The sequence below is a fragment of the Collinsella sp. LCP19S3_D3 genome (assembly GCF_052121455.1).
Classification (GTDB): Bacteria; Actinomycetota; Coriobacteriia; order Coriobacteriales; family Coriobacteriaceae; genus Collinsella.
The window spans coordinates 1-48,487 of sequence record NZ_JBQKEF010000016.1; the positions used below are offsets into that span (position 1 = coordinate 1).

At 58.9% G+C, this 48,487-nt stretch carries 39 protein-coding genes and 3 tRNA genes; 7 read left to right on the top strand and 35 right to left on the bottom strand.

Annotation, left to right across the window (positions count from 1 at the left end; all coding sequences use genetic code 11):
• Nucleotides 1–474, top strand: a 474-nt coding sequence (locus ACTQXM_RS06995; protein ID WP_441537430.1) for a transposase, incomplete at its 5' end; no start/stop codon positions are given.
• Nucleotides 475–608: 134 nt separating this feature from the next.
• Here the strand turns inward: ACTQXM_RS06995 and ACTQXM_RS07000 are convergent.
• The 7 genes from ACTQXM_RS07000 to aspS form a co-directional block, all read right to left on the bottom strand.
• Complete coding sequence (locus ACTQXM_RS07000; RefSeq protein ID WP_441537429.1) at nucleotides 609–2,558, bottom strand: FAD-dependent oxidoreductase; 1,950 nt, start codon at nucleotides 2,556–2,558, stop codon at nucleotides 609–611.
• A 102-nt stretch (nucleotides 2,559–2,660) separates the two neighbouring features.
• Nucleotides 2,661–2,861 carry a hypothetical protein gene (locus ACTQXM_RS07005; protein ID WP_195443947.1) on the bottom strand — a complete coding sequence of 67 codons (201 nt, stop codon included), beginning with the start codon at nucleotides 2,859–2,861 and terminating at the stop codon, nucleotides 2,661–2,663.
• Between the two features lie 204 nt (nucleotides 2,862–3,065).
• Nucleotides 3,066–5,393, bottom strand: coding sequence for a ferrous iron transporter B (feoB, locus tag ACTQXM_RS07010; RefSeq protein ID WP_441537428.1), 2,328 nt, complete (start codon nucleotides 5,391–5,393; stop codon nucleotides 3,066–3,068).
• Nucleotides 5,394–5,516: 123 nt separating this feature from the next.
• Complete coding sequence (locus ACTQXM_RS07015) at nucleotides 5,517–5,738, bottom strand: FeoA family protein (RefSeq protein ID WP_441537427.1); 222 nt, start codon at nucleotides 5,736–5,738, stop codon at nucleotides 5,517–5,519.
• A 39-nt stretch (nucleotides 5,739–5,777) separates the two neighbouring features.
• Nucleotides 5,778–6,020: a FeoA family protein gene (locus tag ACTQXM_RS07020; RefSeq protein WP_441537426.1), complete on the bottom strand. Its 243-nt coding sequence runs from the start codon at nucleotides 6,018–6,020 to the stop codon at nucleotides 5,778–5,780.
• A 234-nt stretch (nucleotides 6,021–6,254) separates the two neighbouring features.
• Entirely contained in the window at nucleotides 6,255–6,503 is a 249-nt protein-coding gene (locus ACTQXM_RS07025) for an HPr family phosphocarrier protein (RefSeq protein WP_427719814.1), read from the bottom strand.
• A gap of 357 nt (nucleotides 6,504–6,860) precedes the next feature.
• On the bottom strand, nucleotides 6,861–8,648 hold the full coding sequence (gene aspS, locus ACTQXM_RS07030; protein WP_441537425.1) for an aspartate--tRNA ligase: 1,788 nt from the start codon (nucleotides 8,646–8,648) through the stop codon (nucleotides 6,861–6,863).
• 257 nt (nucleotides 8,649–8,905) lie between these two features.
• Between aspS and serB the strand changes: the two genes are divergently transcribed.
• The 4 genes from serB to ACTQXM_RS07050 all read left to right on the top strand — a co-directional run bounded on the left by serB (nucleotide 8,906) and on the right by ACTQXM_RS07050 (nucleotide 11,923).
• On the top strand, nucleotides 8,906–9,541 hold the full coding sequence (gene serB, locus ACTQXM_RS07035) for a phosphoserine phosphatase SerB (RefSeq protein WP_441537424.1): 636 nt from the start codon (nucleotides 8,906–8,908) through the stop codon (nucleotides 9,539–9,541).
• A gap of 117 nt (nucleotides 9,542–9,658) precedes the next feature.
• Nucleotides 9,659–10,441: a nickel pincer cofactor biosynthesis protein LarB gene (gene larB / locus ACTQXM_RS07040; protein ID WP_441537423.1), complete on the top strand. Its 783-nt coding sequence runs from the start codon at nucleotides 9,659–9,661 to the stop codon at nucleotides 10,439–10,441.
• A 10-nt stretch (nucleotides 10,442–10,451) separates the two neighbouring features.
• Nucleotides 10,452–11,381, top strand: coding sequence for a LarC family nickel insertion protein (locus ACTQXM_RS07045; protein ID WP_441537422.1), 930 nt, complete (start codon nucleotides 10,452–10,454; stop codon nucleotides 11,379–11,381).
• A 2-nt stretch (nucleotides 11,382–11,383) separates the two neighbouring features.
• Nucleotides 11,384–11,923: a TetR/AcrR family transcriptional regulator gene (locus ACTQXM_RS07050; RefSeq protein WP_304211247.1), complete on the top strand. Its 540-nt coding sequence runs from the start codon at nucleotides 11,384–11,386 to the stop codon at nucleotides 11,921–11,923.
• A 304-nt stretch (nucleotides 11,924–12,227) separates the two neighbouring features.
• On the opposite strand, the gene larD is transcribed toward ACTQXM_RS07050, so the two are convergent.
• The 17 genes from larD to pstB all read right to left on the bottom strand — a co-directional run bounded on the left by larD (nucleotide 12,228) and on the right by pstB (nucleotide 37,237).
• Nucleotides 12,228–12,959 carry a D/L-lactic acid transporter LarD gene (larD, locus tag ACTQXM_RS07055; RefSeq protein ID WP_441017382.1) on the bottom strand — a complete coding sequence of 244 codons (732 nt, stop codon included), beginning with the start codon at nucleotides 12,957–12,959 and terminating at the stop codon, nucleotides 12,228–12,230.
• Nucleotides 12,960–13,008: 49 nt separating this feature from the next.
• On the bottom strand, nucleotides 13,009–14,286 hold the full coding sequence (gene larA / locus ACTQXM_RS07060; RefSeq protein WP_427748316.1) for a nickel-dependent lactate racemase: 1,278 nt from the start codon (nucleotides 14,284–14,286) through the stop codon (nucleotides 13,009–13,011).
• A gap of 751 nt (nucleotides 14,287–15,037) precedes the next feature.
• Nucleotides 15,038–17,851 (bottom strand): phosphoenolpyruvate carboxylase, encoded by a 2,814-nt coding sequence (locus ACTQXM_RS07065; protein WP_370450652.1) that lies wholly within the window; start codon nucleotides 17,849–17,851, stop codon nucleotides 15,038–15,040.
• Between the two features lie 257 nt (nucleotides 17,852–18,108).
• Nucleotides 18,109–19,422 carry a histidine--tRNA ligase gene (gene hisS, locus ACTQXM_RS07070; RefSeq protein WP_154517690.1) on the bottom strand — a complete coding sequence of 438 codons (1,314 nt, stop codon included), beginning with the start codon at nucleotides 19,420–19,422 and terminating at the stop codon, nucleotides 18,109–18,111.
• Nucleotides 19,423–19,730: 308 nt separating this feature from the next.
• Entirely contained in the window at nucleotides 19,731–21,035 is a 1,305-nt protein-coding gene (locus tag ACTQXM_RS07075; RefSeq protein ID WP_441537421.1) for an MFS transporter, read from the bottom strand.
• Between the two features lie 3 nt (nucleotides 21,036–21,038).
• Nucleotides 21,039–22,337 (bottom strand): M20 family metallopeptidase, encoded by a 1,299-nt coding sequence (locus ACTQXM_RS07080; protein ID WP_441537420.1) that lies wholly within the window; start codon nucleotides 22,335–22,337, stop codon nucleotides 21,039–21,041.
• 116 nt (nucleotides 22,338–22,453) lie between these two features.
• Nucleotides 22,454–23,404: a DMT family transporter gene (locus tag ACTQXM_RS07085; protein WP_441547629.1), complete on the bottom strand. Its 951-nt coding sequence runs from the start codon at nucleotides 23,402–23,404 to the stop codon at nucleotides 22,454–22,456.
• A gap of 240 nt (nucleotides 23,405–23,644) precedes the next feature.
• Nucleotides 23,645–25,834, bottom strand: a complete 2,190-nt coding sequence (locus ACTQXM_RS07090; protein WP_441537418.1) for a YhgE/Pip family protein — start codon at nucleotides 25,832–25,834, stop codon at nucleotides 23,645–23,647.
• Entirely contained in the window at nucleotides 25,835–28,615 is a 2,781-nt protein-coding gene (locus tag ACTQXM_RS07095; protein ID WP_441547630.1) for a YhgE/Pip family protein, read from the bottom strand. It abuts the gene before it with no gap.
• Between the two features lie 518 nt (nucleotides 28,616–29,133).
• Complete coding sequence (gene htpG, locus ACTQXM_RS07100) at nucleotides 29,134–31,158, bottom strand: molecular chaperone HtpG (RefSeq protein WP_427719038.1); 2,025 nt, start codon at nucleotides 31,156–31,158, stop codon at nucleotides 29,134–29,136.
• 202 nt (nucleotides 31,159–31,360) lie between these two features.
• Entirely contained in the window at nucleotides 31,361–31,861 is a 501-nt protein-coding gene (locus ACTQXM_RS07105) for a GNAT family N-acetyltransferase (protein ID WP_441537416.1), read from the bottom strand.
• 39 nt (nucleotides 31,862–31,900) lie between these two features.
• Nucleotides 31,901–32,551 carry a tyrosine-protein phosphatase gene (locus ACTQXM_RS07110; protein WP_441537415.1) on the bottom strand — a complete coding sequence of 217 codons (651 nt, stop codon included), beginning with the start codon at nucleotides 32,549–32,551 and terminating at the stop codon, nucleotides 31,901–31,903.
• 17 nt (nucleotides 32,552–32,568) lie between these two features.
• Nucleotides 32,569–33,306 (bottom strand): CpsD/CapB family tyrosine-protein kinase, encoded by a 738-nt coding sequence (locus ACTQXM_RS07115; protein ID WP_441537414.1) that lies wholly within the window; start codon nucleotides 33,304–33,306, stop codon nucleotides 32,569–32,571.
• Nucleotides 33,307–33,308: 2 nt separating this feature from the next.
• On the bottom strand, nucleotides 33,309–33,962 hold the full coding sequence (locus tag ACTQXM_RS07120) for a YveK family protein (RefSeq protein ID WP_441537413.1): 654 nt from the start codon (nucleotides 33,960–33,962) through the stop codon (nucleotides 33,309–33,311).
• 178 nt (nucleotides 33,963–34,140) lie between these two features.
• A complete protein-coding gene (locus tag ACTQXM_RS07125) occupies nucleotides 34,141–35,517 on the bottom strand; it encodes a sensor histidine kinase (protein ID WP_441547631.1) in 1,377 nt (458 codons plus the stop codon).
• 51 nt (nucleotides 35,518–35,568) lie between these two features.
• A complete protein-coding gene (locus ACTQXM_RS07130) occupies nucleotides 35,569–36,297 on the bottom strand; it encodes a response regulator transcription factor (RefSeq protein WP_154517679.1) in 729 nt (242 codons plus the stop codon).
• Between the two features lie 64 nt (nucleotides 36,298–36,361).
• Nucleotides 36,362–37,237 (bottom strand): phosphate ABC transporter ATP-binding protein PstB, encoded by an 876-nt coding sequence (gene pstB, locus ACTQXM_RS07135; RefSeq protein ID WP_441048977.1) that lies wholly within the window; start codon nucleotides 37,235–37,237, stop codon nucleotides 36,362–36,364.
• Nucleotides 37,238–37,488: 251 nt separating this feature from the next.
• Here pstB and ACTQXM_RS07140 point away from each other — a divergent pair, with 251 nt between their 5' ends.
• Complete coding sequence (locus ACTQXM_RS07140) at nucleotides 37,489–38,829, top strand: D-alanyl-D-alanine carboxypeptidase family protein (protein WP_427729169.1); 1,341 nt, start codon at nucleotides 37,489–37,491, stop codon at nucleotides 38,827–38,829.
• A 132-nt stretch (nucleotides 38,830–38,961) separates the two neighbouring features.
• Here the strand turns inward: ACTQXM_RS07140 and ACTQXM_RS07145 are convergent.
• The 7 genes from ACTQXM_RS07145 to serS all read right to left on the bottom strand — a co-directional run bounded on the left by ACTQXM_RS07145 (nucleotide 38,962) and on the right by serS (nucleotide 45,385).
• Nucleotides 38,962–39,052, bottom strand: a tRNA-Ser gene (locus ACTQXM_RS07145).
• A gap of 96 nt (nucleotides 39,053–39,148) precedes the next feature.
• On the bottom strand, nucleotides 39,149–41,530 hold the full coding sequence (locus ACTQXM_RS07150; protein ID WP_441547632.1) for a tetratricopeptide repeat protein: 2,382 nt from the start codon (nucleotides 41,528–41,530) through the stop codon (nucleotides 39,149–39,151).
• Nucleotides 41,531–42,185: 655 nt separating this feature from the next.
• Nucleotides 42,186–42,626 (bottom strand): GNAT family N-acetyltransferase, encoded by a 441-nt coding sequence (locus tag ACTQXM_RS07155; protein WP_441537411.1) that lies wholly within the window; start codon nucleotides 42,624–42,626, stop codon nucleotides 42,186–42,188.
• Between the two features lie 343 nt (nucleotides 42,627–42,969).
• Nucleotides 42,970–43,046: transfer RNA gene (locus tag ACTQXM_RS07160), tRNA-Arg, on the bottom strand.
• Between the two features lie 353 nt (nucleotides 43,047–43,399).
• Nucleotides 43,400–43,476, bottom strand: a tRNA-Arg gene (locus tag ACTQXM_RS07165).
• A gap of 74 nt (nucleotides 43,477–43,550) precedes the next feature.
• Entirely contained in the window at nucleotides 43,551–43,928 is a 378-nt protein-coding gene (locus tag ACTQXM_RS07170) for a hypothetical protein (RefSeq protein WP_441537410.1), read from the bottom strand.
• 173 nt (nucleotides 43,929–44,101) lie between these two features.
• Nucleotides 44,102–45,385: a serine--tRNA ligase gene (gene serS, locus ACTQXM_RS07175; RefSeq protein ID WP_427729163.1), complete on the bottom strand. Its 1,284-nt coding sequence runs from the start codon at nucleotides 45,383–45,385 to the stop codon at nucleotides 44,102–44,104.
• A 111-nt stretch (nucleotides 45,386–45,496) separates the two neighbouring features.
• Between serS and ACTQXM_RS07180 the strand changes: the two genes are divergently transcribed.
• The gene (locus ACTQXM_RS07180; RefSeq protein WP_195838594.1) at nucleotides 45,497–45,670 is read left to right on the top strand and encodes a DUF6724 family protein; all 174 of its coding nucleotides are present in this window, start codon (nucleotides 45,497–45,499) and stop codon (nucleotides 45,668–45,670) included.
• A gap of 156 nt (nucleotides 45,671–45,826) precedes the next feature.
• Here the strand turns inward: ACTQXM_RS07180 and proC are convergent, their stop codons facing one another.
• From proC to ACTQXM_RS07200, 4 genes are all read right to left on the bottom strand, one after another.
• Nucleotides 45,827–46,597, bottom strand: a complete 771-nt coding sequence (gene proC, locus ACTQXM_RS07185; RefSeq protein WP_427719061.1) for a pyrroline-5-carboxylate reductase — start codon at nucleotides 46,595–46,597, stop codon at nucleotides 45,827–45,829.
• Between the two features lie 73 nt (nucleotides 46,598–46,670).
• On the bottom strand, nucleotides 46,671–47,141 hold the full coding sequence (rlmH, locus tag ACTQXM_RS07190) for a 23S rRNA (pseudouridine(1915)-N(3))-methyltransferase RlmH (protein ID WP_370450649.1): 471 nt from the start codon (nucleotides 47,139–47,141) through the stop codon (nucleotides 46,671–46,673).
• Nucleotides 47,142–47,147: 6 nt separating this feature from the next.
• Nucleotides 47,148–48,086 (bottom strand): SPFH domain-containing protein, encoded by a 939-nt coding sequence (locus tag ACTQXM_RS07195; protein WP_117848150.1) that lies wholly within the window; start codon nucleotides 48,084–48,086, stop codon nucleotides 47,148–47,150.
• A gap of 30 nt (nucleotides 48,087–48,116) precedes the next feature.
• Nucleotides 48,117–48,487, bottom strand: a 371-nt coding sequence (locus ACTQXM_RS07200) for a hypothetical protein (RefSeq protein ID WP_441537409.1), incomplete at its 5' end; no start/stop codon positions are given.

Sequence of the window (48,487 nt, forward strand, 5' to 3'; positions counted from 1 at the left end):
GATGCGTCGGTCGTCGCCGCCGAGGACCGGGCGGTGAAACTGCTCGCGCGCAGGATATCCGAGAACTCGGCGGAGATCTCCGCCCTGCTCGAGGGCGACGATACCTACCGAAGCCTCCTGACGGTGCCGGGCATCGGGCCCAAAACCGCTTCCGAGCTTGCGATCTCCATCGACATCGAAGACTTCCCCAGTCACGACAGGCTCGCGTCGTACTGCGGCTTGGCGCCGCGCAACCGCCAGTCGGGAACCTCGATCTCCTCGGTGACGGCATCGCGCCAAGGCAACAAGAGGCTGAAGAACCTGCTCATATTCTCATGCAACTGCCTTACCCGGACAGAGGGGAGATGGGGCGACTACTACACCAGGTGCCGAGGGCGGGGCATGTCGCACGGCAAGGCGCTCAAGGCGCTGGCGCGAAAGAGACTGAAGGTCATCTACGCGGTCATGCGAGACAGGGTGCCTTACGCAGCCTAGCCGAAACGCACCGAGCAGACTGAAGCCCACCGGCCTAATGGCTTGGCGTCAGCATGCCGCGATCCGGTCGCACGGAGAGCATTTCCCAGTTGACAAAACTATAGGAACACCCCCCTCATGCGCCAGGGGATTGATTAGAGCTCGCAGGCAATCTTGTAGCCGTCGCCGATGGCGTCGCGGATGTTGCCGCACTTGTTGGCATCGCCCAACACGTGGGTGGCAACGCCGGCAGCAGCAAGGTCGTCGGCCAACTTGGTATTGGGACGATAGCCCATGGCAAGCACCAGCGTATCGGCATCGGCGATGGTGTGGACCTCGCCGTCCTTCTCGTAGCTGATAGTGTCCTCGGTAATCTCGGTCACCTTGGCCTCGGTCAGCACGTGAACGCCCTTTGAGAGCATGCGCGTGATGAGCACCGCGCGACCGGCACCACCCTCGTTGGCGGCGAGCGTCTTGGTCATCTCGATGACGGTGACGTCGCGGTTGGCCGGCGACAGGTCGTTGACCAACGGGGCCAGGTAATCGGCCGTCTCGCAGCCAACGGTGCCGCCACCCACGATGACGATCTTCTTGCCCGGGAAAGCCTTGCCGCCCAACAGGTCGTCAGCCGTCATAACCTGCTTAAAGCCCTGCATGAAGGCCGGGGCGATAGGCTCGGCGCCATAGGCCAGGACGACCTCGTAGCCGGCGTAGTCACGCTGAATGTCCTCGGCAGTAAGCTCGGTGCCAAAGACGCACTTTACGCCGGCCTCGGCCAGGCGACGGTACTGATACTTGATCACGCGGGTGAGTTCCTGCTTTGCCGGCGGAACGGCTGCGATGCGCATCTCGCCGCCCGGCTCGTCCTGCTTATCCACGAGCACCACGTTATGACCGCGTTTGGCGGCAATGTAGGCTGCCTCCATGCCCGCGGGACCGGCGCCCACAACCAGTACGTTCTTGGCCTCGGCGGCGGGCTCGTAGCCAGCCTCGTCGCGCTCCACGTCCGGGTTGACGGTGCAGGAGATGCGCTTGCCAAACATAATGCCGTTCAGGCAACGCAGGCAACCGATGCAGGGACGGATGTCGTCGGCGTTGCCAGCGGCTGCCTTGTTGCAGAACTCGGCATCGCACAGATTGGCGCGGCCCATCATACAGATGTCGGCCGCGCCGTCCTCAATCAGCTCCTCGGCGATCCAGGCCTCGTTAATGCGTCCGACGGTGGCGACGGGAATGTTGACGTGCTTTTTAATCTCGCGCGAGCAGGCGGCGTGCGAGGCCTGCTGGGTACCGGCGGCGGGAATCGCAGAGCCGCGCTTGATGGTGGTGCCGCCCGACACGTGAATCATGTCGACGCCGGCCTTTTCCAGGCGACGCGAGACGTAGATCATGTCGTTGAGGGTCAGGCCGCCATCGGTGTACTCATCGCCCGAGATGCGGACGTCGATGATAAAGTCCTTGCCGCAGCGCTCGCGAATCTCGGCGATGACCTCGAGCAAGAAGCGCATACGGGCGTCGAGCGAGCCGCCGTACTCGTCGGTACGCTTGTTGTAGAGCGGAGTCAAAAAGCCGCCGAGCATGCCGTGGGCGTGTGCCGCATGGACCTCGACGCCATCGACACCGGCCCTCTGCATACGTACGGCAGCGTCGCCAAACTGATGCGTGAGCTCGTGAATCTCATCGACCGTGATAGGACGCGGTGCCTCGCGGGCATAGGACGGGCCCACAAAGGACGGAGCGATCAGGCGCGGCGTGCCCGGAATGTTAAAGGCCATGTAGGCGGGGTGGAAGAGCTGCGGCATGATCTTGCAGCCATACTCGTGGACGGCCGCGGCGAGCTTTTCCCAGCCGGGGATAAACGTGTCGTCGTAGCAGCACATGTCACCCGGCAGATAGGTATAGGTGGGCTCAACCGTCACGACCTCGGTAATGATGAGGCCCACGCCGCCCTTGGCACGGGCACGGTAATGATCGACCAAGTCGTCGGTCACATAGCCGTGATCGGCTAGGTTGGTAGATACCGGCGGCATAAAGACGCGGTTCTTGACCTCGGTCGTACCGACCTTGATCGGGCTAAAGAGCATCGGGTAGGCACAGGACTCCATACAGGGTTCCTTTCGTTTGAGCCGCTCGGCGGCAGTTGCTAACACACCTATCGTATCAGCAGCTGCCGTATCTGCAGTCATACATGCCCAAGCGCCGGTCGGCTAATGAATACCGCGACCCAAGTCTTCGGCGATTTTGTCTACGCCCTTAAGTGCAGCGCACGTCTTTTTGTTGGAGCAATGCCCCGTGCAAACGCCACCCTGAGCGCAGTCGGCGCAGGTGCCCTTGCGGTAGATGCGCACGCACACGGCGACAAACGCAACGCCGATAACAGCCAGTACAACAATATCGATAGGTGCCATAGCAAGCCTCCTTTAGTTAACCATCACTTACTTTACCCCATTCTCCACCTACCAAAAAGGGACAGGTTTATTTTGGTCGGTTTTATCTGCGGAAACGCCACATCTTACTTCTGGAGCAAAGCAATCTGTCCCCCATTACGCCAAAAAGCCCGAGTGTCGCTGGGACACCCGGGCTCGTGGAAAGGGGCTAATCCTTATTCGGACTTAAGCGGAAACTGCGGCGGAAGCAGTGCTGGTCTCGTCCTCGTCGGTCCACGCATGCGCAGGGATAGGACGGAAGATCTGGAAGAGCATCGCAACGAGCAGCACGATGGCCACAATCGTCCAGATACCAAACTGCCCCAGAACAAGCAGGTTGTAGAACTGGTTGATGAACAGGCCGATCACCCAAGCGAAGGCGCACTCGTAACCGATGGCAATCGCGGTCCACTTGTCGGAGTCCATCTGGTTGCGGATAGTACCCATGGCGGCAAAACACGGAGCGCACAGCAGGTTGAACGCGCCAAAGGCAACGCAAGCGCCCATGGTGGGGAACATACCGGCAAACGCAGTCCACAGGCTCGGGTCGGTCTCGGCGGCGTCAGCCACGGACAGCAGCGAGCCGGCGGTGGCGACGACGTTCTCCTTAGCCACAAGGCCCGAGACGGTCAGCGCAGTTGCCTGCCAGGTGCTAAAGCCGAGCGGAGCGAAGATCCAAGCGACCAGGTTACCGAGCATGGCAAGCACGGAGTAGTCCATGAACTCCTCGGAGATGCCGTCCATTGCAGGCAGGAAGCCAAAGGAACCGTTGTAGCTTCCAAAGTTGGAGAGGAACCAAACCACGACGGTGGATGCGAAGATGACCGTGCCGGCCTTCTTGATAAAGGCCCAGCAGCGCTCCCACACGTGCAGTGCCCAAGAGCGGATCGCCGGGAAGTGGTAGGCAGGAAGCTCCATAACGAACGGCGTCGGGCGACCGGCGAAGAGCTTGGTCTTCTTGAGCATAAGGCCCGAGGCGATGACGGCGAAGACGCCCAGGAAGTAGAAGAGCGGGCTGATCCACGCGGCGGTGGTGGAAGAATCGCCGATGATGGAACCCATGAGCAGGGCGATGATCGGCAGCTTGGCGCCACAGGGAATAAACGTGGTGGTCATGACCGTCATGCGGCGGTCCTTCTCGTTCTCGATGGTCTTGGTGGCCATGACGCCGGGGACGCCGCAGCCCGAGGACACGAGCATGGGGATAAAGGACTTACCGGACAGGCCAAAGCGGCGGAACACGCGGTCCATGATAAAGGCGACGCGGGCCATATAGCCGCAGTCCTCCAGGAAGGACAGCATGACGAACAGCAGGAACATCTGCGGGACGAAGCCGAAGATAGCGCCCAAACCGCCGACGATGCCGTCGCAGACCAGCGAATCGACCAGGCCACCGTCTTCGGTGCCACCCGCCACAAGGGCATCGTGCACCACGGTGGTGATACCCGGGACATAGGGGCCGTACTGCGCTGGGTCAACCGAGTCGGCATCGTTGCCCGCAGCCTCGACGGCTGCATCGTAGGCGTCGCGGCCCTGACCGAGCACATACCAACCGTCGGTACCGAAGAGCTGGTCGTTGGTGAAGTCGGTCACCGTGCCACCTAAGGTGGAAACGGCGATGTAGTACACGCAGAACATGATGACCACAAAGATCGGCAGGCCCAGGATACGGTTGGTAACCACACGGTCGATCTTCTCGGAGGTGCTCATCTTGGCCGGAGCCTTGGTGAGGCACTCGTCGATGATGTGCGCGATGACGCCATAGCGCTCACCGGTAATGATGGACTCGGCGTCGTCATCGCAGTCCTGCTCGCACTGGGCGACCAGCTCTTCCACGCGAGCGGCCTTCTCCTTGGTGAGGTTGATGAGCTTGCAGGCGTCCGCATCACGCTCAAACAGCTTGACGGCATAATAGCGACGCTTGTTAGCGGGAACGCTCGCCGGCAGGTTGTTTTCGATGTGGTCCAGAACGTCCTCGATGGAGGAATCGAACTTGTGCTCCGGCACCTGGCCCTTGGAAGCAGCGGACTTCTTAACCTGCTCGAACAGTTCCTTAATACCCTTGTTCTTAAGGGCCGAAATCATCATGACCGGACAGCCGAGCTTCTTGGAGAGCTTGTCCGTGTCGATCTTGTCGCCGTTCTTCTCGACCAAGTCGGCCATGTTAAGGGCAACGACCACGGGTAGGCCGGTCTCGATAACCTGAAGCGCCAGGTACAGGTTGCGCTCGAGGTTGGTGGCGTCGACCACCTGAACGACGACATCGGGCTCGCCGCTCATGAGGTAATCGCGTGAGCATTGCTCCTCGGGGCTGTAGGGGGAAAGCGAGTAGATGCCGGGGAGGTCCGTGATGGTAACGTTCTTGTCGCTTAGGAGCTTGGCCTCCTTTTTCTCAACCGTGACGCCGGGCCAGTTGCCAACGTAGCCGTTGGCGCCGGTGATTAGGTTGAAAAGCGTGGTCTTGCCGCAGTTGGGGTTACCCGCCAGCGCGACATGGATCTGAGAATCCGCCATTCAATCCTTCTTCCTTGTGAGCCCGCGCTGCTTTCTCCGCGCGGGCTGGATAATGTGCTTCAAAGTTGCTGCATTAAGTTAGAAATATCTAACTTAATCTGCAGAAATAAACGTCGTGGGCCCTTACTGGACCTCGACGACGGCCGCCTCCTCCTTGCGGATGGAAAGCTCGTAGCCGCGCACGTTGATCTCGACCGGATCACCGAGCGGTGCAACCTTCACGACCTTGAACGAAGTGCCCTTGATGAGCCCCAGATCCATAAGGTGGCGGCGAAGCGCACCCTCACCGTGAAGATTGACGATGGTAGAGCTCTCGCCCACCTTAACGTCACCCAACGTCTTCATCCTCTTGTCCCCCTTTCGGTTTTTATGAAATGCTGCGGATTAACCGACGGTCATGATGTGCATGGCAACCTTGGAATCGATGCCAAAGCGTGCTCCCAGCACCGTGACGATGATATTGGCGCCACTCGAGCTCACCACGTGGATCTCGCTGCCCTCGACAAAGCCGAGGTCCTTGAGGTGGTGCTTCATGTCCTCATTGCCCTTTACACGAGACACGTGCACGGTTTCGCCCGCCTTTACCATCGAAAGCGGCATGGCCGGCATCTGCGGTCCGCAAGACATGAGTGAGCTCCTAACATCGGTTCGTCCTCAACATCGACGCGGTAAAAGTTAACCACGTCTATGTTCGAAATAGTAAACTAACACGCGGTTAACTTTTTGGAAAGGATCTCTATTCAGTTTTCGAAAAAGTTTCCCATATTAAACAAAGGCACCGCAAAGACGGTCTCTTTGCGGTGCCTTGTCATACCAATGTATGCAACAGAGGGGACTCTCCCCTTTTTCACATTGTTCCGCTTAGAGCGAGAGGTTTCTGATCGACGTGACGCACGAGGCCTCATCCACGCCCGAAACGCGAAAGACGACGCTCTCGCCACACTCACCATAGAGGGCCATGAGTCCCATGATATCGCGGCCATCCGTGTGGCGATCGCCGATGCTGACCGACACGTCACTACGATGCTTGGCGATAATGTCATAGAGAAGCGCAACCGGGCGGGCATGTAGTCCCAACGGATCTTTAATCGTCTTTGTAAACTCGACCATGTCCCCTCCCGCAGCATCGCACATTTGGCCGGCCAAACCCAGCCACGTGGTAGTTATTGTAGCGTTAGATGCTTGTCGAGAGCGGGACGGAAACCACATCCCACTTCGAGTGTCAACGATGGGACACAGTTTCCGCCAGAAGGCTCAACCGGAAACTGTGCCCCATTATTTTGCCGAATTCTGGGCCGCGCTTTCCCAGAGGACCCCCTTTGGGAAAGCGCGGCCCATTCTGGACGCAGATTCCGGGACGCACTTTCCGCGACGTCCGGTCACCCTATGCCCTCGCAACGCCCGCGCATAAAAAACGAGGGAAGGCACGCGTCCTTCCCTCGTTAGAGACAATATGTAGCCGCTCGCCTACATCAAGCGCAGGCTGACGTCCTTGAGCTGGGCGCCGGAAACGGCACTCGGGGCGCCCGACATAAGGTCGGAGCCGCTGGCCGTCTTGGGGAACGCCATGACGTCGCGGATAGAATCGGAGCCGGTAAGCAGCATGCACACGCGGTCCAGACCCAGGGCAAAACCGCCCATCGGGGGCGCACCAAACTTGAGCGCCTCCATGAGGAAGCCAAACTGCGACTCGGCGCGCTCCTCGGTAAAGCCCAGGAGCTTGAGCATGGACATCTGCATCTCGGCGTTATGGATGCGCATGCCACCGCCGCCGGCCTCAAAACCGTCCATGACAAAGTCGTAGGTGCAGGAACCGGCAGCCAACGGGTCGGCCTCGATCTTGGCGATGTCGGTCTCGGTCGGCAGAGTGAACGGCTGGTGCTCGGCTGCATAGGCCTTGCGGTCCTCATCCCAGTGGAACAGCGGGAAGTTGACGACCCACAGGAAGTCGTGCCCCTCGCGTTTGATCTCGAGTGCGTTGGCCATGTGAGAGCGCATGCCGCCCAGGATCTCGTCAGAGAGCAGGCGCGGGCCGGCGGCGAACATCACGAGGTCGCCAGGCTCGACGTTCATGCGCTCGCGCAGAGCCACCATCTCCTCGTCCGAGAAGAACTTGACGATGGGGCTGTTGATGGAGCCGTCCTCGCGGAAAGCGATCCAGGCCAGACCCTTGGCGCCAAACGTGGAGGCCACGCCGGCGAGCTTATCGATCTTGGCACGTGCCCAGGCACCGGCGCCCTTGGCGTTGATGGCCTTGACGACAGAGCCCTCCTCGTTTGCGGCAGTCGCAAAGACCTTGAACTTGGAGTTGGCAAAGATGTCGGTCAGATCGACCAGATGCATGCCATAGCGGGTATCGGGCTTGTCGGAGCCATAGGTGTCCATGACCTCCCAGTAGTCCATGCGACGCAGCGGCGTGGGCATCTCGACACCCATGCGACCGAAGGCGTCGGCCAAGACCTCTTCGAGTGCGCTCATGACGTCGTTCTGGTCCACGAAGGACATCTCGATATCGACCTGGGTGAACTCGGGCTGACGGTCGGCACGCAAGTCCTCGTCGCGGAAGCACTTGGCAACCTGGTAGTAGCGCTCGACGCCACCGACCATGAGCAGCTGCTTTAGGAGCTGCGGGGACTGCGGCAGGGCGTAGAAGTTGCCCGGCTGGATACGGCTGGGAACGATGAAGTCGCGGGCGCCCTCGGGCGTAGACTTGAACAGGGAGGGCGTCTCGACCTCCATGAACTCACGGTTGTGAAGCGCCTCGCGAATGGCAAAGGTGAAGTCGGAGCGCAGCTTGAGGTTGGCCATCATCTCGGGACGACGGAGATCCAGATAGCGATAGCGCAGACGGGTGTCCTCGCTGGTCTCGATGCCGTCCTCGATCTGGAACGGCGGGGTGACGGAGGTGTTGAGCACCTCGGCGTGGTCGGTCAGGACCTCGATCTCGCCGGTCGCGAGCTTGGCGTTGGTGGTTTCCTCGCCACGGGCGCGCACGACGCCGTGAATCTTGATGGGCCACTCGGGACGCATGGTCTCGGCGATCTTAAAGGCATCGCCGTCGGAGTGCTCGGGGTCGAAGGTAAGCTGCGTGATGCCCTCGCGGTCGCGAAGGTCGCAGAAAATAAGGCCGCCGTGGTCGCGGCGACGGCTCACCCAACCGGTGAGGGTGACCTCTTCGCCCACGTTCTCGCGGCGAAGCTCGCCGCAGGTACGGGTGTGCATGGAATGCTCGTCGATGGGACGGGTCTGGCTCATACCAGTGATCCTCCTTTATGGATCTGTGCCGCCCCGTGTCGTTCCGGGCGGCGTCGTACAGATTTGCCCAGCCTGCGTAAACCGCGCAGCCGGACATGGCGTTCTATCTTATCGCACCCGCGCCGATGTACCGCGAAAAAGTGGCTCCCGCTCAAAGACTTGACGGAGACGAAACAATTGGCGCGGCCTGGCCGTCGCCAAGGCGCGCCGCGTGCGACAATGTGCCTACAATACAACCGCACTCGGAAAGGCCCACCATGACTGCACACCTCATCGTTATGGATATCGATTCCACGCTCATCAACCAGGAGGTCATCGACCTGTTGGGCGAGGAGGCAGGCGTGGGCGGGCAAGTTGCGCGGATCACCGAACGCGCCATGCGCGGCGAGCTCGACTTTAAGCAGGCGCTCGAGGAGCGCGTGGGGCTGCTTGCCGGCCTGGACGAGAGCGTTTTCGAGCGCACCTTTGAGCGCGTGACGTTTACCCCCGGCGCACTGGAGCTTGTGCGATCGGCGCACAGCAAGGGCTGGAAGGTCGGCGTGGTAAGCGGCGGCTTCCACGAGGTCGCCGACAAGATCGTAGCTGCCGCGGGCATCGATTTTTGCCTGGCCAACCGCCTGGAGGTCGTAGACGGCAAGCTCACGGGCAAGCTGGCGGCAGACATTGTGACCAAGGAATCCAAGCTTATCCAGCTGCTGGATTGGGCGGTTGAGTGCGGTGTCGATATGGCCCATACCGTGGCGATCGGCGACGGCGCCAACGACATCCCCATGATTCAGGCCGCGGGCACGGGCATCGCATTTTGCGCCAAGCCCAAGACGCGCGAAGCCGCCCCGTTTGCCATCGACGAGCGCAACCTGATGCTCGCCATGGACATCATCCTGCGTGACTAGCCGATCCATCTAACAACAGAATCAAATCCCCTATATCTAGTTTCCGAACAATTTTGTCTTAGTGTTCGGAAACATACCCTTTGAGTGCTAGACTTTGCGCCGTCGAAGGGAAGATATATGGATAAGCGAGATCTTGAGCAGTTACTGAGCGATGTTGCCGACGGAGCAGTCACCCCAGCAGTCGCCCTTACGCGCATCCAAACGGCGCCAACCGCCGATCTGGGTTTTGCGCAGCTCGATCTTTCGCGCGGGGTGCGCCAGGGGGCCGGTGAGGTTGTCTACGGCGCCGGCAAAACCGCCGAGCAGATTGCCGCCATTATCAAAGCGCTGCGCGATGCCGGTCAGGAGCGCATCCTAGTCACGCGCTTGGACGCCGAGAAGGCAACCCGTACCTCGGAGCTTCTCGACAACGGGATCGACCTGGGATATGTCCCGAACGCCCAGCTCGCCCTCGTAGGCGGCAAGCCCTCCCCTACCGGTAACGGACGCATCGTTGTCGCCTGCGCCGGCACGAGCGACTTGCCCGTCGCCGAAGAAGCCGCGTTGACGGCCGAGTTCTACGGCAACGAGGTCGACCGCCTCTACGACGTAGGTGTCGCCGGCCTGCACCGTCTGCTCGCGCATGCCGAGGAACTTGCCCAGGCACAGGTGGTCATCGCCATCGCCGGCATGGAGGGCGCGCTGGCGAGCGTTATCGGCGGCCTGGTGAGCTGTCCGGTCATTGCCGTTCCCACCAGCGTGGGCTACGGCGCGAGCTTTGGTGGCGTAGCCGCGCTGCTCGCCATGCTCAACTCCTGCGCCAGCGGCGTTTCGGTCGTCAATATCGACAATGGCTTTGGTGCCGCCTACCAGGCAAGTCTTATCAATCATCTGTGCGCCGGAACACCCTGCGCCCGTTAAGGAGCATTCCATGTCCAACCATCAGCATACGCTTATCATCGACGGCACCTCGGGCATCAGCGGCGATATGACCGTCGCGGCCCTGCTCGACCTGGGCGCCAGCGAGGAGCACCTGCGCGAACAGCTCGCCACGCTGCCGGTCGACGGCTTTACGATCGCCGTCACGCGTGCAAACAAGCATGGCATCGACGCCTGCGACTTTGACGTTCAGCTGGCAGAGGAGCTCGAGAACCACGACCACGACATGGCCTGGCTCTTTGGCAACGAAGCAGCTGCCGAGCACACGCACGAGCATGAGCACCACCATCATGACCATGGCGGACATGAACACGAACACTGCCACGAGCATACGCACGAGCATGACCATGAGGCTCACGGCCATGGCCACGAGGACCATCGCCACGCCCACCACCATCACCACCGTTCTTTGGCGGACGTCACCGCCATCATCGACGGCTCACAGCTAAGCGATGGTGCCAAGCGTCGCGCGCTCGCCATCTTTACCGCGCTCGCCGCCGCCGAGGCCAAAGCTCACGGCAAAACGCCCGACACCGTCCTGTTCCACGAGGTGGGCGCCATCGACTCCATCGTCGACGTCTGCTCGGTCGCCATCTGCCTCGACGACCTGGGCATTGAGGATGTTGTGGTCGAGTCGCTCTCCGAGGGCCACGGCACCATCCGCTGCGCCCACGGCCTCATGCCCATTCCCGTCCCCGCTGTCGTCAACCTGTGCCAGGCAGGCAATATCGCCCTCACGCCTGCACCGGTCGCCGGCGAGCTCGTGACGCCAACGGGTGCCGCCATCGTCACCGCGCTGCGCACGTCCGACCAACTGCCCTCACGCTACCACATCGAAGCCGTCGGCTACGGCGCCGGCAAACGCCCCTACGAGGGTTGCTCCGGCACGCTCCGCTGTCTGCTCGTTCACGCGGACGCATAGCCATGGATGCCCGCAAGGCAAAAAGCCGCGCTGCCATCGTTGCGGCGTTCTCCGAGCTCCTGCGCGAAGAGGACTACGGCAAGATTGCCGTCGGCGACATCATCGCTCGCGCCCATGTGGGTCGGGCAACGTTCTACGGCCTCTTCAAGAGCAAAGATGACCTGCTCGCTGAGTTCGTGTGCGATATCTGCACCCATGCCCTCGACGATGACGGTACACCCCTCAATGACCCGCTCGTACAGGTCGAACATATCCTCAACAACCTCTGGGATCGTCGTCAGGGCGTACGCGCCCTCGTAGCCGGCGCCGGCTCGCGCGTCTTCGCCGACTGCCTCCGCAAGACCATCATGTCGCGCGCAGCCGAAACCGTCCCTGTCGACCCCGCAGGCCCCGCCAGCACCATGGATCGCAACTTCCTCCTCCACCACATAGCCTCAAGCTTCGTAGCCACCGTCCAATGGTGGGCCTGGCACAACTTCCAAGCCGACAAGGCCGACGTAGCCAAAGACTACCTCTCAGCCATAAAACCCCTCTTCACCTAAGTAAGAGGCTCATCCCAGAGCATTGCCCCAACCCAAGGCGCCCGCGCATCCCAACGTGTCACTCGCACTTCAACGCCCCCCCCAACAGCGACAAGCCCCTCCCATCCAAATTCAGAAATATGTTGGGTTGCTTGTACGAACGCAACAAAGACCCCTCAGCTGTCCGCATGGGGTGACTTCCCAGCGCATTCCACAGGACGAAAGAACCCCCGCCGCACGAAGTGCGCAGCGGGGGTTCTTTCATGTCCGAGGACGCGCTGGGAAGTCACCCCATGCGGACAGCGGACAACTATGTGACCTTGGACTAGAACATGCCCAAGAAACCGTGCACAAACAGCGCGGCCAGAGCGGCACCGATAAACGGAGCGATGCCAGGAACGAGCAGGCCGTACTTCCAGTTGTTGTCAGCCTTGTTCTTAATCGGCAGCACCTGATAGGCCATGCGAGGACCAAGGTCGCGTGCCTGGTTCATGGCGAAGCCGGTGATGCCACCCATGCCCATGCCAACGGCCCAAACGATCAGGCCGACGCAGATAGCGAGCATCAGAACGTTCTCGCCGGCGCGGCTAGCGGCAGCAAGGATGGCGCTGATGAACACAAAGGTGCAGATAGCCTCACAGAAGAAGTTGCGGGCATAGTTCGTGCCCTCGGTGGTGGGGTTGGTCGAGAAGATGTTGCGCTGGGCAATGGGGTCGACGACGCCCTCGGAAGCCTTGAACTCATCGGTATACATAAACCAAGCGATTACGGCGCCCACAAAGCCGCCGAGCATATCGGCAATCATGAAGGGGATGCAGCTGCTCCACGGCACCAGACCGACGATGCACTGGGCAAGCACCATAGCCGGGTTCATGCACACGGCGCCGCCAAAGACAAACAGGCAGACCGAGATGCCAAAAGACCAGGTGGTGATGGCAAACATGTGGCCGGAGCCCTGATACTTGGTGCCCTTAAGCACGGTATCGCAGTGTACGCCCACGCCAAAGATGATCATGAGGGCCGTTGCGCCGAATTCGCAGAGAAGTTTGGTAAGCATAAAACCTTATCTTTCTTGTCGGTTACAAACGATTCGTTTAGGCCGCGCGCTAGTGCTGAGCGACGACAACGCCCAGGCCATCGGGAATGACGGCTACCTTGGCATCGGCACCCTTCATTTCAAAGGCGAGCTTGAGCGCCTCCTCGAGGGTGTTGACCGGCGTCATATGCATATCCTTGAGCATCTGGTGATCGCACAGGTCGGTGACCATGATCACAGGGTGATGCGCCAGGATGCGGGCAAAGATCTGGCTCGTCCACTGGTCGGGCAGGGTCTCGTCCTTAGGACGGTCGATGCAGGCGCGCTCAAACTCTGCCGGATCGTTGTCAGCGATGTTGTGATAGAAGCCCTCGCCACCGTGACCATCGGCGCAACCGGCGACATCGATGATCACGCCGCCCTCGGGAAGTGTGGCCTCGGCAGCGCACATGCCCTTCACGGCCTGATAGACGTTCTGATCGAGCGGATAGCCACCGTTGGTGGTGATGGCAATCTCGCACTCGACGGGCTCAACGCCGGCAAGACTCTTCACGAACTCGCAGCCGGCCTCGTGCGCCTTGTGAATGTCGCCGGCAAAGGAGCCGATGACCTCGTGCTTGCCGTTGAGCACCACGTTGAGCACAAAGGCAAGGTGAGCCATCTCGGCAGCGGCAAACATGTCCTCGCTCACGTGGTTGTGGCACAGGTTGCCGGCGCGCGAATGGGAATCGTTCACAAACTGGCCGTTGTGGTTGTACATGATGGTCTTGTAGCTGGCGATGCCGGGCAGCACGGACTTGCGGCTGCCAGAAAAACCGGCAAAGAAGTGCGGCTCAATAAAGCCCTCGGCAAGCAGTAGATCGCAATCGGCGGCAATCTTGTTGATGATGCACTCGCCACCAGAAGGCAGGGTGCCAATCTTTTCCATCATGCTGTCGTCGGTCGCGACGTGCATGACAATTTCCTCGTTGGCAACGATCTCCTCGCCATACTTGTTGACGAGTTCCTCGTGCGTCGATGGACGATGCATACCCGTAGCAACCAGAATGCGAACGCGCGCCTCAGGCGCAGCGGAGTGGATGTGATGCAGCAGAATAGGCATCGTCACACGCGAGGGAACGGGGCGCGTATGGTCGGAGCTAATGATAACGATATCCTTCTTGCCAGCGCAAAGCTCCTCGAGCGAAGGCGATCCATAAGGGTTGGCAAGCGACTCCTCTACCAGCTCTTCCTGCGATTTTGCAGTCTTAAACTCGTTTTGGTGACCTTCCATCACACCCGCGAAGTTCTTATCCTCGAGCTCCAGATGCAATGTCTTGTGGTCAAACGGCAGTTCACATTCAAACAATGACGAGCGCCCTCTTCCTTTCAACTGACACACTAGATAAACCGTTGGAAGGATACGCCGCTCACCGAAAAACGCCACCGTCCACCGAGTCGTTAACACAACGTTCATATTTGACCCACAATAAAACGGCCGCGATCCCAAGAGGGACCGCGGCCTCCTGTCAAAGAAGCTATGGGCAGGGTGGATTACGCAGCGCCGAGGCAAACATCAATCCTGTGGCATGCGCGTGTAAGCTATCTTGCATAAATAGGTCAATATACTGCATAGAATGACGCATTGGGTTTCGAACCGCAACATGGTAGCCCCCTCCGGAGCGTGCATTTTTGCGAGTATTCAGCATCGCAAGATAAGATTTTCGTGTCAAAAGTCTTTCAAAAGGTAGATCGTCCTCATGACTCGTCCCATCTGGATAACATGCGGCGAGAAACCAGCCATATATGAGCATCGCCAAGGCCCAATTGTCTTGCAAAATCATCAACAAAGGCAGCGAGGGCCGGCTATGGCCTTATGCATCGATCTTTGGCTGCTGAAAACTCCGTTTTTTGCACGTCGCCCCAGGCACCACCCTCACCCAGCGGCCTTCCGCCGAAGCTGGACATCGCAGGGCCCGCCATCAGTTTACTTTTAGGCACACTCCGCAGGACGCAAGAAGCCCTCGCCGCACGAAGTGCGCAGCGAGGGCTTCTTGCATGTCCGAGGACGTGCCTAAAAGTAAACTGATGGAGGGCCCGGACGACTGCAGGGCTATCGATTACCCCGTGTTCTGCAGACCTGCCGAGACGCCGGTCACAGTCGAAAGAATCAGGCTCATGTACTCGGCCTTCTTCTCCTCGGCCATCTCGTCCTGGTTCATACGCACCTCGCGGAGGGCGCGGACCTGGGCGATGGACAGGGCGTCGACGTAGGGGTTACGCACGCGAACGGCACAGCCGAGCACGCGACGACGCTGCAGCGGCCACTCGTCACCGACGATGGCAAGGACCCACTTACGGGTGAGCTGCATCTCGGTAAAGACCTTCTTGGACAGATCATCGCGGTCGCCCAGATGCAGATACATCTTGGCAATGCGCTGATCGGTCTTAGCAATCGACATCTCGATGTTATCGATAAAGGTGCGGAAGAACGGCCACTCCTGGTAGGCAGCCTTGAGCTGGTCAAGATCGCCCAGCTGCTCGCAGGCGGTGCCCAGGCCGTACCAAGCGGCCAGGTTAATGCGTGCCTGGCTCCAGCTGAAAATCCACGGAATGGTACGCAGGTCGTCGAGCGACTTGGCACCCAAGCCGCGCTTGGCGGGACGCGAGCCAATCGGCAGCAGACCGACCTCGGTCAGCGGCGTCACAGTCGAGAACCACGGTGCAAAGTCCTCGGTGTTCAGCAGGTCCAGATAGCGCTCGTGGCTTGCGGCGTTGAGTTTCTCGGCCATATCCCAGAACTTCTGCGTGGTCTCGGTGTTGGTCTTCTCGACGCTCGGGGCCGACTGCAAAAGCGTTGCGGCGGCAACGGACTCAACATGGCGCTGAGCCAGCGTGCGGTTGCCGTAACGGGCAAAGATGACCTCACCCTGCTCGGTGAGCTTAAAGAAGCAGTTGACCGAACCCTTGGGCTGCGCCAGTACGGCTTTGTTGGCCGGGCCGCCACCACGGCCCACGGCGCCGCCGCGACCGTGCATGAGCACCAGGTCGATATCGTTCTTCTCGGCCCACTTGGCGATGCGCTCCTGCGCGGAGTGCAGCGCAAGCATGGCCGTGGTAGGACCGGCATCCTTGGAGGAGTCGGAGTAACCCAGCATAACCTCCATGCGGCGGTTGGTCTGGGCAAGACGCTTCTGCACCACGGGCAGCGTAAGCATCTGGTCGAGCACGTCAACACAGCCCTCGAGGTCCTCGAGCTGCTCGAACAGCGGGATCACGTCGAGCTCGGGAACGTCCTCCTCGTGTGCGAAGGACAGGTGGGCCAGCTCAAAGACGTCGGCCACATGCTGGGCACTCTTGGTAAACGAGATGATGTAGCGGTGTGCCATCTTCTTACCGTAGCGCTTTTGGATGGAGCCGATAGCGCGGAAGGTGTCGATGACCTCGCGCGTCATGGGCTGCAGGTCGCCATGGATACCGTTTTCGTGGATATCCTTAAGGGCGCGGGCATGCACCACGGAGTGCTGACGGAACTCCATCTCGACCATATGGAAGCCGAAGGACTCGACCTGCCAGATGATGGTCTGCACCGGGCCGTAGGCGGCGCGGACGGCACCGCAGGCAGCCAGCGAACGCTGGACGACGCGCAAGTCATCCAGGAACTCGTCGGCGCTGTGATACATGGTGTCGGTGATACGGCGTACGGTGGCGTTCAGACGGTCGGCCATGACGAGCATGACGGCGCGATGCGGCTCGTGCTCGGAGATAAGCTCGGCGCGGGCCGTGTAATGCGCACTCATCTCGACCTGATGATTCCACAGGTTGATGAGCTCGGCAGACGGCTTGCTGTAGGTGGCCTCGAGCGTGAGGTTGCGGCCGATGCGGCGGCACTTGTCCTCGAGCTTGAGCACCATGTGGGTGAAGTACTTGGCGGCGACCTCACGGCTCACCTTGGCGGTAACGTTGGGGTTACCGTCGCGGTCGGAACCGATCCAGCTGCCGGGATGGAAGAACGCCGGGCACAGCGGCGGCACGGTACCGGCCTTGTCACCCAGCACCCAGTCGTCAAAGCGACGATAGATGACGGGGATGACGTCGAACAGCGTGTTATCGAAGATGTCGATGATGGTATCGGCTTCCTCGACCGGCGTGGGCTTCTTGAGCGCGATGGGGCTCGTACGCACCAGGGCGTCGATCTCCTGCAGCATATGGCGCTCGTTCTCCACCAGGTCGGAGCCGCCCAGACGCGGACGCTCCTCCAGCAGGTTAGAGATACGGCGAATCTTGCCCTCGACGGCCTTGCGACGGGCCTCGGTGGGATGCGCGGTAAAGACGGGATGGAACTCAAGCTTGCCGAGCAGCTCGTTGGCGCCCTCGACACCCATCTCATCCACCAGCTGGTGATAGGCGACGGTGAGTTCGTTGGCGGGATCGACCTCGGTATCGGTCGATGCGCCGGCCTCACGCTCGCGCAGCTGCTTCACACGGTAGTTCTCCTCCGACAGGTTTGCCAGATGGAAGAAGCTCGTAAAGGCGCGGACGATAACCTGCTGCTTATCGAGCGGTAGGCTGTCGATCAAATCGACGACCTCGCGAAACGCCACAGCAGTGGGCTCGTCGGCGGTGGGCACGCCCTGCTCGTCGACGGCCTCGTCGGCGGCACGGCTACCGGGGTTGCCGGCATTGGCCACGATCTCGGCCGACAGAATCTTGTCGAACAGGTCCGCGATCTCGGGATCATACTCGCTAAGCACACGGCGCTCCAGGCGCAGGAACAGCGCAAGGTTGTCGCGCAGCTCCTCGGGAATCTCAATCTCGGCGAGACGCTCCCTGGACTCGGCATTCGAGCCGATTCGGTTAACGAGGCGGTTGACCACGGCAGCGACGCGCGCCGCGGCTTCGGGTACAGACTGGTTGCTTAGGTTCTCAGCCACGTTTCCTCCCATTCCTCCTTCTATGCACGTAACATGCGGTATTCATTATAGGCACTTGAGAAATACTTTCGACACTGATTGCGCTTTACCACACAAAAGTATTTTCTGCATTGCAAGGCTTTTTGCCCCAAATGGTCGTATTTCTCGGTGGACGGCATATGCAAACGGGGACATTCCGCATAAAAGCGAAACACCCCCGTAACAATCGTTCGCCGCGAGCGGGACGCGTTAGCGGACCCGCAGCTCAAAATGATGCCCTACAGGCGCTCGCGAACCGCCTCGACCACGTTGGACAAATCGACCAGTACCTCGTCATGGCTCTGCATGTCGCGCACCTTGACCTTGCCGGCGGCAAGCTCGTCGCCGCCCAAAACCAAAATGAGCTTGGCGCCCACCTTGTCGGCCTGCTTAAACTGAGCCTTGAGCGAACGACCCTGATAGTCTGCCTCGGTCACGATGCCTGCGGCGCGAAGCTTCTGCGTAATGGCAAAAACGTTCTGACGCAGTTCCTTGCCGGCGTTGGCAACGTAGACACACGGAGCCTCATCGGCACCCAGGTCGCTGCCAAAGGCCTGCAGGGCCAGCAGGGCGCGCTCAAAACCGACGGCGAAGCCGACACCGGCCGTGGGCTTGCCGCCCTCGAGCTCGACCAGGCCGTCGTAGCGGCCGCCGCCACCGATGGAGCCGACGCCGGCGCCGGGGGCCTCGACCTCAAAGACGGTACGGGTGTAGTAGTCCAGGCCGCGCACCAGGGTGGGATCCTCGACATACTCGATGCCGGCGGCATCCAGATAGCGCTTGACCTGCTCGTAGTGCTCGCGGCACTCGTCGCACAGGTTGTCACCCATCAGCGGGGCCTCGGCCATGATCTCGCGGCAATGGTCGTTCTTGCAGTCGAAGGCGCGCAGCGGGTTGAGCTCGGCGCGCTCGCGGCACTCATCGCACATCTCGTCGGCGTGATCGAGAATGAACTGCTTGACCTGCTCGCGATAGGCCGGACGGCACTGGGCATCACCCATCGAGTTAATGAGCAGACGGAGCTTGGAAAGATCGAAGCCCAGACGCTTGTAGAACTCCATGAGCATAATGATGCACTCGGCGTCCGCAGCCGGATCGGGAGCACCGAGCCACTCGATGCCCACCTGATGGAACTGACGCAGGCGGCCCTTCTGGGGGCGCTCGCCGCGGAACATGGCCTCGGCATAGTAGGCCTTAAACGGCGTGGAGCCCTGGGGCACCAGGTTGTTCTCCACGACGGCGCGCACCACGCCGGCAGTGCCCTCGGGACGAAGCGCCAAGCGCTGTTTGGGCTTGAGCTTGGCATCGGTGCCCTCGGTAAAGACACGTTCCAGGTTGGCGCCGCTAAACACGCGGAACATCTCCTTGCGCACGACATCGGTCGACTGGCCGATGCCGTGGACAAACACGTCCACCTGCTCGATCGCGGGCGTCTCGATGGGCTTAAAGCCAAACGGCTCGAACACGCCGGCAGCAATCCGCTGCATCTTTTGCCAGGCGCGCATCTCGGCGCCGATAAGGTCGCGGGTTCCCTCCGCCTTCTGTGCCTGCATGGGCAAACACCTTTCTTTTAGTATCGCGTCATAGGTAGTGGTCATTATACGGCACAAAAACAAAACGCGGCGACGCGTCTGACCGAACGAGGGTATGGGGGCTCGTTCGGCCAGACGTGCCGCCGCTGCAGCCGATCCGCTTTCCTCCGCCCCCCTTCGAATCACACGATCTGTTGGGGACAGAGGAAAACGGATCATTTTGTATGCCCGTGGCCGCCTTGGAAACCGAATGATGGTACGAGCATCCATTCGGCTTCCAAGGCGGCCACGGGCAGAACACGGGGCGAACAGAAAAGAGCGACAGACGTCTACTCCCCCGCCACGCTCGCACGCAGCTTAGCGGCGATGGGCTCGGATGCCAGCAGGAATACGAGCATGACCACAGAACACACCAGGCACACGATCCAGGTGCTCGCAAAGGAGCCCGTGGCATCGAACAGCACGCCCGAGACAATGGCACCCACGGTGCCGCCGACCATCTCGAGCGAGGTAATGGTGCCCGTGACCTTGCCCAGATCGGCCATGCCAAACTGCTTGGACGCGGCGATAGTGGGCGTGATGGTGCCCATGCACGTTCCGACACCAAAGCTCACGGCAGCCACGATGGGACCAAGATCGGTCGCGGGGAAGCACAGGGCGACGCAGGCGATAATGCACGCAACGGATCCCAACACGTTGCCAAAACGTAGGCCAAAGCGATCGTAAATGACGCCGAGCGAAATCTTGGCGATAACGACGGTGACCATATAGGCCGAAAGCACAGTGCCCGCCCACACGGGATCGTGACCGCCCGTGACAATCTTGGCGCCGTTGACGGTAACGCTCGTCATGTTGGTGACCTGGTTGGGCAAGATGGCACCGTTAACGAGGCCCATAAAGAGAAAGGCAGCGACAAGCAGCCAAAACGCCGGGCTCTTCTTGATGCGAGACCAACCGACGTTAACCTCGGGAGCCGTGTGCTCGTCCTTGTCGCCAGCTGTCGAGACGGACGGATCGCCCGGGTTCTCGCCGAGCGGCTTAAGGCCTATCTCAGAAGGCTTGGTGCGGAAGGAATAGGCCGTGATGGGCAGCGCCGCCACCATGCAGATAGCCGCGAGCACCAGGAAGGCGGAACGCCAGCCAACGCTCACGATAAGCGAGCTCACGGTGGGAGACAGAACAGCGCCTCCAAAGCCCGAGCCCGAAAGTGCTATGGAGATCGCAAGACCTCGCTTGGCCGTAAACCAGTTGGCGGTCACAAGGCTAATGAGCAGGCGGGTCGAGGCGACGGCAAAGCAGCCCGAGACGGCAAAGAGCACGTAGACCTGCCACAGCTCACCGACAAAGCTCATCCCGGCAAGAACGGCAGAGGTGGCGATAACGGTAAGGGAACCCAAGATGCGACCGCTCACTTTGTCGGCAACATGGCCAATGACAAGCGAGCCGACAACGCTCACCACGGTTGAGATGGCGTTGGAGATGTTGTACTGAGCAAGGGAAATGCCCAAGTCGCTCACGATAAGCGGCTGAAACAGGCTCATGCAGTTAACGAAAATCGTGTAACACGTGGCCATGATGACAAAGCCGGAGGCCACGACGAGCCAACCGGGGAAGAATTTATGCTGCTGGGACATGGATTACTCCTTGTGGTCGGCGATATAGCCCAGGGCGACCGCCGCATAAGCCGCGGCGCCGAGCGGCAACTCGGCATCGCTAAAGCGTGCCTTGGGATGGTGCTGGGCAAAGTGCTCGTCCGTATCGATCACAGCCGCACCGAACGTAAAGTACGCGCTCGGTATCTCGCTCGAGATAAGCGCAAAGTCCTCGCTCGCCATGGCATGGAACAGAGGCAGGAAGGCGGCCTTGGGCAACGTCGCACCCACATAGCCAAGCGAAGCCTGGGTCATATCGTCATCGAGCACGAGCGGGGGAACATCCGAGAGCGTCTCGATAGTCGCCGGCGTACGATAAGTCGTGGCAACGCCTTTGACGACCTCCGCGATGCGGGTCTTGAGGTGCTCCATGAGCTCAACGTCAAAGCCGCGCAATGTTCCCTCGAGCACGCAGGTGTCGGGAATCACATTGGCCGCTTGGCCACCGGCAAACTTACCCACGGTGAGCGCGACCTCCTTGGCCGCCGGCACCTCGCGAGCGATAAGCTCCTGGAGCGCCAGGTGCACATGCACGCCTGCCGTGATGGGGTCGATGCAGATCTCGGGGCTCGAACCGTGGCCGCCCTTGCCCTGCAGCGTGATGCGGAAACCGTACACACCCGAAAGCGCCGGGCTGCCGTAGAGCACCAGACCAAGCGGCGACTGGCTGTTGACATGCATGGCAAAAGCCGCCTGAGGACGCGGGTTCTCGAGCAAGCCGTCGGCGATGGCAGCACGTGCCCCCTCAAAGGTCTCCTCGCCCGGCTGGAACAACAGCTTGACGGTGGCATTGGCGTCGACAAGCGCGGCCTCGCGAGCCTTGAGCAGGCGCGCCGCACCAAGCAGCGCCGTCGCGTGCATATCGTGACCGCAAGCATGCATGCAGCCATTGGTAGATGCAAAGGGCTCGCCGGATTCCTCGACAACGGGCAGGGCATCCATGTCGCCGCGCAGCATAACGACCGTACCGGCCTGTTCGTCCGTGCAGACGCCATTGCCCTGGGCCGCGGCGGCACCGGCACCGACAAGGCCCACAACGCAGGAACCATCGACGAGCGTGGAAAATGGGATGTCCATCTCGTTCAGGCGCGCTTGGATATACGCAGAGGTCTGTGGGAGGTCGTTACCGAGTTCGGGCATCCGATGCAGATCGTGACGCCATGCGGCAAGCTCATCGGCAAAAGCCTGAGCCTCTTTGACCAGACCGTCACCAATGGCGGCTTGCGCCGCCGCTGAGGTCTGAAGCGCTGGTTGTGGTTGGAAATCGGACAGAGCTGGTGCCATAGATGCCCTCCAGTAAGGTTTTAGCAGCAAGCACTTTCATACTCTAAAGTGCAAGGCATAACTTTAAAGGCGACGCATAAAAAACGCCGCCCCAGAGGGACGGCGCAACAGATTGTTTACAAACGCGCTCGCGGCTTTTTACGCAAAAAGCCAAAGTGCGTCTCGCTCAAGATAATCGACAGGAAGATGAGCGCAAAGCCGGCAAGCAAACGCGAGGTGAGCACCTCCCCCATCAGCAGCACCGAGAACAGCACGCCCGATGGCGACTCCATCGAAAGCAGTAGTGAGCCCGTCGAGGCCGGGACATGCGCCAAGCCCACGTTTTGGATGAGCAAACCCACGCATGTGCAGCCCACCGAGAGAAATGCCATCACGCCAATAAAGCTCGGCGTCCACACGGATAAAGGCGCCTGGGTCTCGAACGGCAGCGAAGAGATCAGGCACAGCACACCGTTGCCCGCAAACATCCAAAACGTGATGACGTTGATGTCCATCTTGCGACCGTACTTAGCGGCCACCGCCATCTGGATGGCAAAGAAGACCGCGCCGCCCAGCGTAATAACATCGCCGACATTGAACTCGACGCTATCAAGCGCCACCAAGCCAATGCCCGCCAGACACAGCAACGCGGCGCCCAAGTTGTAACGGGTAAGTTTTTCGCCGCTTAGGACATAGCTCGCAAACGGAACCAAGATGCAGTACGTGCCCGTCAAAAACGCGCTTTTGCCTGCCGTGGTCTGCGCCAGGCCAATCGTCTGCAAACCGTAGGCACCCCACATGAGCGCGCCCATGCCAAGTCCAACAATCAGATTTCGAGCGTTGAAATGGGCAACAATGCGCTTGTGGAAGACGGCAAGCATGACCAGCGACGCCGGAAGAAAGCGAATGTAGAGCAGCTCGAACACCGGAATGGTATCGAGCGCGTCCTTCATGGTGGTAAAGGAATAGCCCCAGATGACCGCTATCGAAAGCAGCAAGACCTTCCAGAACAGCGGCGAGCGCGCACCGGCACCGCGAGAGGCACCGCCGGCACCCAGGTCTTCGCGGGCTACAGGGCTATCGGGCATATTTTCGATTTCAATAGCGGCATGATGGGCCATAGGGCATCCTCGCGCTCGGTCTGGGCGTGGTGTCCGCACGCGCGCGACCGCATGCCGCCTCATGGTCAAATAAAAACGGGACGCGCCGGACCCCCGGCACGCCCCGCAACTGTAGCAACAATCAAGCAGCCCACGCAATTCAGCCCACTAAAGTATCGAACACAAAAGCCTCGATGCTCCGGCAACATCAGCGTTCACATTGTTGCGCTAGATTAATTTAGTACTCTCCAGCTTTTCGATAATCCAGTCGTTGGCTTTGATGACCGGACGGCGGAAGACCACACCCAGGGCCAGCGACGGAATCAGATAGCTCGCCAGAATACCCAGCTCAACCCAGTACTCCATATGGTAGGCGCCAGCCATGGCGGCATGCATGGCATTGATGCCATGGGTAAACGGCAGGAACGGATAGATCGCCTGGAACACGGGGCCGGTCATCTCGATGGGGAATGTACCGCCCGAACCACCGACCTGCATGACCAACAGCACGACAGCGAGCGCCTTGCCGATATCGCCAAACGAAACCGTAAGCGTGTAGACGATATTGGAGAACACGAGACTCGCGATCCAGCCCGCCAACACAAACTGCAGCGGGTTGTCGCACTGGATTCCAAAGAACAAGATATCGCCGGCGCACACGAGCGTCGCCTGCAGCAAGGCCAAGCCGCCAAAGAACAAGTAGCGGCCCAAATAGATCTCGTGCAGGCGTACGGGGATGAGCTCGTTGATAAGCTCATCGTCGACCGAGACCTTCATCATAGCTGCCAGCACAATCGAACCCACCCACAGCGACAGAATCGTATAGAACGGCGCCATGGCCGAACCGTAGTTGCGGATCGGATAGACCGGCTTGCGGTCGAGCGCGACGGGGCCGGAAAGCGACACGGCCAAACCCTCGGGATCGTTGCCGATCATCGTCTTAATCGTCGCAAGATCATCCGACATCAAGGCACCGTCGAGCTCGTCCTTAAACGCGCCGATCTTGTCCGACGCCTCGCCCAGCTGATCGGAAACCTTGTTGACCAGCTTTGCAGCCTTGGAGAGGCCCTTTGCCAGCGAACCGGATGCATCGGTCAGGCCGTCTACGGCGCTATCCAAATCGCCCGAGATACCATCGAGCGAGTCTAGAATGCCCGAGACGGTCTTCTTGAGCTCCTTGGCCTTAACCGAGAACGTGGAATCGTAATCGGATTTGGCGCCCGCGATGCCGGCCTTGGCATCGGCGATGGCCTGATCGACCTCGGCACGCGTGCTGTTGACCTCTGCCATGCTGTCAGAAAGGGACTTAGCAGTTGCCGTCAGGTCCTTGGCGTTGTTGCGATACTCCACCGCGATCCTGCCCAGCGATGTTGCTGCAGACTTAAGGCTCTCCTGGAGCTTTTCGTCACTGACCTGCTCGGCAAAGCCGCGGAGCTGGTCGGCCGTGGCGTCGATATCGTCGGCACGTGTATTGAGCGCCGCCGCGGCATCGTTGAGCTGGGACACCGTAAGGTCCACATGCTGGTTTGCGGTGTCGAACGCCTTCGCGAGCTCGGCAGACACATTGTCGAACGAGCCCGCGCTTCCGTCAATCGCCGCGTCAACGGCATCGTTGGCGGCCTTGAGCGCTTCCTTGGAATCATTGATGCCACTCTTGGCGTGCTCCATCAACTGCTTGGTCGACTCATCGACGGTACCCGTCTGCTGGAGCATACCGCTTGCCGACGTCAGCGAATCAGACGTGGAGCTCAAAATGCCCGCAAGCGACGTTGCGCTGGCCTGAACGCCCTGCAGGTCCTGGACCGAATCGCCGAGCGTCGAGGACAGGTTGGCGATAAAGTTGCTGACCTGGTCGGTGCTCATGTAATCGAGCAGGCTGGACACCGTCTTAAGACCGATGCTCGTAATGGTCTCGGTAAAAGTTTCGTTAACCTGGCTTTGAACGGCGCTCGAACCCTTCTCGGTCACGATCTGTGCGATGGCGTTGGCCTTCTGGTTCTCGTAAAACTCGATATCGGCGTGCTTCACCTCAGTCGAGAAAAGCGTCATCATGTCGGCGCTAAACGTTTTAGGGATAACGACGGCAGCGTAGTACGCGCCCGACTTAACGCCCTCGATCGCCTTATCGCGGTCGTTGAGGACAACCCAGTCGAAGTTCTCGTTGCCGCGCAGGGTGGCGGTTACGTTTTCGCCCACGTTGACCTCGACGGGAATCAGATCGCTCTCGTAGCCCTCGTCGGTGTTGACCACGGCAATCTTAAGATTGCCGGTGTTGCCGTACGGATCCCAGCTGCCGGCGATGTTAAACCACGCGTACAGACACGGCACGATAATGAGGCCCATCACGACAATCAAGCCGATCACGGAGCGAGACACGTTTTGGACATCGCGCTTAAACAGATGCAGGATGTTCTTCATTTATGCCTCACCTCCTTTGGAGTGCTTGCCAAGCGCGGTGGTATCTCCATCATTTGTGGCTGTGCTGTCGCTGCCCTGAGATTTATGGTGCGAGCCTATATGCGGCAAGCGGCCCGTGGACTGATCGCCGCCCTTGGCACCACGCTCGCTGGCGTTGAGGCCAAACATGTGGCGGGCGGCAGGAATGGCGGCCGTGTGTTCGCGCATCTCGCGACGCAAGTCCTCATCCGAAAGCGCCGAGATGCGCATCTGGGTATTGAGGCTCGCGCGGATATATTCGATATTGATAAGCCAGCCGCAGATGGCAATAACCGAGATGATCCAAATGACAAGCAGGATGATCTTGCCGTTATTGTCGATATCGAGAACCGTCGACAGGACAAAGAGCAGGACCTGAACGCCCACCACGGCGGCAAAACCGCCCTTGATGTAGTACGGGTAGCGATGTTCAAAGGCGACCGCATGATCGAGCAGTTCGCGACGGTACGAATCAGAATCGAGCATGACACGCATGGCCGTGCGCAGCGAGTAGCGCTGGCGCGGCAGGTCGTTGGACTCGCAAATCATCATACCGGTCGTGGAAAGCTGTTTATCAAAGAGCAGGTTAAGGTTGAGCAGCAGCGGACGCAGCTGCAGGCCGATAAAGAGCGCCACGATCAAGAACACGCCCAGAATGCACAGGTTAAACAGGTAGTTGAACGAATACATGCCGCCGACCGTCTCGCGCAGCAGATTGATGCCGTAGGTAAAGGGCAGCAGCGGATGCAGCCACTGGAAGAAGCCGGGCATCATCTCGATGGGGTACATGCCCGAAGAGCCCGGAATCTGCACAATGACCAGGATGACGCCGATCGCCTTGCCGATATGCTTAAACGTGGTGGACAGCGCATAGATGATATTGACGTAGGTGAACGAAATGGCGATGCCGCCCAGCACGAACAGCAGCGGGCTAACGCACTGCACGCCAATCACCAGATCGCCTACCGTAACGATAATGGCCTGGAACGCGCCCAGGATCACCAGTAGCAGCCAGCGGCCAAAGTAGCCCTGACGCGCGGTAAAGCTGCCGATGCCTTCGCGGTCGACCTCGAGCTTGTAGATAGCGATAAGCACGTAGCCGCCCACCCAAAGCGCCAGATTGGTATAGAAGGGAGCGATGCCCGAGCCAAAGCTCTTGACCGGGAAAATTGACTTGGAAGTCAGCTCTACGGGAGATGCCATAAAGTCTGCCACGTCATTGACGTCGACACCCATCAGATTAGCCAGCTCGCCCATGGACTCGGAGGTCTGCAGCGCCGCAATGTCGTTGGCGGCGGTTGCGAGCTTGTCCTGGACCTTGGCAAGCGAGGCATCGGTCTGGGACAGCGTGGTCTTGGCCTGACCGAGCGTAGCGTTGAGTTGCGAAAGTGTACCGCGCGCGCTTGCAATAGTAGGCGTGAGGCCAGACACGATTCCCGTCAGATCACCCGAGACGGCGGCAAATGAATCAAGCGCGCTCGAGGCCTTCGGCAGCGCGTTTTGACCCAGGTCCGTCTGGGCCTGGCCAAGGTTAGTCGCACCGGTCTGGATTGCGTTATTGATAGCGTCGCTGGCACCCGAGACAGCCGCGGCGTCATTCGCCATGGCGCTCGACTGCGCAGACAGACTATCCTTGATGCTCTGAAGTTTTTCATTCTGCTCGCGGAGCAAATCGATGGTCGATACAATGCGCGCGTCAATTTCCTCGGAACCTGTCGACGTGTCATTAACGAGAATTTCCAAGTGCCCGATAACGGCCTTATTGTGGTCAATCGTCGCCTGGAGAGACTCAAGCGAGTTGTCGATACGGGTGGTCGTAGATGTGACCGTGCCCGTCAGCTTGCCAATCGCAGCGTTCGCGGAGGCTGACGTTTTGGTGAGCGCAAGGCTGCCTTCCGAGAGCGCCTTAGAGAGCGAGGTGATGGAATTACCCGCCGTGGCGCGAGCCTCGCCCAGCAGGTCGTTGCCCTGGGAGATCGACTGCGTCAGCGACGGCGCCTGACCCTGTAGACCGGCAAGTGCTGCATCTGCCGAGGCAATGGAACCACTCGTCTTATCGATGGCGGCATTCATGTCGCCAATCGAACCACGCACCTCGCCCAAGGTGTCGGATGCTTCGGACACCGAACTTGCCAGCGAATCCTGGGTCTGGGTTGCCTTGTCCTTTAAATCGACTCCGGCATCCTTGGCGATACCGGCAACGGTCTCGCCCGCCGTGGAGACAAATTCCGAGTTGATCTGCTCCTCGATGGTGCTTGCGCCGGTGTCGGTAACCTTCGGCGCAATAGCGCTCTTCTTCTCATTGACGTAGTACGTAAGCTTGGGCTGATGGTAGTTGCCGTCGAGCATCGAAACCAGGTTATCCGAGAAGTTCTTGGGGATTACGATGGCCGCATAGTACTCACCGCTCTCAACGCCCTCTTTGGCATCGGCCGCCGAATCGACGAAGGTCCAGCCCAGCCGATCGTTCTCCTTGAGCTGATCGACGACCTTATCGCCCGCGTTGAGCTCGCCCACCAAGTCGTTTTGGGTGCCCTGATCGTTGTTGGCGATGGCAATCTTGATACCCTGGGTGTTTCCGTACGGATCCCAGTTGGCAACGATGTTGTACCAGGCATACAGCGAGGGAATAACGCACACGCCGAGGGTAACCACCAGGGCGACGGGGTTCACGATCAATCGCTTGATGTCGCGTTTAAAGATTGCAAAGGAAACCTTTGCATCGGATAGTTTGCTGCCGAGACTCACGCTTGGACCATCCATCCTGTCGTTGAATCGAATCGTACTATCGATAACCATTGTACGAAAGCGTTTTAACGTCTCGATGCACAATGGTATTGAGTTTTGCGGGTAGCAATATACTACGAAGATGAGTTAACGTACAGTTGTACAGTATCTTAAATTTCAGCAGGTCACAAAACCACAACCCGCACAAATTAGCAACCCAACTAGTCGTTGGGGACGTTCTTTAGTCATTAGGAACGTTCTTAAACGACCAGTCAAACAAGAACGCCCCCAATGACTACTTAGGATCACGAAAGCGTCGCTGGTTGAGCATAAGTCAGCGAAAACGCCCCTAAGCGAGCAAGGTGACGTGAAAGAGGAGGGAAGCGTACTTCGGTACGCGACCGACGATTGAACGTCAGGTTGCCGCTTAGGGGCGTTTGCAGCGTCGACCGGTCTGCCGTTCGTTAGAACGGCAGAACCAATAGGTTCGTTAGAACGGCGGAACTGAGGGCAGCGTCGAGCCGTTCCGCCGTTCGGCAGAACGGCGGAACCAATTACATAAGCTCGCAGACAGCCGCCGCGAAGGCAACGGGGTCCTCGGGCAAAATACCCTCGACGAGCAGGGCCTGGTCATAGAGCAGGCCGGAGTACTGCTTGATCTTGTCGGCGTCGCCCGCCTTCTGAGCAGCGACGAGCTTGGCAAAGACCGGGTGCTTGGCGTTGAGCTCGAGCACACGCTGGCTCTTGGGCATACCGTCGGGCGCACCCTCGGGACCCTTCTGAAGCACCTTCTCCATCTCGAGCGAAAGCGGACCCTCGGTGGTGATGCACGCGGGAGCATCGGTCAGGCGCGCAGAGACAGCGACCTTCTCGACCTTGTCACCGAGTGCCTCCTTCATGGCGCTAAAGAGGTCCTCGTTCTCCTTAGTGGCGTCCTCGGCCTCCTTCTTCTCGTCCTCGGTCGCCAGGTCAAGATCGCCGGTAGCGACATTCTTGAGCTCCAGGTGACGATCTTCGACCTCGGGCTCGGCACCGTCGGCAACAGCCTTCTCGGCAGCCTCGCGGGCAGCATCGTCCTCGTAGATCTTGGGCATATCGACGGCAACGTACTCACGCATAGCCTGGAACGTGAACTCATCCACATCCTGAGTCAGCAGCAGCACGTCATAGCCGCGGTCGAGTACGCCCTTTACCACGGGCATCTTGGTCAAGCGCTCACGCGAGTCGCCGGCGGCGTAGTAGATGGCCTTCTGGTCTTCGGGCATGCCCTTGGCATACTCGGCCAGGGTAATCATCTTCTGCTCCTTGGCAGACCAGAACAGCAGCAGGTCGGCGAGCTCATCGGCCTTCATGCCATAGCTCGAATAGATGCCGTACTTAAGGCCACGGCCAAAGTTCTCAAAGAACTTCTCGTAGGCCTCGCGGTCGTTGTCACGCATATCCTCAAGGTCGGCGGTAATCTTCTTTTCCACACGCTTGGCGATAGCCTTGAGCTGACGGTTCTGCTGCAGCGTCTCGCGCGAGATGTTGAGCGACACGTCGGCGGAATCCACGACGCCGCGGACAAAGTTATAGTAGTCGGGAAGCAGGTCGTCGCACTTCTCCATGATCAGGACGTTGGAGCTGTAGAGCGCCAGGCCCTTCTCGTAGTCCTTGCTGTACAAATCGAACGGCGCGCGGCCCGGCACAAACAGCAGGGCGTCGTACTCGAGCGTACCCTCGGCGTGGAAGCTGATGGTGCGCGCAGGATCGTCAAAGTCGTGGAACGTAGACTTGTAGAACTCGTCATAGTCCTTCTGCTCAACATCGGAGCTGCGCTTCTTCCAGATCGGCGTCATGGAGTTAACGGTCTCGAGCTCCTGGTAGTCCTCGTACTCGGGCTTGTAATCCTCCGGCGCGTCCTCGGGCTTGGGCTTCTGGCGGCTCTTGGAGACCATCATTTGGATCGGGTAGCGCACATAGTTGCTGTACTGCTGAATCAGGCTCTTGAGGCCCCACTCGGTCAGGAAGCGATCGTAGGTCTCGGCCTCGCCATCGGCGTCGAGCTTCTCGTTCTCGCGCAGCGTCAGGATGACATCGGTGCCGTGCTCGGCGCGCTCGCCGTCCTCGATGGTATAGCCCTCAAGACCGTCGGATTCCCACACATGGGCGACATCCTCGCCATAAGCGCGGCTGACCACCTTCACGTGGCTGGCGACCATAAAGGCCGAGTAGAAGCCCACGCCAAACTGACCGATGATGTCGACATCCGAACCCTGCTGCTCGGCGTTCTCGGTCTTAAACTCCTCGGAGCCGGAATGGGCGATGGTGCCCAGGTTGCGCTCGAGCTCCTCGGCGGTCATGCCAATGCCGTTATCCGAGATGGTAATGGTGCGGGCGTCTTTATCAAAGGAGACGCGAATAGCCAGATCGCCCTGGTCGAGCTTGACGCTCGGATCCTGCAGGCTCTTAAAGTTGAGCTTGTCGACGGCGTCGCTCGCGTTAGAGATAAGCTCGCGCAGGAAGATTTCCTTGTTGGTGTAGATGGAGTTGATCATGAGGTCGAGCAACTTTTTGCTCTCGGTCTTAAATTGACGCATGTGCAGTCCTTTCGCGCTACCCCCGTCCGCAAAAACAGCCCGGTTACCCGAGCCGTATCGCAGACCTGCTATGTTCAGACTTAGATTTTATAACCCATTAGCGCGCATATATACATGCGGAATCGAAAAACTGTATGTCCGAACACTCCGATGCGCCAATTGCCAAGGAGTGTCCCCAACTGCCGACAGAAAAGGAACGTCCCTATCTGCCATCTACGCGCTTGGCCATCCAGGCATGGGGTTGGCCCTCGTCTTCGTAGTCAACCGGGGCAATTTGTGTGTAGCCAGCCTTTTCATAGAGCGGCAACACGTATTCCTGCGCGTGCAGCTTAATAAGTTTAGCGCCGGCATCGCGTGCGCATGTATCGCTGGCCTCGACGATCTCGCTTGCCAACCCGCGACGACGCATAGCCGGCAGCACGGCGACGCGCCCCATAATGTAGGTCTCCCCCGCGGCGACGCCTTCGTCCAAGTCGCACGCCGGTGGCACCGGAGCCTCCGCATCTGCCGCGCGCTCCAGCTCCTCGGGAAACACGCGCGAGCAGCCGGTGAGTTGGCCATCCACATACAGCGTCACATGGATGCAGCCCGGGTCCTCGTCAATCTGGTCAAACTCGTTTTCATAGCCTTGTTCGTCCATAAAAACGGCGCGGCGCACCAGCGCCGCGTCCTCAAAGCAACCTGTCTTAAGTTGGATATCCAAGGCGGCCCCTTCATTCAGTAAGAACGTTAGGGACAGATTTTAGCGAAAATGAGCCCCGCGCACGCTAAACTTCGCACGCGCTTTTGCCAGGCAATCGTAGTGGCCCACGTTATGGGCGTCACTCGCGATAAAGCTGTACAGATTTTGCTCGAACAGGCGCTGCGCAGGCTTTTTCTCTCGACCAAAGCGGCCGCCGGCGATAAAGTCTGCCGAAGCTTGCAGCTTGCAGCCCATATCGACCAGACGCTCGGCCACACTCACATCCTTTTGAACAGCGCGATACCGCTCGGGATGAGCGATGATCACCTGGTAGCCGCGGCATTGCAAATCGTAAATCGTACTCTCGTACTCTCTAAACGCATAGGAATCAGCATGCGTCGAAAGCTCGAGCAGGAACTCGTTGGTTCCATCGAAATGCAGGTACTCCGCAGCGTCGATGCCCAGCTCGACGAGCTTTCGGTGGTTGACCTCAAAGCCCATCTGAAGCGGAAAACTATCTGCGTTATCCCGCAATAGCTCAAAGGCATCCCACATCTTGTCGTAGTCAAAATAGGGATCTCGACAATGCGGGGTGCAGACAATTCTGGTTACGCCAGCCTGCTTGGCAGCTGCAAGCATCGCCAAGCTCTCATCAAGATCGGCAGCGCCGTCGTCTACACCCGGCAAGATATGACAATGAATGTCGCGCATAGGTCGGCCTTAATCAACTAAACGTTTGCCCGGTTGGTAAAGATGCCCATTTTAGAAGCACCCTGAGCAGCGGAACCGTTCTTTACTTTCTTACCTTCCTTGGTGTAGTAAGAATAGTAATACTCGCTGGTCTCGGTCTCGCAGTAATTCATAACGGTACCGATGAGCTTGACCTTCTCGGACTTCTTAAGCTGAGCGATGGCGTTGAGCGCCTCCTCGCGCTTGGTGAAGTCTTCGCGCACCACAAACAGCGTGCCGTCAGTCAGGCTGGCGATCTCGGCAGCATCGATGAAGGTGCCGACCGGAGGAGCGTCAAAGATGACATACTGGAACTTGGCAGACAACGCCTTAACCAGCTTGGCAAAACGGTGAGACACGATGATGTCGGCAGGATTGGGAATATGAGGCTCAGCATCGAGGAAGTAGAAGTTCTTCTGACCCGTCTCGACGATTGCCTGGTCAATGGAAATCTGCTCGGACAGGACTGCGTAGAGTCCGCCACGCGAACGAACGCCAAGCATATCGGAAAGAGACCTGCGGCGCATGTCTCCCTCGACCAGAAGAACGCTCTTGCCGCTGGTGGCGATAGCCTGGGCAAGGTTGATGGAAACCGTAGACTTACCCTCGTTGGGAATCGAGGACGTGACGGTAATGGTGCGAATGGGATCATCCACGCTCGCAAAGCGGATGTTGGCCAGAAGGGTCTTGGCGGCATTCTGTACAACGAGCTTATCGGTGTTCTTTGCCTTAGCCATGCCTATTTACCACCTTTCATAGCCGGAATTCGGCCAACAACGGGAATGCCCAGGAGCTCTTCTGCCTCTTCTGCACCGCGGATGCGGGTATTGAGCATGTCTGCCAAAACGACATAGGCAACTGCGATAAAGATGCCCGCGAGGAACGCGACAGCAACGTACAGCAAGCGCTTGGGGCCGCTCGGAGACTCAGGGGTCTTGGCCTCATCGACCACGTTAATGCTCTGGGCGGCGCCAACATTTTGGGCGACCGTGCTTACCGAGTTGGCCATGGCCCTTGCAACCTTGGCCGTCTCCTTGGCATCGGTACCCGTCACCGAAAGCGTAATGACGCGCGTCGTGGTCTCGGACGAAACGGCAATCTTGTAATCATCCAGATCGGAAAGGCCCAGATCCTTGGCGGCACCACTCTTAACGCTATCGCTGTCGAGCAGCGTGGCGATATCGTTGGAAAGCATCTGGCTCGCCGAAAGGTCGTTATAGCTCATCTGACCGCCGTCGGTCTTAGCGAGAATGTACATGCTCGTCGTGGCGGTGTAGGTATTGTCCATCATGGCAAAGGACGCGATACCCATGACGATCGCACAGACCACCGGAAGGGTAATGACCAGCTTGAGATGCTTTTTAAGCAGCTGGAACAATTCGAGAAGGGTCATGCAGCTTGCCTTTCAGTTCCCGAGTTCGTATTGACAAAACTGCTCGTATAATATCGCATATTTCTACCATGCCCAAGCTCTATACATAAGATACAGCGTCCGCGTGTAAGTTGCGCAACAATTCACGCGGCAGCGGAGGCGCGGGCGTACCGTCTAATCCTCGGTTTTTGCTATGCCGCTACGCGAACGGTCCCTCTTGTTGCACGGGAAACGTTACCGTAATGGTGGTTCCCACGCCCGGCTCACTCGACAGGTCAATCGCGGCGTGATGGTACAGAGCGGCGTGTTTGACGATCGCCAAACCCAGGCCGGTTCCGCCACGCGCCTTAGAACGACTCTTGTCCACGCGATAAAAACGCTCGAACACTTTACCCTGCTCCTCGGGCGCAATACCGATACCCGTATCGGCAACAGACAGGTACGGATGACCCTCGTCATTGGTCCCGCAGCGCAGCGTGACCGTACCGCCAGGTCGGTTGTAGCGAATGGCGTTGCTTGCAAGGTTGTAGATCAGCTCGTCAATCAGGCGCGGCACGCCTTCGATCACCATGGGCTTCGTCTCGTGCCCAATGGTCACATTCGACTGCCGGGCAACTTGCTCAAGACGCTGTTCCACCGTCAACATGGCGCGAGAGAGCTCGATGGGTTCTGTGGACCCAATGGGCACCGCCTCGCCCTCGGATGCTCGCTCCGCCTCGTCCAAGTTGGAAAGCGTAAGAATGTCGTTGACGAGCGCTGCCAGGCGGCCCGCCTCGCGATAGATGCGGCCACCAAAGTTGCGCAAGTCGTCCTCGCCCTCAACCATGCCGTTTGCAATAAGCTCGGCATAGCCCGAAATCGCGGTAAGCGGGGTCTTGAGCTCATGGGTGATATTGGCCGTGAACTCGCGGCGCATTCGGTCGTTGTCCGCTAGCACCGCCATTTGGCGCTTGAGTTCCTGGCGCTGCGACTCGATACGCTCAAGCATGGGGACCATCTCGGCATAGGCGTGCTCATAGCTACGGCGTGGGTGGTCCAAATCCACCTCTTGCAACGGCGCGATGATTGCACGGGACTCGCGGCGCGCCATAAAAAACGAGAGTATTGCACCCGCTGCTGCGATAAGCAGCATCGGCGCCACCATCGACAGCAAAATCGCCGCGACGCCAGGCTGGGCTTGCGCCAAGCGGACAACCTGGCCGTTATCAAGGGCGACGGCGCGATACAGCATAATCTCGTCGAGCGTAGAGCTTGCGCGCTCCGCGGAACCCAAACCACTCTCAAAGGCCTCGATGACCTCGGGGCGATCGCCATGGTTGGGCAGTGAGGAAGGCGACGCCTCGTTGTCGTAGGCAACCGATCCATCCTTGTTAATCAGCGTAATGCGCAAGTCCTCGCGATCGAGGCTACGCAAGAACGGGATGGGCTCCTGCTGTTCGTCGAGGGCGGCAGCAATGAGCTCGGTTTCCTGCGCCAGATTGGCACTCGTGGCATCCGCCAAGGTGTTTTGCACAAAGAACGCACCCAGCACCGTAAACGCCACGATAACCGCCATGGCGCAAACAAAGATCGTCACAAAAACGCGGTGCGACAGCGTATGTTTTCCCTGGGGGGCGAAGACCACGGGCTACTCCTCCGATGCGGTGGCCGCGGTGTCGTCACCTTCGGCACCGTCACCGGCAGAAGGCTCGGCCAAGCGGTAGCCCACGCCGCGCACGGTCTCGATGGCGCTGGCATGCTCGCCCAGTTTTTGGCGAAGCGTCTGCACGTGCACGTCAACGGTGCGCGAACCGCCGTCGAAATCCCAACCCCACACGCTCTGCAGCAACGACTCGCGGGTAAAGACCACGCCGGGCTTGCGCATGAGGTACTCGAGCAGGTCGAACTCGCGCAGGGTGAGCTTAAGCGGCTCGCCGGCAACGGTCACCTCGCGATGGCTGGGCGAAAGCACGATATCGCCCACGCTGAGCACATCGCTCGCCTGCTTGACCATGCCGCCGCGACGCAGCAGTGCGCGGCAGCGGCTCGCAAGCTCCATGAGCGAAAACGGCTTAGTCAGGTAATCGTCGGCACCGCCATCGAGCGCCATCACCTTGTCGAGCTCGGTATCCTTGGCGGTAAGCATCATGATGGGCACCGTCTCCGTCAGGCGATCGGCACGCAGGCGACGCATAATCGCCAAGCCATCGGTATCGGGCAGCATGATATCGAGCAGCACGGCATCGGGCACCCGTCGCGCCACGGCAGCCTTAAACTCACCGTCGCACGAAAAGCCTTCGGCCTCGATCCCCTGCTTGCGCAGTGCATAGACCGTCAAATCCCTGATGTTGTCATCGTCCTCGACGTAATAGATCATGTTGAACCCCTTTGCGGCTGGCATGACCGCATCTTAATCCTAAAGGTACCTTTACTAGATGGTATCAGCCAAAACGCCCCGTCAAATAATCCGCCGTACGCGGGTCAGTAGGATTTTTGAAAAGCTGAGCGGTGGGCGCGTGCTCCACCAACTCACCTAGCAAGAAAAACGCGACGGAATCGGATATGCGCGCCGCCTGCTGCATATTGTGTGTAACGACCACGAGCGTGCAGGTCTCTTTGAGCTCGCAGGCCAGCTGCTCCACCACGAGCGTCGACACGGGGTCGAGCGCCGAGGTCGGCTCGTCCATCAGCAGAACATCGGGCCGCACGGCAAGCGCACGGGCGATGCACAAACGTTGCTGCTGTCCGCCCGAAAGCCCCAGACCAGACTCCTTGAGTTTGTCCTTGACTTCGTCCCACAGGGCAGCGCGGCGCAGGGAGTCCTCGACCAGCTCATCCAGCACAGCGCGATCGCGCACACCCATACCGCGGGGGCCATAGGCGACGTTGTCGTAGATGCTCATGGGAAACGGGTTGGGGCGCTGGAACACCATGCCCACGCGCTGGCGAAGGCGGCAGATGTCGTAATCGCCCAGGATATCTTGACCATCGAGCGCAATCTTGCCCTCGATGCGGCAGTCCTTGATGCCGTCGTTCATGCGGTTAAAGCAACGCAGCAACGTCGACTTGCCGCAGCCCGAAGGACCGATAAACGAGGTAATCTGCTTGTCGCGGATCTTGATGGACACATCCTTAAGCGCGTGGTGATCGCCATAGAACAGGTCGAGGCCCTCGACATCGATGCGCGTCGGCGAGGCGGCAAGGTCCTCTGCCGTGGGGCGAGTCGCATCCCCAACTTCGCGCTCATGCGCGGCCTCGGCCTGCGCTTCCATTAGCTCCTCGAGCTCCGTGGGCCCCACAGCCGCAGCAGCCGTCATACCGCATACCTCCACATCGATATCAAATCAGCAGTATCGATAGTAAAAATCGCAGCTCATATATGCGTGAGGGTATTGTCAAGTATTTGTAAGGGCCTCCTCGATACGCGACGGGCAATCATATCGACCGTGCACACCCAAGCGTCCGCTCAGACACGAAGATAAACCTTACGCGCCAAACCCCAAGCGGCACAGCCGGTAAACGATATACTCTAGAGCCAAAGGAGACCATCCCGTCGAAAGCGAAATCAGTGAAGCATCTTACCCCTCTTGTAAAGCGTTCCGCGCAGCTGACCGTTGGCCTTGCCTGCGCCGTCGCCCTTGTCGCCGGTATTCCGTCCGTCGCCGGCGCCCAAGTGCTCACGACCGATAACATCTGCGGCAAAGCCGCCGATGCACGCGGCATTGCAGCCGAAGACCTGCCCGATATCGATGCCTCCAATGCGTTTGTCATGGGTAAAAACGGCACCGTCTACTATGCCCGTAGCGCCGACGAGCAAGTCAAAATCGCCTCGATCACCAAGGTCATGACTGCAATCCTCGCGGTCGAGAACTGCAAAATGGACGAGAAAATCACCGTGAGCAACGCGGCGGCAGCCGTAGGCAACTCGACCGCGGGACTCCTCGAAGGCGACGAGCTCACCGTCGAGCAAGCGCTGCGCGGCCTGATGATCCCCTCAGGCAACGACGCCGCCATCGCGCTTGCCGAACACGTGGGCAAAAAACTTGACCCCAAGACCAAAGATGCCGTCGCTACGTTTGTAAAAGCCATGAACGAGCAGGCCAAGAAGCTCGGCTGCACGGGAACGCTCTTCGAGAACCCGCACGGGCTGGATTTTGACGAATGGGCCGGCGATATGCATTCAACCGCACACGATGTGGCATTGATGATGCAAGAGGCCATGAAGGACGACACGATTCGCGAAGTCATGGCGAGCAAAGATCCCTGGATCGAAGTGACGGGCGCCGACGGCTCCGATCATTCGCATTCCATGGAAACGCACAATGTTTTATTGGACCAAGACGGCAATATCGGCGGTAAGACCGGCACCACCGACGATGCCGGATACTGCTTTGCAAGCGCCTACAATCGCGATGGCGACGAGATCTATACCGTTGTCTTGAACTCCAGCACCACCGACCAGCGTTTTGCCGATACGGCCACACTTGCTAGTTGGTATTACGACCACAAGGTAACGGTCGAAATCGCCAATACGCAAAAGAAGACCGCCAACGGAAACCCGCTGATGGCACGTGTCAGCCAAACCGACTGGACAGACAAAACGATCGACGCCACGCTTGCCGACCCCACCGCGCAGGCAACGGTGTTCTCACTCGCCGGCGAAGTGACCGAAAAGGTTAGCTACGATGACCTTTCGGGCACGGTGCATGTTGGCGATAAGGTGGGCAGCGTTACGCTTAAGCAGGACGGCACCAAGATTGCCGTCATGGACCTGGTTGCCGACGAGGAAGGAACGGGGCCCAATCCCATCGAGTGGCTGCTCGTGAAGCTCGACCGCCTGGGCCGCCGCATCGACAACCGCCCGCTCACAGCCGAGAGCGAGACCGTAGCCAAGGCTCCTGAGGTGTAGGGCCAAAGCGATATCACATCGAACCAAATGAGGCGTCCAACGGGGCGCCTCATTTTTTGAGGGTTCGAATCCCCAGCTAACGTTCTCTATACCAAAAAGGGCCCCTTACGGAGCCCTTTTTCAAATTCGTACTGGCGGAGAGCTGGGGATTCGAACCCCAGATGCCCTTTTGGGGCATACTCGCTTAGCAGGCGAGCACCTTCGGCCTCTCGGTCAGCTCTCCGTAACAGCCGTTCCATAGTAACCAAACACTCGAATCCGGGCAAGGGGAAATTTTGATAATTGGCCGGCAGGCTTTCCTCCCCCATAAATCAAACCCCTATCCCAACGACCGGCTGAGGGAGCCGAGCTCATCGTTTCCCATCGTGCGCCACATTTGGAAGATGCAGACGCGTGCCAGGAAAAAGAAACCGTTATCGACCAGCTGCACAGCAGCGTCTGCCAGCTGGTTGGACACGGCGGGCACCGGCGGCAGTTCGAGCCCGGCCTTACTGATGGTCTCAACCGCTTCCTCGAACGTCGGTGGCTCATTGACACCCATCTCGTTCATAAGGCCCTGCATTTCCTCCAGTGCGTTGCTGCCCGACTCCTCACCGCGCGGTACCAAGCGGTAGCACGCCAACGCCAGCTCGAGCTGATCGCAGTTCCAGTAGGCAAACGCTAGGCGATAGAACAGGTAGCCGATTGAGGAACGGTCACTGGCAATGCGCAGGCCGTGGCGCGCCACCTCAATGACCTCGTCATAGCGCTCCAGACGCGCCAGCACGTTGATGAGTGCAAAGTGTGATTGCATGGATGAGCGCGCTAGATCGTAAAGATGACGCACCTCGGGCAATGCCCGCTCAAAATCCTCCTGATCGGCGTAAAAGCTGCAAATCTCATGCTGGGCAAAGTACAGCGCATCGGGAGCGCGCAAAATACGAAGGGAGCGGTCTTCCTCCATTACCGGCAGCACCATACGCACCAGTTGGTTGTCGCAAAACAGCGTCTGGACCGGTCCTGTCGCCAAAAGCTCGGCAACGGCGCACTTGGCCTCCAGCTCCTCAACAAGACGGGAAAAGCCCTCAAACGCACCCGCGCGGTCGACTTTTGCCCGCTCGCGCAACTCAGCGACGCGCGCCACATACGGGTCATCGCCCTCCTCCATAACCTCAAGCTCATCAGCCGTATCGGCAAGCAGCAGGTCGCGCAACGCCGGCGGCAGCGAACGGTGGTCGTCACGCGGGCGAGCATGAACCTCAGCGGGCTCAATCGCATCCGGCGCGTCCGACTCATATGCCTCAAGCATGCGCTTGCACGGCATATCATCCATATCCATGCTTTCAAAATTCTTAGCGGCGGGAACGCAATTGGCCAGATAGGCCGCACGCCCAAAGGAATATGTTGCAACAATGCGCTCACCCTGCTCGCCATCGGGAGCCGCAATCTGAACGTAGCAGCGCGTAATGCTGGCACCGGCAGCAAAACAAGCCGCTGCCAGCGTGAGCGCCACGCGCGCGTCGTGCTCCGCGGCCCAAATCGCACGCACGTCCTCGTCCAACTCACGCCAGACGTCATCCTGGGCGTCGTATTCACGTTGGGGCATGGCATCCACGACCGAGCGCCCAAACCGAACGAGCATAATCCCCTCGGCAACGTTTGCCCGATAGGTATAGTCAAGCCGCGTGACAACGTTGAGGGCTTCGACCGCGCGCGCAAAACGGGTGCGCACGTCCCACTCACCGCCTGGCTGGCAAGCTACCGTACCCGGTTTGCCCCACGGGTTGTCACTCGAGGCCGTATCGAGCAGTCGGGGAACATCGTTGGTCGTCTTGGCGATATGCCACGCGTCAAAGAGCGCGCAGCCCTCAAGGCTCGGCGAGGATGCCGCAGGGGCCAATCCGGCCCCGATGCGCTCAAGGATGCCGGAGAGGCGGTTAAGACGACACTCGATAGCAAGCAGCATGTCAATCTCGTCCTGGTCCAGCAGGCTACGATCAAAATTGAGATAGAACAGCTTTGAGCGGTCGATACGCGCTAGGCCCATCTCGGACTTGGCAGCGATGGTGCGCAGTCGGGGCAAATCGACCTCGCTCATAAGGGCGGCGGCATAACGCTCGATACCGCTCGGATTATCGGCATGGTCAACGCGGTAGAGCAGTGTCTCGATAGCATCGGGGAGCGGTGCCGTGTTAAAGCCCAAAAACACCTCGACCGGCTCGGGCAACTTTACGAGTTTGATCTTGTTGGCGGTGTTTTTTATACCCTCATCGAGCTCGTCGGCAGGTACCGTGTTCGCAAGGGCGTTTTTGGGGTCGGCAAATATCACGTAGCGCAAGAACATCGAGGCCATAAACTCGCCATAAGGGAGAGCACGGCTCGAATTCCATGTCTCGTGGTCGGACTGCTCACGCATGGGCCCTTCGGGAGAGCCGGCCGTTCGCGCGCAAGCGCGCATTGCACCGTTGGCTCCCCGCACCAAAATCTCGCCAACACTGGAATCGGACTCGTCAAGGACCAATTTCATGTCGGGGTTCTTGGGCAATGGCACTTTCTGAACAGGGCCGTCAACCTTATAGACCTCACCTGACACGCTCACGTAGCCCAAAAGCGATATGTGGCTTTTGCCTACGAATTCGACGACGTAGCAAGACTCTTTAGGATCCTCGCCAAAAACTTTCCAGACAACACCATACGAGCGCCCCGCGGGTTGCTCTGGCATCGATGGAAAACGCTTTTTGGGGTCGAGAAACCTGAGCTTGTATGTCGGACGCTCTGCCACGAAATATCACCCTGATCGGTCGTCTAGCGAAGGAGTGGTCGCGGATGGACCGCGACATCTACACGGAATCTTACACGAGTCGATAAGAAATAGTCTCCCGCGGGCGGAGGCGCACGATTCCAGTCGAATGTCTGGGGTCGAATGGCGGCGTAAAAGAAAAGCCCCCGTCGCCGGAGGCTTTAAGCTCAATTGGTGCGGCGTATAGGATTCCGCGCATCCGCTTCGCGGATCCGCACCGGCTTCGCCCGCCTGCCGGCGCGCTCGCCCGCTCGCTAAAAACGCTTCGCGTTTTCTTTACGCTCGCGCCTCGACCGAGGTTCGAATCCATGCATGGCTTCCAAAAAAGAAAAGCCCCCGTTAGCGGGGTGTTCGTAAGACAGTTAAATAGGCAAAAGGCGTGACGAAAGTGATCACGCCTTTTTTCATGTAAGGATAGCCGCATAGCGGCGCAAGGGATGGATCCCCTTGTACGGAACGCAGTGACGCACCCCAGATATTCAGGGGGCCGAGCTGTTCGGTCTCGCAGAGCGCACATACGGGTTTAACCCGTATAGAAGTGCGCCCTTAGTATCAGTTCGACAAATCTTAATTTGACTTACTTCTTCACTCTTTTTGATAAATGAAGTTCATTATCATCTACATATCCAAGTTTATTATATACAGTTTGTGCAACAAGATTTTCTTGTCCTGTTAGAAGTTCATATTTGTCAAGTGGATAATTCTTACTGCAATAAGCCTCTGCAAAAGTAATCATCTCACTCGCTAAGCCTCTTTTTCTGTATGCTGGTTTAACATACACTTCTGTAATTTCAGGCATATATTCATCATAGCAGAACGATTTTTTAAGCTGAACACAAACAAATCCAACTAACATATCATCTTCATCAGCAACGATAACAACTTCCTGTTTATTATTCATAAGGGAATTTCTAATATTGTCTATGCTTGTATCGCCCTCACCATTAAATTCGTTGTTTAAGATGTTTAATTGCTCCGCATCATTTACAGTTGCTATTCTTACCATTACAACCTTCATAAATTATTATCTATTCGACCTATTCAAGTTTAACGGTCTGTTTAATCATATCATACGGCTTCAATTTATACAAGAACAGTCCCGGCAGACATTACTGCCGGGACTGAAACTGTTTTACGAATGCTCCCGATTGCCGGGAGCTTTAAAGTCAATTGGTGCGGCGTATAGGATTCCGCGCATCCGCTTCGCGGATCCGCACCGGCTTCGCCCGCCTGCCGGCGCGCTCGCCCGCTCGCTAAAAACGCTCCGCGTTTTCTTTACGCTCGCGCCTCGACCGAGGTTCGAATCCATGCATGGCTTCCAAAAAAGAAAAGCCCCCGTTGCCGGAGGCTTCAAGTTCGATTGGTGCGGCGTATAGGATTCGAACCTATGACGTTCTGATTCGTAGTCAGACCCTCTATCCAGCTGAGGTAACGCCGCAACGCACGGATTATTATGCACGCGAGGCCCCGACGGGTCAAGCGACAATTTGAAAAAATTTTACGATGTGGTGATTATGCTGCTCGCGCCTCGACCGAGGTTCGAATCCATGCATGGCTTCCAAAAAAGAAAAGCCCCCGTTGCCGGAGGCTTCAAGTTCGATTGGTGCGGCGTATAGGATTCCGCGCATCCGCTTCGCGGATCCGCACCGGCTTCGCCCGCCTGCCGGCGCGCTCGCCCGCTCGCTAAAAACGCTCCGCGTTTTCTTTACGCTCGCGCCTCGACCGAGGTTCGAATCCGTGCATGGCTTCCAAAAAAGAAAAGCCCCCGTTGCCGGGAGCTTTAAAGTCAATTGGTGCGGCGTATAGGATTCGAACCTATGACGTTCTGATTCGTAGTCAGACCCTCTATCCAGCTGAGGTAACGCCGCAGCGCAAGACATATGAAACCATTTTAGTTAATTGGAGTCAAGCACAATCTTGATTTTTTTCTAGACCATTTTCCTCATGCAGCTCCGCATGTATCACCGTTTCCCATACGATCGATCGGCTTTTCAACCACATCGAACCCAACACCGAGTTCCTTCAATAGCGAGCGCACCCGCTGGGTGCAATCATACTCGGCAAACGAGATACTCAGCATGCGTGCCACCTGGTTAGAAGTCCCGACTCCATAGAACCGTTCGAGTGTTGCAAGCCCTTCGTGCGTCACAAAGGTCTCAACTACATGTGGCGACTCCTCAAAGCACCATTGGGTCAACGGACCCTCGCTCGTTTGCCTCACCACCAAGCCACCCATACCCGATGGCTCACACGTAACTAGCAGGTGCTCCCCACCTTCATCGCTCTCAAATAAAACTACCCGCTCATCAAACAGGTCCATCACATCCCCCTTCTCTTGCTCGTATCTAGTAAAAGCATAGCAGGTAGATGAGCGTATACAGAACATTTGTTCGTGTATTTTGTATTGAGCTGTCCGCGCGACATGGTAAGGCTCCGCGCACAAAAAAGGCGCCCCGGATAGGGGCGCCCCCGCAAATCGCTTATGCAGCAAACCTACGCGACCGGCTCGATCTTCTCGAGGCCGCCCATGTAAGGACGCAGAACCTCGGGGATCGTAATGGTGCCGTCGGCGTTCTGGTAGTTCTCCAGAATGGCGGCCATGGTGCGGCCAGCCGGCAGACCGGAACCGTTAAGGGTGTGCAGGTAGCGCGAGCCCTTGAAGTTCTCGGGATCGCGATACTTGATGTTGGCGCGGCGAGCCTGGAAGTCGCCGCAGTTGGAGCAGGAGCTAATCTCCTTGTAGGCGTTGTAGCTCGGCAGCCAGACCTCAATGTCGTAGGTCTGACGGGCAGAGAAGCCCAAGTCGCCGGTGCACAGGCTAATCACGCGATACGGAAGACCCAGCTGCTGAAGCAGGAACTCGGCCTCGGCGGTCATGCTCTCGAGCTCCTCGTCGGACTCCTCCGGCTTGGCAAACTTGACCATCTCGACCTTGTCGAACTCGTGCTGGCGGATGATGCCGCGGGTGTCGCGACCAGCGGAGCCGGCCTCCTCGCGGAAGCAGGGGGTGAAGGCGGTGTAGCGGCGCGGCAGGGTGTCGGCATCGAGAACCTCGCCGGCGTGCAGGTTGGTAAGCACGACCTCGGCGGTGGGGATCAGGAAGTTATCGCCCGAGACATGATAGGCATCGTCCTCGAACTTGGGCAGTTGGCCCGTGCCAAACATGGTCTGGCGCTTGACGACGATGGGCGGCCACCACTCCTTAAAACCACGGCTGGTGTGCGTATCGAGGAAGAAGTTGATGAGGGCGCGCTCCAGACGGGCGCCGGCGCCACCGAGAACGGTGAAGCGGCTACCGGAGAGCTTGTTGCCGCGCTCGAAGTCGAGGATGTCGAGGTCGGTGCCCAGATCCCAGTGCGGTTTAAAGTCGAAGTCGAACACGCGTGGGGTGCCCCAACGACGGCGCTCGATGTTCTCGTCCTCGTCCTTGCCGTACGGGGTGGCCTCGCAAGGAATGTTGGGCAGGTGAGCCATAAAGTCGTACTGCTCCTGCTCGAGAGCGGTGCGGCGCTCGGCCAGACCGTCGATCTTCTCGTTGACGGCGCGCACGGCCTCCTTGGCGGCCTCGGCCTCGTCCTTCTTGCCCTCCTTCATCAGGGCGCCGATCTTCTTGGACTCGGCATTACGCGTGGCCTGGAGCTCCTCGACCTCGGTGATGACGGCACGACGCTCATCGTCGAGCTCAAAGAACTTCTCGCGATCCCAAGACGTCTGGCGGTTAGCCATGGCGGTATCGATGGCATCGGGGTTCTCGCGAACAAACTTGATATCAAGCATTAGATCCTCCGGTGATATACATTCCATTTAGGTTGCAACCTTGTACATGTATGGGCAAGTATATACTTATGAGCGTTTACGACCCAACTCAACTACGCAAGAAGGCACCCAATGGACGCAGTTTTTTCCTTTTTGTTTGGCACCCGCACCGGTTTTGCCATCCTTTTCGCCGGCGGCATCCTGCTGTTTGCGATTCTTGCCTTTGTAATGGAGAAGCGCACCCATAAGCTCTACGTCGACCGCGGGCCCAAATCCGAAGAAGATCAAGACAGCTTCTGGGACTAACCTGCCATTTAGGGACAGGTTTATTTTGGTCGGTTTTATCTGGGCAAACGCAAGCGCCCCGCAACCGGTATCAACCCGGTTGCGGGGCGCTTTTCGCTATAGAGATAAAACCGCAGGAAAAACCTGCCAAAATAAACCTGTCCCTAAATGGCAGGTTTACTGAAGGGTGGCGTCGATGGCCTTGACCAGGGCGCTGCGCATGCCGGCGTCCTCGAGCGCGACGACGCCCTTGATGGTTGCGCCGCCGGGCGAGCACACGGCATCCTTCATCGCCGCAGGATGCTGCCCAGTTGCAAGCTGCAATTTCGCCGTACCCAGAACCATCTGGCTCACAATGCGATAGGCGTCGGCGCGCGGAATGCCGTGCTTGACGGCCGCGTCGCCCAGGGCCTCAATCGCCATGGCAACAAATGCCGGGGCGCAACCGCCCACGGTACCGCCCACAAACAGCAAGCTCGTATCGAGCTCAACGACAGTGCCGAGCTTTCCGAGCAGGTCGAGCACCACGGCACGCTGCTCGCCGTTGAGCGTAGAGGACTTCTCGCAGGCGATGACGCCCTCGCCCACCGAAACCGGTGTATTGGGGACCGTCGAGATGTGCGCGACGCCCGGCAGGACCTGCTCCCACTTGGCACTGTCCCAAGTCCAGGCGACCGAAAGGACGACCTTATCGGCAAGAGTATCCTTGAGCGGAGCGAAGACCTTCTCGATCATGTACGGCTTGACCGCAGCAACCACGATATCGGATACAGCGACAACCTCCGCCGCATCACGACAGGCAAGTATCCCACGCGCCTCACAGCGCTCAACCAGGGCATCGTAGCGGCCCGCGCAGGCACACATGTCGCTCGCAGCCACACCGGCGGCAATCCAGCCATCGGCCATAGCGCTCGCCATATTGCCAAAACCGACAAATCCAATCTTCATATCTCATAGTCCTCTCAGACAGGTTCTTCAAATCGAGAGCTATTGTCCCACGGCATTGTTTCGTGTTGCCGACCTATTTGTGATACGGCTCACCACGGCTAATCTTGCAGGCGCGGTAGACCTGCTCCAGCAGCACCACGCGCGCCAAGTTATGCGGCAAGGTAATGCGTCCAAAGCTGAGCATTTCGTCAGCTCGTGAGCGAACATCGTCGCTCACGCCGTCCGATCCGCCAATCACAAAGGCGATGTCGCTGTTGCCTCGCAACATAAGATCATCGAGCCGCGCCGAGAGTTCCTCACTCGAGCGCTCTTTGCCCTCAATGGCCAGCAGAATCACATGCGCTCGGGGCGGCAGGGCTGCAAGAATCGCCGCTCCCTCCTTGTCGCGCGCGGCATCCACGCCGCCCGCCTTGGCCGGGTCGATATCGGCCACCTCGCGCATATCCACCTTGGCATAGGCGCCCAGGCGCTTGGTGTACTCGGCGCAGGCATCCTTCCAAAAACGCTCTTTGAGCTTACCGACGCATACAACGGTGCACTTCACGCGCGCCTACTCCTTCGAATCGTTTTGAACTTTGCCGGCGGTCAGCATCTGCTCGAACATAGAGGCCGACTGCGAAAAGTCGCTCGGCAGCACGACCGTCGATGTTTTACCCGTGCGAGCGAACTCCGTCATCATCTCGGACCATTGCGTAAACATGAACAGCTGGTTGGCCTCATCGTTGCCGACGCCCGTCTCCTGGATAATCTCGAGCGAATCCTTGATACCCAGCGCGATGGCCTTGCGCTGGTTGGCGATGCCTTCGCCCGCCTTTTCCATTGCCTCGGCCTCGGCGGTCGCCTCGGTAACGCGCTTGATGCGGTCGGCCTCAGCGAGCTCCTGCGCAGCAGCGCGCTTACGCTGGGCGGCGTTGATGTCATTCATAGAGTTCTCGACCTCGGTCGGCAGCGCGATCTTGGTGATGAGCGTCGACACGAGGGTAAAGCCGTAGGCGGCCATCTGCTCGGATACGGTGGCGTTGACGTCCTTGGCAATGTCATCCTTCTTGGCAAAGACCTCATCAAGGGTATAGACAGGGATGGAAGAGCGCAGGGCATCGGTAATGAAGTCGCGCATCTGGTCGACGGGCTCCTGCAGCATGTAGTAGCTCTTGTAGATGCCCGAATCTGCCGGGCCGGCTCCCATGTCATAGCTCACGTGGTACTGAGCAGAGACCTCAAGGCCGATAGTCACGTTGTCCTGGGTCTTAACGTCGATCCCAAAACCGTTTTTCATGGTGCGCAGACTCACCGTGGCGGCCTTGCGGTCGATCACGGGCACCTTCATGTGGAAACCCGCGTTGACGATGCGGTTAAACTTGCCCAGGCGCTCGATGATCACAGCATGCTGCTGTTCAACGACATAGCAGGCGTTGGGAAGCAGTAGCAACAAAATGATGATGGGAAGTAGAAGGCTCGTAAGGGCAGCGATAATACCGGATAACAGCATGGTCTCTCCTCCGATGGGCACACGTTGGCACTAGGATACCCGCACAAAGCAGCCATGCGACACCATCAGGAGGCCCATAACAAAAAAGCTCCCATTGCTGTGAGCTCTTTCAATCAATGGTGCGGGCGAAAGGACGTCCGCGTATCCGCTGCGCGGATCCGCACCGGCTTCGCCCGCCTGCCGGCGGACTCGCCAGCTCGCTAAAAACGCTCCGCGTTTTCTTGACGCTCGTTCCTTCGCAGGTTCAAGTCCCTGCGATGGGCCCATAACAAAAAAGCTCCCATTGCTGGGAGCTCTTTCAATCAATGGTGCGGGCGAAAGGACGTCCGCGTATCCGCTGCGCGGATCCGCACCGGCTTCGCCCGCCTGCCGGCGGACTCGCCAGCTCGCTAAAAACGCTC

Excerpts from the sequence above, each read along its gene's own strand:
- pstB (WP_441048977.1), bottom strand. The coding sequence starts at position 37,237 with ATGACGGCTGCTGCGGCTGTGGGGCCCACGGAGCTCGAGGAGCTAATG.
- ACTQXM_RS07075 (WP_441537421.1), bottom strand. The coding sequence starts at position 21,035 with ATGTCCCAGCAGCATAAATTCTTCCCCGGTTGGCTCGTCGTGGCCTCC.
- feoB (WP_441537428.1), bottom strand. The coding sequence starts at position 5,393 with ATGGCGGATTCTCAGATCCATGTCGCGCTGGCGGGTAACCCCAACTGC.
- ACTQXM_RS07110 (WP_441537415.1), bottom strand. The coding sequence starts at position 32,551 with ATGCGCGACATTCATTGTCATATCTTGCCGGGTGTAGACGACGGCGCT.
- ACTQXM_RS07155 (WP_441537411.1), bottom strand. The coding sequence starts at position 42,626 with ATGAAGGTTGTAATGGTAAGAATAGCAACTGTAAATGATGCGGAGCAA.
- larB (WP_441537423.1), top strand. The coding sequence starts at position 9,659 with ATGGATAAGCGAGATCTTGAGCAGTTACTGAGCGATGTTGCCGACGGA.
- ACTQXM_RS07015 (WP_441537427.1), bottom strand. The coding sequence starts at position 5,738 with ATGAAGACGTTGGGTGACGTTAAGGTGGGCGAGAGCTCTACCATCGTC.
- ACTQXM_RS07115 (WP_441537414.1), bottom strand. The coding sequence starts at position 33,306 with ATGGCTAAGGCAAAGAACACCGATAAGCTCGTTGTACAGAATGCCGCC.
- ACTQXM_RS07080 (WP_441537420.1), bottom strand. The coding sequence starts at position 22,337 with ATGGCACCAGCTCTGTCCGATTTCCAACCACAACCAGCGCTTCAGACC.
- hisS (WP_154517690.1), bottom strand. The coding sequence starts at position 19,422 with ATGCAGGCACAGAAGGCGGAGGGAACCCGCGACCTTATCGGCGCCGAG.
- ACTQXM_RS07000 (WP_441537429.1), bottom strand. The coding sequence starts at position 2,558 with ATGGAGTCCTGTGCCTACCCGATGCTCTTTAGCCCGATCAAGGTCGGT.
- serB (WP_441537424.1), top strand. The coding sequence starts at position 8,906 with ATGACTGCACACCTCATCGTTATGGATATCGATTCCACGCTCATCAAC.
- larD (WP_441017382.1), bottom strand. The coding sequence starts at position 12,959 with ATGCTTACCAAACTTCTCTGCGAATTCGGCGCAACGGCCCTCATGATC.
- ACTQXM_RS07090 (WP_441537418.1), bottom strand. The coding sequence starts at position 25,834 with ATGAAGAACATCCTGCATCTGTTTAAGCGCGATGTCCAAAACGTGTCT.
- ACTQXM_RS07020 (WP_441537426.1), bottom strand. The coding sequence starts at position 6,020 with ATGTCTTGCGGACCGCAGATGCCGGCCATGCCGCTTTCGATGGTAAAG.
- ACTQXM_RS07085 (WP_441547629.1), bottom strand. The coding sequence starts at position 23,404 with ATGCCCGATAGCCCTGTAGCCCGCGAAGACCTGGGTGCCGGCGGTGCC.
- ACTQXM_RS07150 (WP_441547632.1), bottom strand. The coding sequence starts at position 41,530 with ATGCCAGAGCAACCCGCGGGGCGCTCGTATGGTGTTGTCTGGAAAGTT.
- serS (WP_427729163.1), bottom strand. The coding sequence starts at position 45,385 with ATGCTTGATATCAAGTTTGTTCGCGAGAACCCCGATGCCATCGATACC.
- ACTQXM_RS07005 (WP_195443947.1), bottom strand. The coding sequence starts at position 2,861 with ATGGCACCTATCGATATTGTTGTACTGGCTGTTATCGGCGTTGCGTTT.
- ACTQXM_RS07045 (WP_441537422.1), top strand. The coding sequence starts at position 10,452 with ATGTCCAACCATCAGCATACGCTTATCATCGACGGCACCTCGGGCATC.
- ACTQXM_RS07180 (WP_195838594.1), top strand. The coding sequence starts at position 45,497 with ATGGACGCAGTTTTTTCCTTTTTGTTTGGCACCCGCACCGGTTTTGCC.
- ACTQXM_RS07170 (WP_441537410.1), bottom strand. The coding sequence starts at position 43,928 with ATGGACCTGTTTGATGAGCGGGTAGTTTTATTTGAGAGCGATGAAGGT.
- htpG (WP_427719038.1), bottom strand. The coding sequence starts at position 31,158 with ATGCGTCAATTTAAGACCGAGAGCAAAAAGTTGCTCGACCTCATGATC.
- proC (WP_427719061.1), bottom strand. The coding sequence starts at position 46,597 with ATGAAGATTGGATTTGTCGGTTTTGGCAATATGGCGAGCGCTATGGCC.
- ACTQXM_RS07095 (WP_441547630.1), bottom strand. The coding sequence starts at position 28,615 with ATGGATGGTCCAAGCGTGAGTCTCGGCAGCAAACTATCCGATGCAAAG.
- aspS (WP_441537425.1), bottom strand. The coding sequence starts at position 8,648 with ATGAGCCAGACCCGTCCCATCGACGAGCATTCCATGCACACCCGTACC.
- ACTQXM_RS07120 (WP_441537413.1), bottom strand. The coding sequence starts at position 33,962 with ATGACCCTTCTCGAATTGTTCCAGCTGCTTAAAAAGCATCTCAAGCTG.
- ACTQXM_RS07130 (WP_154517679.1), bottom strand. The coding sequence starts at position 36,297 with ATGATCTATTACGTCGAGGACGATGACAACATCAGGGATTTGACGGTC.
- ACTQXM_RS07025 (WP_427719814.1), bottom strand. The coding sequence starts at position 6,503 with ATGGTCGAGTTTACAAAGACGATTAAAGATCCGTTGGGACTACATGCC.
- ACTQXM_RS07050 (WP_304211247.1), top strand. The coding sequence starts at position 11,384 with ATGGATGCCCGCAAGGCAAAAAGCCGCGCTGCCATCGTTGCGGCGTTC.
- ACTQXM_RS07195 (WP_117848150.1), bottom strand. The coding sequence starts at position 48,086 with ATGCTGTTATCCGGTATTATCGCTGCCCTTACGAGCCTTCTACTTCCC.